54 protein-coding genes (2 of these 54 cut by a window edge) are annotated in these 55246 nt (G+C 65.9%); 24 read left to right on the top strand and 30 right to left on the bottom strand.

Going from position 1 to position 55246, the window contains the following annotated elements; genetic code table 11:
• On the top strand, window positions 1-292 hold the end of the coding sequence (gene polA, locus ACZ46Y_RS12195) for a DNA polymerase I (RefSeq protein WP_311952449.1). Its footprint begins 2495 nt before the window's first position; only the last 292 of its 2787 coding nucleotides appear in the window; the start codon falls outside the window, past its left edge; the stop codon is at window positions 290-292.
• A 99-nt stretch (window positions 293-391) separates the two neighbouring features.
• Here polA and ACZ46Y_RS12190 read toward each other — a convergent pair whose 3' ends face one another.
• Window positions 392-889 (bottom strand): TspO/MBR family protein, encoded by a 498-nt coding sequence (locus tag ACZ46Y_RS12190; RefSeq protein ID WP_464380041.1) that lies wholly within the window; start codon window positions 887-889, stop codon window positions 392-394.
• Between the two features lie 93 nt (window positions 890-982).
• A complete protein-coding gene (locus ACZ46Y_RS12185) occupies window positions 983-1774 on the bottom strand; it encodes a DUF2235 domain-containing protein (RefSeq protein WP_311952442.1) in 792 nt (263 codons plus the stop codon).
• A 304-nt stretch (window positions 1775-2078) separates the two neighbouring features.
• On the opposite strand from ACZ46Y_RS12185, the gene ggt reads away from it, so the two are divergent.
• The 3 genes from ggt (at window position 2079) to ACZ46Y_RS12170 (ending at window position 7032) form a co-directional block, all read left to right on the top strand.
• Window positions 2079-3770, top strand: coding sequence for a gamma-glutamyltransferase (gene ggt / locus ACZ46Y_RS12180; protein WP_311952560.1), 1692 nt, complete (start codon window positions 2079-2081; stop codon window positions 3768-3770).
• Window positions 3771-4005: 235 nt separating this feature from the next.
• Window positions 4006-6219, top strand: a complete 2214-nt coding sequence (locus tag ACZ46Y_RS12175) for a TonB-dependent receptor (RefSeq protein WP_311952440.1) — start codon at window positions 4006-4008, stop codon at window positions 6217-6219.
• 132 nt (window positions 6220-6351) lie between these two features.
• Entirely contained in the window at window positions 6352-7032 is a 681-nt protein-coding gene (locus ACZ46Y_RS12170) for a Fe2+-dependent dioxygenase (RefSeq protein WP_311952438.1), read from the top strand.
• Between the two features lie 15 nt (window positions 7033-7047).
• Here ACZ46Y_RS12170 and tenA read toward each other — a convergent pair whose 3' ends face one another.
• The 3 genes from tenA to ACZ46Y_RS12155 all read right to left on the bottom strand — a co-directional run bounded on the left by tenA (window position 7048) and on the right by ACZ46Y_RS12155 (window position 9963).
• The gene (gene tenA / locus ACZ46Y_RS12165) at window positions 7048-7716 is read right to left on the bottom strand and encodes a thiaminase II (RefSeq protein ID WP_311952436.1); all 669 of its coding nucleotides are present in this window, start codon (window positions 7714-7716) and stop codon (window positions 7048-7050) included.
• Between the two features lie 91 nt (window positions 7717-7807).
• A complete protein-coding gene (locus tag ACZ46Y_RS12160) occupies window positions 7808-8800 on the bottom strand; it encodes a glycine betaine ABC transporter substrate-binding protein (RefSeq protein WP_311952433.1) in 993 nt (330 codons plus the stop codon).
• 137 nt (window positions 8801-8937) lie between these two features.
• Window positions 8938-9963 carry a Fe(3+) ABC transporter substrate-binding protein gene (locus tag ACZ46Y_RS12155; RefSeq protein WP_311952430.1) on the bottom strand — a complete coding sequence of 342 codons (1026 nt, stop codon included), beginning with the start codon at window positions 9961-9963 and terminating at the stop codon, window positions 8938-8940.
• Window positions 9964-10217: 254 nt separating this feature from the next.
• Here ACZ46Y_RS12155 and ACZ46Y_RS12150 point away from each other — a divergent pair, with 254 nt between their 5' ends.
• Window positions 10218-11333, top strand: coding sequence for an ABC transporter ATP-binding protein (locus tag ACZ46Y_RS12150; RefSeq protein ID WP_311952557.1), 1116 nt, complete (start codon window positions 10218-10220; stop codon window positions 11331-11333).
• On the opposite strand, the gene ACZ46Y_RS12145 is transcribed toward ACZ46Y_RS12150, so the two are convergent.
• Window positions 11295-13007 carry an ABC transporter permease gene (locus tag ACZ46Y_RS12145; RefSeq protein WP_376717564.1) on the bottom strand — a complete coding sequence of 571 codons (1713 nt, stop codon included), beginning with the start codon at window positions 13005-13007 and terminating at the stop codon, window positions 11295-11297. The genes ACZ46Y_RS12150 and ACZ46Y_RS12145 overlap by 39 nt on opposite strands.
• 147 nt (window positions 13008-13154) lie before the next feature.
• On the opposite strand from ACZ46Y_RS12145, the gene ACZ46Y_RS12140 reads away from it, so the two are divergent.
• Window positions 13155-15317 (top strand): GNAT family N-acetyltransferase, encoded by a 2163-nt coding sequence (locus tag ACZ46Y_RS12140; protein WP_311952427.1) that lies wholly within the window; start codon window positions 13155-13157, stop codon window positions 15315-15317.
• 132 nt (window positions 15318-15449) lie between these two features.
• Window positions 15450-16925, top strand: coding sequence for a beta-Ala-His dipeptidase (gene pepD / locus ACZ46Y_RS12135; RefSeq protein ID WP_311952423.1), 1476 nt, complete (start codon window positions 15450-15452; stop codon window positions 16923-16925).
• A 48-nt stretch (window positions 16926-16973) separates the two neighbouring features.
• Here the strand turns inward: pepD and ACZ46Y_RS12130 are convergent, their stop codons facing one another.
• Together ACZ46Y_RS12130 and ACZ46Y_RS12125 are read right to left on the bottom strand one after the other, a co-directional pair.
• Complete coding sequence (locus tag ACZ46Y_RS12130; protein WP_311952420.1) at window positions 16974-17450, bottom strand: Dps family protein; 477 nt, start codon at window positions 17448-17450, stop codon at window positions 16974-16976.
• A gap of 161 nt (window positions 17451-17611) precedes the next feature.
• Entirely contained in the window at window positions 17612-18745 is a 1134-nt protein-coding gene (locus ACZ46Y_RS12125; protein WP_311952417.1) for a glycerate kinase, read from the bottom strand.
• 292 nt (window positions 18746-19037) lie between these two features.
• Here ACZ46Y_RS12125 and ACZ46Y_RS12120 point away from each other — a divergent pair, with 292 nt between their 5' ends.
• Complete coding sequence (locus ACZ46Y_RS12120; protein WP_311952414.1) at window positions 19038-19199, top strand: entericidin A/B family lipoprotein; 162 nt, start codon at window positions 19038-19040, stop codon at window positions 19197-19199.
• Window positions 19200-19237: 38 nt separating this feature from the next.
• Here ACZ46Y_RS12120 and purU read toward each other — a convergent pair whose 3' ends face one another.
• The 5 genes from purU to ACZ46Y_RS12095 all read right to left on the bottom strand — a co-directional run bounded on the left by purU (window position 19238) and on the right by ACZ46Y_RS12095 (window position 24088).
• On the bottom strand, window positions 19238-20092 hold the full coding sequence (purU, locus tag ACZ46Y_RS12115) for a formyltetrahydrofolate deformylase (RefSeq protein WP_311952411.1): 855 nt from the start codon (window positions 20090-20092) through the stop codon (window positions 19238-19240).
• Window positions 20093-20393: 301 nt separating this feature from the next.
• Window positions 20394-21407, bottom strand: coding sequence for an ion transporter (locus ACZ46Y_RS12110; protein WP_311952408.1), 1014 nt, complete (start codon window positions 21405-21407; stop codon window positions 20394-20396).
• 20 nt (window positions 21408-21427) lie between these two features.
• Window positions 21428-21952, bottom strand: coding sequence for an acyl-CoA thioesterase (locus tag ACZ46Y_RS12105; RefSeq protein ID WP_311952405.1), 525 nt, complete (start codon window positions 21950-21952; stop codon window positions 21428-21430).
• Between the two features lie 80 nt (window positions 21953-22032).
• The gene (locus ACZ46Y_RS12100; RefSeq protein WP_311952403.1) at window positions 22033-23370 is read right to left on the bottom strand and encodes an MATE family efflux transporter; all 1338 of its coding nucleotides are present in this window, start codon (window positions 23368-23370) and stop codon (window positions 22033-22035) included.
• Between the two features lie 109 nt (window positions 23371-23479).
• Window positions 23480-24088 (bottom strand): porin family protein, encoded by a 609-nt coding sequence (locus ACZ46Y_RS12095; RefSeq protein ID WP_311952400.1) that lies wholly within the window; start codon window positions 24086-24088, stop codon window positions 23480-23482.
• A 246-nt stretch (window positions 24089-24334) separates the two neighbouring features.
• Here ACZ46Y_RS12095 and ACZ46Y_RS12090 point away from each other — a divergent pair, with 246 nt between their 5' ends.
• Window positions 24335-24670 carry a hypothetical protein gene (locus ACZ46Y_RS12090; RefSeq protein WP_311952397.1) on the top strand — a complete coding sequence of 112 codons (336 nt, stop codon included), beginning with the start codon at window positions 24335-24337 and terminating at the stop codon, window positions 24668-24670.
• 7 nt (window positions 24671-24677) lie between these two features.
• Here the strand turns inward: ACZ46Y_RS12090 and coaD are convergent, their stop codons facing one another.
• Window positions 24678-25157, bottom strand: coding sequence for a pantetheine-phosphate adenylyltransferase (gene coaD, locus ACZ46Y_RS12085; protein ID WP_311952393.1), 480 nt, complete (start codon window positions 25155-25157; stop codon window positions 24678-24680).
• Window positions 25157-27013 (bottom strand): beta-ketoacyl synthase, encoded by a 1857-nt coding sequence (locus tag ACZ46Y_RS12080; RefSeq protein ID WP_311952551.1) that lies wholly within the window; start codon window positions 27011-27013, stop codon window positions 25157-25159. Before ACZ46Y_RS12080 ends, coaD begins: the two co-directional genes overlap by 1 nt.
• A 244-nt stretch (window positions 27014-27257) precedes the next feature.
• Between ACZ46Y_RS12080 and trmB the strand changes: the two genes are divergently transcribed.
• The 6 genes from trmB to ACZ46Y_RS12050 are packed head-to-tail and all read left to right on the top strand — an operon-like array spanning window position 27258 to window position 34099.
• Window positions 27258-27983, top strand: a complete 726-nt coding sequence (gene trmB / locus ACZ46Y_RS12075; protein ID WP_311952547.1) for a tRNA (guanine(46)-N(7))-methyltransferase TrmB — start codon at window positions 27258-27260, stop codon at window positions 27981-27983.
• Complete coding sequence (locus ACZ46Y_RS12070) at window positions 27965-28294, top strand: DMT family transporter (protein ID WP_311952389.1); 330 nt, start codon at window positions 27965-27967, stop codon at window positions 28292-28294. The genes trmB and ACZ46Y_RS12070 overlap by 19 nt, the downstream gene beginning before the upstream one ends.
• A 10-nt stretch (window positions 28295-28304) precedes the next feature.
• Window positions 28305-29783 (top strand): D-alanyl-D-alanine carboxypeptidase/D-alanyl-D-alanine endopeptidase, encoded by a 1479-nt coding sequence (dacB, locus tag ACZ46Y_RS12065; RefSeq protein ID WP_376717563.1) that lies wholly within the window; start codon window positions 28305-28307, stop codon window positions 29781-29783.
• A 47-nt stretch (window positions 29784-29830) separates the two neighbouring features.
• A complete protein-coding gene (locus ACZ46Y_RS12060; protein WP_311952385.1) occupies window positions 29831-30202 on the top strand; it encodes a diacylglycerol kinase in 372 nt (123 codons plus the stop codon).
• A 43-nt stretch (window positions 30203-30245) separates the two neighbouring features.
• Window positions 30246-33203, top strand: a complete 2958-nt coding sequence (glnE, locus tag ACZ46Y_RS12055; protein ID WP_311952381.1) for a bifunctional [glutamate--ammonia ligase]-adenylyl-L-tyrosine phosphorylase/[glutamate--ammonia-ligase] adenylyltransferase — start codon at window positions 30246-30248, stop codon at window positions 33201-33203.
• Window positions 33200-34099: an AEC family transporter gene (locus tag ACZ46Y_RS12050; protein WP_311952378.1), complete on the top strand. Its 900-nt coding sequence runs from the start codon at window positions 33200-33202 to the stop codon at window positions 34097-34099. The genes glnE and ACZ46Y_RS12050 overlap by 4 nt, the downstream gene beginning before the upstream one ends.
• A 5-nt stretch (window positions 34100-34104) precedes the next feature.
• Here the strand turns inward: ACZ46Y_RS12050 and ACZ46Y_RS12045 are convergent, their stop codons facing one another.
• A complete protein-coding gene (locus ACZ46Y_RS12045; RefSeq protein ID WP_311952374.1) occupies window positions 34105-34470 on the bottom strand; it encodes a hypothetical protein in 366 nt (121 codons plus the stop codon).
• A 269-nt stretch (window positions 34471-34739) separates the two neighbouring features.
• Here ACZ46Y_RS12045 and ACZ46Y_RS12040 point away from each other — a divergent pair, with 269 nt between their 5' ends.
• The 5 genes from ACZ46Y_RS12040 to ACZ46Y_RS12020 all read left to right on the top strand — a co-directional run bounded on the left by ACZ46Y_RS12040 (window position 34740) and on the right by ACZ46Y_RS12020 (window position 38912).
• Window positions 34740-36365 carry a BCCT family transporter gene (locus ACZ46Y_RS12040; RefSeq protein ID WP_311952362.1) on the top strand — a complete coding sequence of 542 codons (1626 nt, stop codon included), beginning with the start codon at window positions 34740-34742 and terminating at the stop codon, window positions 36363-36365.
• A 71-nt stretch (window positions 36366-36436) separates the two neighbouring features.
• Complete coding sequence (locus ACZ46Y_RS12035) at window positions 36437-36613, top strand: hypothetical protein (protein WP_311952360.1); 177 nt, start codon at window positions 36437-36439, stop codon at window positions 36611-36613.
• A gap of 55 nt (window positions 36614-36668) precedes the next feature.
• On the top strand, window positions 36669-38045 hold the full coding sequence (locus ACZ46Y_RS12030; RefSeq protein ID WP_311952357.1) for an MFS transporter: 1377 nt from the start codon (window positions 36669-36671) through the stop codon (window positions 38043-38045).
• Between the two features lie 8 nt (window positions 38046-38053).
• Window positions 38054-38584: a retropepsin-like aspartic protease family protein gene (locus ACZ46Y_RS12025; RefSeq protein ID WP_311952350.1), complete on the top strand. Its 531-nt coding sequence runs from the start codon at window positions 38054-38056 to the stop codon at window positions 38582-38584.
• 148 nt (window positions 38585-38732) lie between these two features.
• Window positions 38733-38912, top strand: coding sequence for a PLDc N-terminal domain-containing protein (locus ACZ46Y_RS12020; RefSeq protein ID WP_138181704.1), 180 nt, complete (start codon window positions 38733-38735; stop codon window positions 38910-38912).
• 133 nt (window positions 38913-39045) lie between these two features.
• On the opposite strand, the gene ACZ46Y_RS12015 is transcribed toward ACZ46Y_RS12020, so the two are convergent.
• Complete coding sequence (locus ACZ46Y_RS12015) at window positions 39046-39201, bottom strand: hypothetical protein (protein WP_311952344.1); 156 nt, start codon at window positions 39199-39201, stop codon at window positions 39046-39048.
• Between the two features lie 187 nt (window positions 39202-39388).
• Here ACZ46Y_RS12015 and ACZ46Y_RS12010 point away from each other — a divergent pair, with 187 nt between their 5' ends.
• Window positions 39389-40150, top strand: a complete 762-nt coding sequence (locus ACZ46Y_RS12010; protein WP_311952342.1) for a winged helix-turn-helix domain-containing protein — start codon at window positions 39389-39391, stop codon at window positions 40148-40150.
• Between the two features lie 72 nt (window positions 40151-40222).
• A complete protein-coding gene (locus ACZ46Y_RS12005) occupies window positions 40223-41815 on the top strand; it encodes an ATP-binding protein (RefSeq protein WP_311952340.1) in 1593 nt (530 codons plus the stop codon).
• Here the strand turns inward: ACZ46Y_RS12005 and ACZ46Y_RS12000 are convergent.
• Window positions 41778-42716 (bottom strand): LysR family transcriptional regulator, encoded by a 939-nt coding sequence (locus ACZ46Y_RS12000; RefSeq protein WP_311952337.1) that lies wholly within the window; start codon window positions 42714-42716, stop codon window positions 41778-41780. The two genes, ACZ46Y_RS12005 and ACZ46Y_RS12000, sit on opposite strands and share 38 nt — an antisense overlap.
• Before the next feature lie 129 nt (window positions 42717-42845).
• Between ACZ46Y_RS12000 and metE the strand changes: the two genes are divergently transcribed.
• Window positions 42846-45173, top strand: a complete 2328-nt coding sequence (gene metE, locus ACZ46Y_RS11995; protein WP_311952336.1) for a 5-methyltetrahydropteroyltriglutamate--homocysteine S-methyltransferase — start codon at window positions 42846-42848, stop codon at window positions 45171-45173.
• Between the two features lie 350 nt (window positions 45174-45523).
• On the opposite strand, the gene hemB is transcribed toward metE, so the two are convergent.
• Window positions 45524-46531 carry a porphobilinogen synthase gene (gene hemB / locus ACZ46Y_RS11990; protein ID WP_311952333.1) on the bottom strand — a complete coding sequence of 336 codons (1008 nt, stop codon included), beginning with the start codon at window positions 46529-46531 and terminating at the stop codon, window positions 45524-45526.
• Between the two features lie 209 nt (window positions 46532-46740).
• On the opposite strand from hemB, the gene elbB reads away from it, so the two are divergent.
• Window positions 46741-47418, top strand: a complete 678-nt coding sequence (gene elbB / locus ACZ46Y_RS11985) for an isoprenoid biosynthesis glyoxalase ElbB (protein WP_311952331.1) — start codon at window positions 46741-46743, stop codon at window positions 47416-47418.
• A gap of 22 nt (window positions 47419-47440) precedes the next feature.
• Here elbB and tatC read toward each other — a convergent pair whose 3' ends face one another.
• The 11 genes from tatC to ACZ46Y_RS11930 all read right to left on the bottom strand — a co-directional run.
• A complete protein-coding gene (gene tatC, locus ACZ46Y_RS11980; RefSeq protein WP_311952329.1) occupies window positions 47441-48232 on the bottom strand; it encodes a twin-arginine translocase subunit TatC in 792 nt (263 codons plus the stop codon).
• Window positions 48222-48623: a Sec-independent protein translocase protein TatB gene (tatB, locus tag ACZ46Y_RS11975; protein WP_311952327.1), complete on the bottom strand. Its 402-nt coding sequence runs from the start codon at window positions 48621-48623 to the stop codon at window positions 48222-48224. Before tatB ends, tatC begins: the two co-directional genes overlap by 11 nt.
• A gap of 3 nt (window positions 48624-48626) precedes the next feature.
• Window positions 48627-48896, bottom strand: a complete 270-nt coding sequence (gene tatA, locus ACZ46Y_RS11970; RefSeq protein WP_311952324.1) for a Sec-independent protein translocase subunit TatA — start codon at window positions 48894-48896, stop codon at window positions 48627-48629.
• Window positions 48897-48955: 59 nt separating this feature from the next.
• Window positions 48956-49330, bottom strand: a complete 375-nt coding sequence (locus ACZ46Y_RS11965) for a phosphoribosyl-ATP diphosphatase (protein ID WP_311952322.1) — start codon at window positions 49328-49330, stop codon at window positions 48956-48958.
• A 76-nt stretch (window positions 49331-49406) separates the two neighbouring features.
• Window positions 49407-51026 carry a ubiquinone biosynthesis regulatory protein kinase UbiB gene (ubiB, locus tag ACZ46Y_RS11960; protein WP_311952320.1) on the bottom strand — a complete coding sequence of 540 codons (1620 nt, stop codon included), beginning with the start codon at window positions 51024-51026 and terminating at the stop codon, window positions 49407-49409.
• Entirely contained in the window at window positions 51023-51694 is a 672-nt protein-coding gene (locus ACZ46Y_RS11955; RefSeq protein ID WP_311952316.1) for a ubiquinone biosynthesis accessory factor UbiJ, read from the bottom strand. The genes ubiB and ACZ46Y_RS11955 overlap by 4 nt, the downstream gene beginning before the upstream one ends.
• Window positions 51691-52491, bottom strand: coding sequence for a bifunctional demethylmenaquinone methyltransferase/2-methoxy-6-polyprenyl-1,4-benzoquinol methylase UbiE (gene ubiE, locus ACZ46Y_RS11950; RefSeq protein WP_311952314.1), 801 nt, complete (start codon window positions 52489-52491; stop codon window positions 51691-51693). The genes ACZ46Y_RS11955 and ubiE overlap by 4 nt, the downstream gene beginning before the upstream one ends.
• A 150-nt stretch (window positions 52492-52641) precedes the next feature.
• On the bottom strand, window positions 52642-53025 hold the full coding sequence (locus ACZ46Y_RS11945) for a gamma-butyrobetaine hydroxylase family protein (RefSeq protein ID WP_311952312.1): 384 nt from the start codon (window positions 53023-53025) through the stop codon (window positions 52642-52644).
• A 96-nt stretch (window positions 53026-53121) separates the two neighbouring features.
• Entirely contained in the window at window positions 53122-54444 is a 1323-nt protein-coding gene (hslU, locus tag ACZ46Y_RS11940; protein WP_311952310.1) for an ATP-dependent protease ATPase subunit HslU, read from the bottom strand.
• 3 nt (window positions 54445-54447) lie between these two features.
• On the bottom strand, window positions 54448-54966 hold the full coding sequence (gene hslV / locus ACZ46Y_RS11935) for an ATP-dependent protease subunit HslV (RefSeq protein WP_311883098.1): 519 nt from the start codon (window positions 54964-54966) through the stop codon (window positions 54448-54450).
• 140 nt (window positions 54967-55106) lie between these two features.
• On the bottom strand, window positions 55107-55246 hold the final stretch of the coding sequence (locus ACZ46Y_RS11930) for an SPOR domain-containing protein (RefSeq protein ID WP_311952308.1). The gene runs 547 nt beyond the window's last position; only the last 140 of its 687 coding nucleotides appear in the window; the start codon falls outside the window, past its right edge; its stop codon occupies window positions 55107-55109.

Here is a 55246-nt window from a genome sequence, read left to right as displayed (position 1 = left end):
CCGCAACCGCCGCCAGGCCGCCGAGCGCACCGCGATCAACGCGCCCATGCAGGGCACCGCCGCGGACATCATCAAGCGCGCCATGATCGACGTCGACGCCTGGCTGCAGGAGGGCAAATTTGACGCGCTGATGGTGATGCAGGTCCACGACGAGCTCGTCTTCGAAGTCGCCGAAGACCGCATCGACGCCTTCAAGCAGGAAGTCGCCAAACGCATGGAAAACGCCGCCAGCCTAAGCGTCGCGCTCACCGTCGAAGCCGAAAGCGGCACCCACTGGGACGAAGCGCACTGATAGGGCAATAGAGCACCGGAAAATGGCGAATGGCAGCGCTGTGTTTTTGTAGGAGGCCGGCTGTGCCGGGCGAAGGCGCCGGAAGGCGCCTATGGCGTGTTATCCCAACACCTGCGGATTCAGCTGCCACACCGAATAGTTGAGCGCAGCGGCGAAGCTAATCCACAGCAGATAAGGCAAGAGAAGGGCACCGGCAAGCCGCTGCGCCCGCCAAAAAGCAACGATCGTCGCCGCGACCAGCACAATCAGCAGCAGGATATTGAAAACCCCAAGCGCGCCCTGGTGCCAGACGAAGAACACCCAGCTCCACAGCGCGTTTACCGCAAGCTGCACGAGAAACAGCGTCAGCGCCCACCGCTGGCGCTGAAATCCGCCCAGCCGCCAGACCAGCCAGGCGGCAATGCCCATCAGCGCGTAAAGCGTCGTCCACACCGGCCCAAAGATTGAGGCGGGCGGCGCCCAGTCAGGCTGCACAAGCTGACCGTAGAAGGCGCTGGCCTGTATCGAGGCAACAGCTCCTACGGCAGACGCCGCAAAGCTCACCGTCAGCCAGCCGAGTAGGCCAAGTGCTTGCTTCTTTTTCGAGAGTGGTGGCATAGGGAACTCCGGTTGTTCGTTAAATCCAAGGTTAAAGATTCTTTCACAGGGGGCGGTTGCCGATAAAACTTTGCTGACGCTAACCTCCCCCATCTACCCCGGCGGCTTCAGGCCGGCATCGCTTGCCTTTTCGCTCATCCACTGGAGGGGAATATCGGCCAGCGGGTCGTCGCCGTAGCCGCCGCCGACGTTGGCGTGGGCGCCGATGAACCAGCGCTGTTCGACCTCTCGGTTTCCCGGCTTTTTCCGCCCGTCCCGGCTGACCCACAGGGGCACTTCGTAGGCGGCGCGGTGTTCGTCAAGCGCTACCGCGTGGTAGGCGTAATCCACGATGCTGGAAAGTTCGGTATCGTGCCACGAATACTTGCGCTGCTCGGTAAACCGCGTCCCCGGCACGCCCAGCGCGCCGACGGTATCCCATACGCCGATGAAGTGAATCCGCGGCGTGCGGCCGTAGTGGCGTTTGAATATGTCGCACGGCTCGTCGTCGGGTTTTAGCTTTTTATCCCGGTAGATTTCCTCGGCCCTGTCCAGCAGGCCGGGCGTAACAATGCGCAACAGCCCGCACTTGCGGATCAGCCCGGCCAGGCTTCTGGCCGTATAGGCTCCGCGGCTGAAGCCGAATATCCAGATGTCGTCGCCTTCGGCATAGCGCCTGGCAAGCCAGTCGTAGCCTTGCCGTAAATTCTTGCTCAGACCATAGCCAAACGCCCCGCCGGCAAGGCGCACGAACTTTCCATTGCCTACGCCCGGGTCGTAGAAAAACCGCTGCCGGATATCGCCGTCGTACTCATGGATATGCTGGGCCAGGCGAAAGACGTTGGTGCGGTCTTGGGGGTCGTTCCAGGTGCCGTCGAAAAAGAGGATCAGCCTTTGTTTTGTCATGGTGGCTCCTGCTTTGAAAGATACGGCGTCATCGCTTGGCCGCTTTTGTGCGGGCGATGTACCGGTTACCTTCAGCGTAGGCAGGGCGGGGCGTTTAGTCAGTGAGGGCAAGCAAGGGTTTGGTGAAGATTCGAGCGGGGCTTGAGCACCGCTGAGTTGGCGCACAATGGCGACAAGCGCCGCTGTCCTCTACCATCAACAGCTCATTCAATATAATAAGGATAGGCTTGTGGATCGATATCATTCTACGGCCCGCGCCGTGGCGCCGGGCCGCGCGTTTCCGCTCAAGGGACTGGCCGCCGGCGTGCTGGCGGGTACGCTGCTGCTGTCGCCGTTTGCCATGGCCCAGGAGGCCATTCTCGAAGGCGAGCGCTTTCATCCCCAGGAGAGCTCTCAGGGCATGGTGGCCACCAGCCATACGCTGGCGTCCGAAGTGTCGCGCGACGTGCTGGCGAACGGCGGTAATGCCGTTGACGCCGCCGTGACCGCGGGCTTCGCGCTGGCCGTGACCCAGCCGCGCTCGGGTAACATCGGCGGCGGCGGCTTCATGCTGATTTCCGACGAGGACAGCGGCGAGGTTATCGCCATCGACTATCGCGAGACCGCACCCAGCGGCGCTACCGAGACCATGTTCCAGGACGAGGAGGGCGACGCCGTCACCGACCGCTCGCGCTACACCCACCTGGCCTCCGGCGTGCCGGGCACCGTTGCCGGTCTGGCGCTGGCGCTGGAAGAGTACGGCACCCTGAGCCTTGCCGAAGCGCTGGCGCCGGCCATTCGCCTGGCCGAGGACGGCTTTGCCGTGCCGCCGCGCTTCGTCAAGGGCCTGGAAGACACCCGTGAGCGCTTTGAGCCTTGGGACTCCAGCATGGCGAAATTCTTCAAGGAGGACGGCTCTTCCTACCAGGCCGGCGAGATATTTCGCCAGCCGGAGCTCGCCGCCACGCTCAAGCGCATCGCCGAGGAGGGCGCCAGCGAGTTCTACGAAGGGGAAACGGCCCGCCTGCTGGTCGACGAAATGGACAAGCACGGCGGCCTGATGACCATGGACGACCTGGCCGGCTACGAGCCGGTGATTCGCGAGCCCAGCCACGGCACCTACCGCGAGCACGACATCTACGCCATGAGCCCGCCCTCGTCCGGCGGTGCCCATATCGTGCAGATGCTCAACGTGCTGGAGGACTTCCCCATCGGTGAGATGGGCTTTGGCGCCGCCGACACCATGCACGTCATGGCCGAGGCGATGAAGCGCGCCTACGCCGACCGCGCCGAGTACCTGGGCGATACCGATTTCGTCGATGTGCCGCTCGGCGGCATCACCTCCACCGACTATGCCGACGAGCTGCGCGAGCAGATCGACATGGACCGGGCCACGCCCAGCGACGAGATTAGCGCAGGCGAGCCCACCGCCTACGAGTCCAGCGAAACCACGCACTTTTCGGTGGTCGACGACAGCGGCCTGGCGGTCTCCAACACCTACACCATCAACTTCAGCTACGGCTCGGGCATCGTGGTGGATGGCGCGGGCTTTCTGCTCAACAACGAGATGGACGACTTCTCGGCCAAGCCCGGCGTGCCCAACGCTTACGGGCTGATCGGCGGCGAGGCCAACAAGGTCGAGCCCGGCAAGCGCATGCTGTCGTCGATGACCCCGACCATCGTCAAGAAGGACGGCAAGAACTTCCTGATCACCGGCAGCCCCGGCGGCTCGCGCATCATCACCACCACGCTGCAGGTGCTGATGAACGTCATCGACCACGACATGAACGTTCAGTCGGCGGTCAGCGCGCCGCGCATGCACCACCAGTGGCTGCCCGATGAAATCCGTGTGGAAGCCGGCTTCAGCCCGGATACCCTGGAGCTGCTGGAGCAGCGCGGCCACACCATCAGCCATCAATCCGCCATGGGCGCCGCCCAGTCCATCGTCATTGAGGACGGTGTCTTCTACGGCGGCGCCGATCCGCGGCGCTCTACGTCCTCGGCGATCGGCCTCTAAAGCAGCCGTTACGCCATAGTCGACCAGCCGGTCGCGCCTGGTTCCTGATTCCCGGTGGGTTATCTTCCCGGGCCAGAGCCGGGCGCGGCCGGTTTTTGTGCGCGACCGAACACACAACAGTCGGGAACGATTCACATTCATCTTGACTAGAAACAGGATGCACTTGAGAATGAGTCGCTTTCATAAGCCATCCCCCTGACTTATTTTACAAAAAGCACTCATAAGGATCTGACAAGTGAATTCTGGTATTACCGCGACCCGCCGTTCGCCCTACCGCGCCTTTGCCACCGCCGCGAGCTTCGCTGTGGCCTCCACCAGCCTGCCGGCCATGGCGCAGTCTACCGAAACCACCGAGCTTGATGCCGTCACCGTGGTCGGCGAGAAGAATACCGGCAACAAGGTTGAATATTCCGCCTCGGACAAGTTCGTCAAGCCGCTGCTGGATACCCCGCAAACCGTGACCGCGGTGCCGGAAAAGGTCATCGAGGAGCAGCAGGCGCTGAGCCTGCGCCGGGTGCTGTCCAACGTCTCGGGCATTACCTTTGACGCCGGCGAGGGCGGCGGCGGCTCCGGCGACAAAATCAACATCCGCGGCTTCAGCGCCAACGCCAACATGAAGGTGGACGGCCTGCGCGACAGCAGCCAGAACAACCGCACCGACATGTTCAACGTCGAGCGGGTCGAAGTGATCAAGGGCCCAAGCTCGGTCTTCGGCGGCGCGGGAACCAGCGGCGGAGTGGTCAACATGATCAGCAAGACCCCGCAGCAGCGCGACTTCGTCGACGCAAGCGTGGGGATCGGCACCGACAGCTATCACCGCACCACGCTCGACGCCAACCAGACCCTTGAAGGGCTGGGCACCGACAGCGCCTTCCGCCTGAACCTGATGGCTCACGAAAACGACAAGCCGGGACGCGACGACATCGAGGAGGAGCGCTTCGGCATCGCACCGTCGCTGACCGTGGGGCTGAACGACACCACCCGCGCGACGTTTTCCTACGTCCACCAGGAAGACGACAACCTGCTGGACTATGGGCTGCCCGCCAAAGACGGTGAGGTGCTGCCGGGGATCGACCACGAGGCCTACTACGGCTGGCGCAACCTCGACGGCGAAGACATCACAAGCGACAGCGCTACCCTTCAGGTCGAGCACGATTTCACCGCCGCAACCCGGCTGGAAAACAAGACCCGCTATACGCACCTCGACCGCGATACCACCATCTCCGCGCCGCATACGGACATGGAAGGGCTTGCGCCCGGGCGCTACAAGCCCGCCGGCCCCCAGGCCTACCGCCGCGACGTGACCACCGAGATGTGGATCAACCAGACCCAGCTGAGCACGAGCTTCGACACCGGCTCGCTCAAGCACGAGCTGCTGGTGGGCGCCGAATTCTCCCGGGAAACCTACGACCGCACCGCTTCCAACCTGGGGTTGGGGTCGGACGCCCACCCGTACCCTGACGGCGGCTACGACATCGGCAACCCGCCCGGGCGCTGGGACGGCGGCACCACCTACACGCCCCGCGGCGCTAACGAAGCGACGCTGAACAACCAGGCGATCTACGCCTTCGACACCGTGAGCTTCAACCCCCAGTGGGACCTGACCCTGGGCCTGCGCCACGACTGGATCGACGGCGAAGCCGTGGACAAGGACGACAACCAGCGCACCCGCACCAGCGACAAGGAGCTGAGCGGCCGCGCCGGCGTGGTCTACAAGCCGGCCGATAACGGCCGGGTGTACCTGGCCTACGGCACCTCGTTCAGCCCCTCGGCGGAAAACCTCGCCACCTCCGGCGGCCTGCCCCGGGGCGACGGCGGGGAAAGCCTCTCCCCGGAGAAGAGCAAGACCTGGGAGCTGGGCGCCAAGTGGGAGCTGATGAACGGCCGGCTGGGGCTAACCGGCGCGCTGTTCCGTGTGGACAAGGACGACGTGCGCGAGCGCGACGCCAACGGCGACCTTTATCTGGCCGGCGAGCAGCGCGTGCAGGGCGTGGAGCTGGGCATGACCGGCGAGCTGACCGATGCCTGGGACGTTTACGCCAACTACACCTACCTGGACAGCGAAACCCGCGAGTCCATCGCCGGCGCCCAGACCAACGGCCGCGACCCCGAAGGGCACTCCCTGGGCAACACCCCGGAGCACAGCCTGAGCCTGTGGTCGACCTACGACATCACTAACGCCGTGCAGGTAGGCTACGGCGCCCAGTACGTGGACGAGCGCCACGTGGCCTCGGACGTGGCCGCCAAGGTGGACGACTACTGGCTGCACAACGCCATGGTGGCCTACCGCTTCAACGACCAGCTGAGCGCTCAGCTCAACGTCAACAACCTCTTTGACGAGGAATACGTTGACGGCGTGCGCGGCCGTCCGGGTACCGATTCCCGGGGCTCCGCGGTGGAGATCGGCGACGGCCGTTCGGGGGTGCTGACGCTGGACTATCGTTTTTAAAAATCGGTTTGAAAGGCCGCTGTTAAGGGCGATTGCCAGACGCCGACATTCGATTGATGCCAACCAACCCCGGCCCGGCGGCCTTTCAAGGCGCCGGGTCGGGGCTTATCCGCTTATCAAGGAGATACCGCCATGATGCTTCACGTCCCCGAGGTGTTCGACAAGGCCCAGGTGGCCGAATGCCGCGAGCTGTTGCTCCAGGCGCAGTGGCAGGACGGCAAGGCCACCGCCGGCTTTCAGTCGGCCATGGCCAAGGACAACCTGCAGCTGCCCGAAGACTCCGACGTGGCCCGCCACCTGAGCCAGGTCGTCAGCCAGGCGGTGCAGCGCCACCCGCTGTTTATCGCCGGGGCCTTGCCCGAGCGAATTTTTCCGCCGCTGTTCAACTGCTACCAGGGCGGGCAGTCCTTTGGCCTGCACGTGGACAACGCCATGCGCCTGGACCAGAGCCGGGGCGAGTACCTGCGCACGGACCTTTCGGCGACGCTGTTTTTCAGCGAGCCGGATACCTACGAAGGCGGCGAGCTGATCGTCGAGGACACCTACGGCGCCCACAGCGTCAAGCTGCCAGCGGGGGATCTGATCCTCTACCCGGCCTCGAGCCTTCACCGGGTCACGCCGGTGACCCAGGGCGCGCGCCTCGGGGCGTTTTTCTGGATCCAGAGCATGGTGCGCGACGAAGGCCAGCGCAGCCTGCTGTTCGACCTGGACACCTCCATCCAGCAGGTCCATCAGGAACTGGGTGCCGACAGCGCGGCAAGCGTCCAGCTCACCGGCGTCTACCATAACCTGCTGCGCCGCTGGGGGATGTGAGGCGCGACGCATTGATCAGTCGGCGCGGTCGAGCCCCATCTGCCAAAAGTCGATTTCCAGCCGCGTGGCGTCGCGGAAGGTCGTGGTCAGCTGGGCGAAACGCTCGGGCGTCACGTCGGCCAGGCGGGTATCGAGCCAGGCGATTTCGTCGCGCATTGCCCCCTGGAAGGCGTCGCTTTCGTACATCTGCAGCCACTTTTCATAGGGGTTGGCGTCGCCGCGTACGGTGAAGGGCTGCCGGGCCTGCCACTGGGAAATCTCGCCGTAGCCCACCAGGCAAGGAGCGAGGGCCACGTGCATGTCGAGCAGGTCGCCGCGGTTGCCGGTGTCCAGCACGTAGCGGGTGTAGGCCATGGTGGCGCGAGCTTCGGGCAGTGTGGCCAGGTCAGATTCCGGGATACCCCATTCGCGGCAATAGTCGATATGCAGCGCAAGCTCGACGTCGATGATGGTTTTGAGGCCTTCCAGGCTGTGGCGCAGCTCGGCCATGTCGCGGCTCTTGTAGACGGCCAGCGCATAGGCGCGCCCGAAGTGCATCAGAAACAGATAGTCCTGCTTGAGGTAGTGGCGAAACGCCTCGTCTTCCAGGGTGCCGGCGGCCAGCTGGCGCACGAAGTCGTGCTCGATATAGGCGCGCCACTCGTCAGCGCAGGCTGCGGTTAGATCGGTAAAGCGATAGCTCATGATATCTCCGGTCGTTGGGCAAGCTAGCCGCTTCAGCCGCCCTTGGGCGGCCGTTTCATGACGGATTTTTGCTTGCGGTACTCGCCGTGCCTCAGGCGTCGGGGAGGTCGAGTTTATCCTTGACTACGGGCCAGGCGGGTTCGCCGCTGCGGGTGGAGACGCCGTCGAGAAACTCTTTCACCTTGGCCGGGTGGTCTTTCAGCCAGCTCATGGCGACGTCGTCAACGGGGCGGTCTTCAAAGCTCAGCCCGCTGATCATTTCACTCTGCTCGTCGGCGGTGAAGACGATTTGTTCCAGCAGCCGCGTGGCGTTGGGGTTGCTGTCGGCGAATTGCTGGGTCGTCAGGGTGCGCACGTCGCTGCGGCCGCCGTCCGGGCCCCAGGCGTCTTCCGGGTCGTCGAGAAACTCAATGTCGTATTCGATGGTGGCCCAGTGCGGCGTCCAGGCGTAGAAGACGATCCACTCGTTGCGATCCATGGTCGACTTGGCCTGGCTGAACATGCCCGAGGCCGAGGTTTCCGAAAGCTCCCATTCGTCCAGGCAATAGGTGCCGTTTTCCTGCATGTCGGAGAGCAGGTCGCTGGTGCCGGAGCCGACTTCAATGGAATAGATCGTGCCGCCGGCCTTTTCCTGCAGCTCCTTGCTGCACAGATCTTCGCCCGAGGTATAGCCTTCTGCGTGGATGTAGTCGGGCACGACAAAGCCAAGCCGTGCGCCGTCCACGTTGGTGCCCAGGTCGACCAGCGCGTTCTTGCCGCTGGTGGCGGTGTCGTACATGCCCTGCTGGGCGGGCAGCCAGGAGGCCAGGTAGGCATCGAGCTCGTTTTCGCCCAGCGCCTGATAGGCGATGGTGGCGCCCAGCTCTTTTTGCCGTGGCTTATAGCCCAGGGCATCAAACAGCGTGGCGGCAAGTTCGGACTTGACGGTAACGCCGGGCCAGGGAGGTACGGCAAAACGCACGGCGGCGGGTTCTTCGGCGGCGTTGGCGACAAGCGGTGTGGCAAGCAGGGCGGTGCCGAGGGCGCCGGCGGCCAGGCTGGCGTGGAGGGTAAAGCGGCGAGACAAGCGTAAGCGCGATTTCATCCGGGCTCCTTATAGTTGCTGCGACAGGACCGACTCTAGTCCTGCCGGTTGGGAACTGCAACGTAAAGCGGCCCGCCGAGGCGGGCCGCTTCGGGGAGCGCGGCGCTTTTATGCCCTGTGCGGGCTAGCGCGCGGGCTTAGCGCCAGCCGACGCGGTCAAAGATGCGTACGGCTTCGGGGTTGTTTTCCCCCAGGACGCTGACGTTAACATCGTCTTTCTTGAAGTCGCCCCAGGATTCCAGCACCGGATCCTTGTGGATGCTGTCAACCACCGGGAACTCGTTGTTGCCGGAGGCGAAGATTTCCTGGGCGGTGTCGGAGGCGAGGAATTCGAGGAAGCGCACGGCGTTGTCGCGGTTCGGCGAGTTCTCGACGACGCCGGCGCCGCCGACGTTAACGTGGGTGCCGCGGCCGTCCTGGTTGGGGAAGATGATGCCAACCTTGCGCGCTGCTTTGCGCTCGGCGTCGTCGTCCGACTTGAGCAGGCGCACGTAGTAGTAGTGGTTGGCCACGGCCAGGTCGCATTCGCCGCTGGCGACGCCGAGGATCTGGTCGGTGTCACCGCCTTCCGGGTCGCGCGCCATGTTGTCGACGATGCCCTGGGCCCACTCTTCGGCTTCTTCTTCGCCGTGTTCGGCGATCATTGAGGCAAGCAGGGACTGGTTATAGATGTTATTCGACGAGCGGATGCAGATGTCGCCCTCGAAGCGGTCGTCGGCCAGGTCTTCGTAACTTGTGATGTCGCTTGGGTCGACGGCGTCGCGATTGTAGAGGATCGCCCGGGCGCGCTGGCTAAAGCCGAACCACAGGCCGTCCGGGTGGCTCATGGACTCCGGGACGCGCTCGTCGAGCACGTCGGATTCGACGCTCTGGAAGATGCCTTCGTCCTCGGCGCGCCACAGGCGGCCGGCGTCAACGGTGATCATGACGTCGGCGGGGCTTGCCACCCCTTCGCGCTGGATGCGCTCGATGAGCTGGTCGGAATCGCCTTCCAGCACGTTGACGTCAATGCCGGTTTCGTCGGTGAACGCTTCGTAGAGCGTGTCGTCGGAGTCGTAGTGGCGAGCCGAGTAGACGTTGATTTCGTCAGCCAGCGCCGAGGTCGCGAAGGCGCTGCCCGCGACAACGGCAGCCATGGAAGCGGCGAGGCGCGTTGGTTTCATCGTCGAACATCCTTTTAGGTTGAATGATAATAAATTGCATTATAGTTCGCGGCCATTTAACCGGTTTGAAAAGTTGACGTCAAGCGCCTGCGGCCCCGCGCCGTTACCGGTGCGGCAAATCGCATCACGCGCTCGGCCGCACAATGGATGCATTGCGCGGCAGGACAAAATAGAATGCGAATAGCTTTCAGTTATTTTAGCAGCGGTACTGGCACCCGCTGCTCCAACAACGGCGGGATACGATAATGGCAACCATGACGACGCCGACGGCACCCCGGCAAACCACAGAGACCGCCGCGCCGGTCGCGGCGCTTTCGCTCAGCGACGTGCACCACCGCTTTGACCGCCACCCGGTGGTCAAGGGCGTGGAGCTTACCGTGGAGCCCGGCGAGGTGGTTTGCCTGCTGGGGCCTTCGGGCTGCGGCAAGACCACGCTTTTGCGCATTGCCGCAGGCCTTGAGGTGCTGCAGGAAGGGCGCGTGGGCCTGGAAGGCGAGACCGTGGCGGCACCTGGCCGGCGCCACGTGCCGCCGGAAAAGCGCAGCGTCGGCCTGGCGTTTCAGGATTCGGCGCTGTTTCCGCACCTGTCGGTGCTGGAAAACGTCAAGTTCGGCCTCAAGTCGCTGCCTTCGGGCAAGCGCCGGGAGCGGGCCCTGGCGCGTCTGGAGCAGCTGGGCATGGCGGAGTACGCCGACACCTACCCGCACATGCTCTCAGGCGGCCAGCAGCAGCGCGTAGCGCTGGCCCGGGCGCTGGCGCCGGAGCCCCGGCTGATGCTGCTCGACGAGCCGTTTTCCAGCCTGGACGCGCGCCTTCGCGACCAGATCCGCGACGATACCCTGCACGTGCTGAAAAACGTCGGCGCGGCCACGCTGCTGGTCACCCACGACCCCGAAGAAGCCATGTTCATGGCCGACCGCATTGCGCTGATGCGCGACGGTACGATCGTCCAGACCGGCACCCCGCGCGAGCTTTACTGCGCGCCCTGCGATCCGTTCGTGGTGACGTTTTTCGGCGAGGTCAACGAGCTTTACGGCGTGGTGGAAAACGGCGAGGTAAGAACGCCGGTGGGCACCGTGGAAGCGGGCTGGCTGCCCGAAGGCAGCGACGCGATCGTGATGGTGCGCCCGGAGGCGCTGCGCGTAAGCGAAAGCGACGAGTGTGGTAAGGCCCACGCCCATAGCCACGTGGTCATGGCCAAGCTGCTGGGGCGCTCGAGTTTGCTCCACCTTTGCGCCCACGGCCCGGGCGATGAAGAAGCCCACCTCCACGCCCGGGTGCCCGGGGTGTTTCTGCCCGCGGAAGGCCAGCCGGTGGACATTCACCTGGACCTATCCCAGGTCTTCGTCTTTGCCGCTCCCGGGGCGTGAGCGGCGCATCGCCAGGCTCAGGAAAATCACCGGAATAATCCCCACCACGACAATCGCAAGCGAGGCCGTCGAGGCCTCGGCCAGGCGCTCGTCCGAGGCCAGGCTGTGGGCCCGCACGGCTAGGGTATCGAAGTTGAACGGGCGCAGGATGATGGTCGCGGGCAGCTCCTTCATGGCGTCGACGAACACTAGAATGCCCGCGGCCAGCAGGCTCGAGCGCATCATCGGCGTGTGAATGCGCCGCAGAGTGCCGCCGGCAGTTTGCCCCAGGGTGCGCGCGGCGGCGTCCATGCTCGGCGTGACCTTGCCCAGGCTTGCTTCGATGGCGTTGAACGACACGGCGAGAAAGCGCGCCACGTAGGCGTAGATGAGGATAAACGCCGAGCCGCTGAAGATCAGCCCGACGACCGTGCCGTACTGGTCGAGGGTCCAGACGTTGACGGCGTTATCCAGCCAGGCGAACGGAATCAGAATGCCCACCGCGACCACCGAGCCGGGAATCGCGTAGCCCATGGCCGCCACCCGGGAGCTGACCCGGGCAAAGGTCGTGTTGTGGATGCGCACCCCGTAGCTGAGCAGCAGCGCCATGCCCACGGCGAGAATGGCCGCGCCCACGGAAAGCCCCAGGCTGTTGGCGGCAAAGCCGATGAAGCGCGCACCGAACAGCGAATCCCCCTGTTCGATCGCCAGGTTGAGCAGAATGCCGCCGGGCAGCACAAAGCCCACCAGCACCGGCAGGAGGCAGGCCAGTAGGGCGGTGCCGGCGCGCCAGCCGCTCAGGCGGTATTCGGGCAGCTGCTGGTAGCGATTGGTGGTCTGAAAGTAGCGCCGCTTGCCCCGGGACCAGCGCTCAAGCAGCACCAGCATAATCACAAACGCCAGCAGGCAGGCCGCCAGCTGTGCTGCCGCCACCGGCTCGCCGAGGCCGAACCAGGTGCGGTAGATGCCGGTGGTGAAGGTATCCACGCCGAAAAACTGCACCGCGCCAAACTCGTTCAGCGTCTCCATCAGCACCAGCGACACGCCACCCACCAGCGCCGGGCGGGAAAGCGGCACGGCCACGCTCATGAACATGTGCCAGGGGCCGCGCCCCAGAGTGCGGCCGACGTCCAGCACGCACACCGACTGCTCAAGAAACGACGCCCGGGCGAGCAGATAAACGTAGGGGTAGAGCACCAGGGTGATCAGCGTGGCCGCGCCGCCCAGCGAGCGCACGTTGGGGAAATAGTAGTCGCCGTATTCCCAGCCGGTGAGCTCGCGCAGCAGGCTTTGCAGCGGCCCCGCCACCTGGAGAAAATCGGTATAGGCGTAGGCGATGACGTAGGTGGGCACCGCCAGCGGCAGCAGCAGCGCCCACTCGAAAATCCGCTTGCCGGGAAAGCGACACATCACCACCAGCCAGGCGGTGCCGGTGCCGATCACCAGGGTGCCCACGCCCACAAACAGCACCATCCAGAAGGTGTTGGTCAGGTAGCGCGGAAGCACCGTGGACGCCAGGTGCTGCCAGACGTCGCCGGAGGGGAAAAACACGTGGCTGAACACCACGATCACCGGCAGGGCCACCACCAGCGCAATGGCAAAGAGGATAGCTGCCCAGGGGCTGAACCGCGGTTTGACGCCGGCACGCAGCCGGTGAGCGAGGGCGGGCAGCCCGCGACTGGCGGAATGAGACAAGACAAACCCTCCTTTGCGCCTGAGTAAGAGCCGTTGGCAGGCGACAATGCGACAAAATCTCGGTGGCAAATAGTATCATTCGCAGGTAGCCGGCTGCAGCACTGTCAAACAAGACGCGGCGCAGAAGACGCCGCGATAGGAGACGTCATGAGTGATCCCAAGCCGTCGGCCGACGATCGTCGCGGGCTGGCGGCCGTACTGGCCCACGCCGTCCGGCTTAAGCGCCGCCGTGCCCGCCGGCTGGTGTGGCTCGGCGGCGATGCGGCGATCGGCCGCCGCCGGGCGCGTGCCGTTTGGCAGGCGCGCGACTGGCGCGCGCCGCTGTGGGTGGGCGAGCCGGCCTTGGATGACGCCAAGGCGCCCCCGGCGCTTCCGGCGAACAAGGCCCGCACCCGGCTGGGCCAGGAGCACGGGCTGATCGTGGTGGACACCGCCGCGGGCCTGGATCCGGACGCCCTGGGGGCGCTTGGCGGCACGCTCACCGCCGGCGGGCTTTTGCTGCTGATTACCCCGGAAGAGTGGGGCCAATGGCCCGACGCCGACTACCGCCGCATCGCCGACCACCCCCACGCCTGGCAGGCCCTGAGCGCGCACTATCTGGCAAGGCTTGCGCGCCTGTTGGCGCACGACGCCGGCGCGGTTTGCTGGCCGGCGGAGGCCCCCGCGGCCCGGCTGCCCCGGATTTCTGCCGCGGCGGAAACCGTCCCCGCGGCGGACGATTCGGCGTGCCGGACCGCCGACCAGGCCCGGGCGGTGGCCAAACTCACGCGGCTGAAGCGCCGCCGGCCGCTGGTGATCACCGCCGACCGCGGCCGGGGCAAGAGCGCCGCGCTGGGCATCGCCTGCGCCCGACTGCTGGCTCGGGGTGTCGCGCACATCGCCGTCACCGCCCCGCGCCCGGACGCCGCGGCGGCGCTCTTTGCCCACGCCGCCGTTGAGGCGGGCGTTCGCGGCGAGGCGTCCCGGCGGCTGGTCGTGGAAGGCGGCGGCGTGCTCGAATTCATTGCCCCGGACGCCCTGAGCGCGGCGGTGGAGGCGGGCACTCTGGGCGGCGACGGCAGCTACCTGATGGTGGACGAGGCCGCGGCGATTCCTCCGGCCCTGCTGGGCAAATGGCTGGCCGCCTTTCCGCGGCTGGCTTTTGCCACCACCGTGCACGGCTACGAAGGCTCCGGGCGCGGCTTCGCCCTGCGCTTTCGCGCCCGGCTGGATGAGCAAACGCCGGGCTGGCAGGGGCTAACGCTGGAGACCCCGGTGCGCTTTGCCGCCGATGACCCCCTGGAAGCGACCCTCAATCGCCTGCTGCTGTTGAAAGCCGCGCCGCCGGCACCGGAAGACCGCGACGGCGGCGCTGTACGCTGGCTTGAGCGCAGGGCGCTAGCCCGGGACGAGCCGGCGCTGGAGGCGCTTTTTGGCCTGCTAGTGCAGTCCCACTACCGCACCACGCCGGACGACGTGCGCCAGCTCCTCGACGGCCCGGCCACCCGCATCGGCGTGCTGGGCGCGGCGCGCGCCCCCGAGGGCGTGGCGGTGATGCGCGCCGAGGGCGGCTTTGAGACAGCGCTTGCCGAGCAGGTGGCCCGGGGCGAGCGCCGCCCCCAGGGGCATCTGCTCGCCCAGTCGCTCGCCGCTCACGGCGGCAGCCGGGAAGCGCTTACCGCGCGCTGGCAGCGGGTCACGCGCATAGCTGTGCACCCTGACCTCCGCCGCCGGGGCGCGGGGCGCCGGCTGCTGGCCGCGGCGGAGCAGGCGGCCCGGGAAGACGGGGCGGACCTGCTGGGCGCGACCTTTGGCGCCGAGGCCGGCCTGCTGGCGTTTTGGCTCGCCGCCGGGTTTGTCCCGGTGCGCGTGGGCATTTCCCGAGACACCGCCACCGGCGAGTATGCACTGATGATGGCACGCAAGCTGACCCCGCGCGGCGAGGCGGTGCAGGGCGCGCTTAGCCGGCGCTTTGCCCGGGAGCTGCCGGCGCTGCTGGCCTTCGAGCTCGACGGCTTTCCGCCTCAGGCGCTGGCGGCGCTGCTGGCTACGCTGCCGCCGTCGGCGCTGGATGACGAGCAGGAGCAGGCAATTGAAGACGTGGCCGACGCCCGCCGCGACCCGCGCCTGGCGCGCCCGGCGCTGCAGGCGCTGGCCCGGGCCGCTGCCCGCCGGCCGCTGGATGAGGCAGCTCAGGGCGCCTGCGCTGAGCTTGCCGGCTGGGCGTATCAGAACCGGCCCCTGGCCGGCAGCCGCCGGCAGCACACCGAGGCGCTGCGCCGCGCGGCGGCGGTGCTGTGGGAAGCGCTGAAGGCCGACCGGGCAGGATAAACCGGGCGGGCCAGAGCTATTGCAGTTGGCTACCTCCGAGGAGCCGGGGACAGGCCGAAGAGGGGGTATGCCATCTTTCGCCGGCTGGCCCAGGGGAGTAAGGTGTCAGCATCAACGACGAGACGAGCTCCCATGAACGAACATCTTGATGCGCTGGCCCCCACGGCGGTCTGGCGCCACTTTCGCACCCTGTGCAACACGCCCCGGCCCTCCGGCCACGAGGCGGCGCTGGTGGCCAAGCTGGAAGCCTGGGCCGACGATCTGGGCCTCGCCCACGACCGCGACGCCTTCGGCAACCTGCGGATTCAAAAGCCCGCCACTAAAGGGTGCGAAGACGCTCCGGGCGTGATTGTGCAGGGCCACCTGGACATGGTCGCCCAGGCCAACGCCGATCACCCCCACGACTTCACCCGGGACCCCATCAGCACCTACGCGAAAGACGGCTGGCTTCACGCTGACGGCACCACCCTGGGCGCGGACAACGGCCTGGGCGTGGCCGCGGCGCTGGCGCTGCTGGAAAGCGCTGACGTGGCCCACGGGCCGCTGGAGGCGCTGTTCACCCTGGAGGAAGAAACCTCCATGGGCGGGGCGCTCAACCTCGACGAGGGCTGGCTTGAGGGCAGCCTGCTGCTGAACCTGGACAGCGAAGCCCGGGGCGAGGCCTACATCGGCTGCGCCGGCGGCAGCGACGCGGTGGTCGATGCGCGGCTGCCGCAAACGGCGATCGAGCCCCACGAGCGCTGCCTGGATATCGCCCTGACCGGCCTGGCGGGCGGCCACTCGGGGATGGATATTCACCGGCCGCTGGGCAACGCCAACCGCCTGCTGGTGCGGGTGCTGCGCCTGCTGGAGTTTGCCGACGCGCGGCTGGTGAGCTATCAGGGCGGCACCCTGCGCAACGCCATCCCCCGGGAGGCGTTTGCGCGGGTGGCGCTGCCGGCAGACGAAATCGACGCGGTGACGGCCAAGGTGCAAACCCTCGAGGCGACGCTGCGCGGCGAGCTTGGCCGGGCAGACAGCAGCTTCGCCCTGGGCGTCAGGCCCACTGCCACCGCCGACGTGCCCGGCGAGGCGCTCAACCTGGACGCCAGCGCCATGCTGGTGGCGGCGCTCCATGCCGCGCCCTGCGGCGTGGAGCGCATGAGCGCTGAGGTGGAAGGCGTGGTGGAAACCTCCAATAACCTTGGCGTGGTGCAGCTGGAAGGCGGCCGCATTCACCTCTGCGCGCTGGTGCGTTCGCTCCACGACAGCGCCGTCACCGCGATGGTTGACCGCTTTCGCGCGCTGTTCGGGCTGATCGGCGCCCGGGTCAAGGCCGCGCACGGCTATCCGGGCTGGGTGCCCAACGCCAAAAGCCCGCTGCTGGCGACGTTCATCGACTGCCATCAGGAGAGCCTGGGCCGCGAGCCGGCGGTGAAGGTCATCCACGCCGGGCTCGAGTGCGGTATTCTGGGCAGCAAGTACCCGCACCTGGACATGATCTCCTTTGGCCCCACGATTCGCGGCGCCCACTCGCCCGACGAGCGGGTGGATATCGCCTCCGTCGAGGAGTTCTGGACGCTGCTCCAGGCGCTGGTTGAAGCGCTGGGGCAACAGCAGGGCGAGTGACCCCGGCAGGCAAAAAAACGGCACCCCGCGGGGTGCCGTTCGAGGTGCTTAGCGGCCCAGGTAGGCGTTGAGCATCCAGATGGTTTTTTCCTGCTCGCGGATGTACTGGCCGGCCTGGTCGGCGGTGCCTTCGTCGCCCGCGTCTTCGGTTAGCTTGAGCATTTCGCGCTGCAGCTCGATGAGGGTCTGAAAGCCCTGGACGATGCCTTTTACGCAGGCGGGGCCGTCGCTTACGTTCTTGTCTTCGCTGATGCGCGAGAGCTTGATGTAGTCGCTGTAGGCGTGCACCGGCGTGTAGCCAAGCGTCAGAATGCGCTCGGCCACTTCATCGACCTTGGTCAGCAGGTCGTCGTAGAACTCCTCAAACTTCTCGTGCAGCTGGAAGAAATCCTGGCCCTTCACGTTCCAGTGATAGCCGCGCACGTTCATGTAGAAGACCTGGTAGTTGGCGAGCAGCTGGTTGAGTTTTTCGGCCAGCTGTTCGGCGCTGCTCTGCTGCAGACCAATGCTGTTAACGGTACTCATATTGCCTCCTCAAATAATCTGTATGGCCGATAAGCTTTGTATGACATTTGTAAAATATGATGCCCGCCATGACAAGCTATGGCGGGCATCCATACAGACTATTGGTCGCGCAGACCGGTCACCAGGGACCCGCTACAAAGAACCTTCATAAGGGCCGGGCCTTACAGGCGACTGCCCCACAGGCGGGCAACGCTGTCGCAGCGGTCGGTCAGCAGCTCCGCGGTGCGGGCCATGGCGCCTTCCAGAGTGATGGGGCCGTCGGCCAGGGCAAAGGCGGCGGTAACGCCTTCGCTGTGGCAGGCCTGCCAGCCTTCGCCCAGCGCGCCGGCGAGCACGACGACCGGCTTGCCGGCGGCCTTGCCCGCCCGGGAGACGCCGATGGGCGTCTTGCCCGAGAGGCTTTGGCCGTCGAGCTTGCCTTCGCCGGTGATGACCAGGTCGGCCTTTGTAAGCCGCTCGGCCATGCCCGCCTGCTCCATGATCATGTCGATACCGGGCTTGAGCGTCGCGCCCATGAAGGCCCGGGCGGCAAAGCCCATGCCGCCGGCCGCGCCCGCGCCGGCCATGTCGCGGTCGTCCTGGCCAAGCGCTTCGGCGCTTATGTCGGCAAAGTGGCCAAGCGCGGCGTCGAGCGCCTTGACGTCCTCGGGGGAGGCGCCCTTCTGGGGGCCAAACACGGCGCTGGCGCCGTGGCTGCCGAGCAGCGGGTTATCCACGTCCACCGCGGCTTCTACTTGCAGCTGTTTCAGGCGCGGGTCGAGGCCGGAAATATCCAGGGTATCGAGCTTGGCAAGGGCTGCCCCGCCCGGGGCTAGCGCCTTGCCGTCGGCGTCGAGCAGGCGCGCGCCGAGGGCCGCCAGCATGCCGGCGCCGGCGTCGTTGGTGGCGCTGCCACCGAGCAGCAGCAGGGCTTTTTCCGCGCCGGCGTCCAGGGCGGCGCTAAACAGCTCGCCCACGCCGTAGGTGGTGGTGGTGCGGGCGTCGCGCTCGGCCGGGGTGAGCGCCTGCAGGCCGCTGGCCTCGGCAAGCTCAATAAAGGCCGTGCGCTCGTTGGCAAGCCAGCCCCAGGTCGCGGTAGCCGGGCGGCCCAGCGCGTCCTGCACGCTGGCTTCGCGGCGCTCGGCGCCGGTGGCCATGATCAGCGCTTCCAGGCTGCCTTCCCCGCCGTCGGCCAGGGGGCAGGTGTGCGTGTGCGCTTCGGGCAGCGCGCGCTGTATGCCGCGGGCCATGGCATCGGCGGCGTCCTGGGCGCTCAGGGCATCCTTGAAACTGTCGGGGCAGAGCAAAACGTGCATCGTGCCAACTCCTTAGGGGTCATCGGTGGTGGTTGTTATACGAAAGGCCAAGTCGAGTGACAGCGCCGCAGCATAGCAGGCAAGCGCGGCAAGAGAACCCTTTTGCGCCGGTGGCCGCGCCGTTAAAGAGGCAGCGCGGCCCTTTTGGCGCCTTGACGCCGATTATTTTGTCCATCGAGGCGGCAAACGCTGTTAGGCTGACTATACGCCAAGGCGTCTGCCTTGTGCGTTGACAGAATCGGTACCCGAAGTGCCATGAAAAGGCCCCGAACGGTTGAACAAGGAGATAACGATGAAAGCGATAACAACGCGTAACACCGTAATCAAGGCGCTTGCCGCAAGCTTTGCTGCGCTGCTGATGGCCGGCATGCTCAGCGGCTGCAACACCATGGCCGGCATGGGGCAGGACGTGGAAGAGGGCGGCGAAGCCGTGCAGGACGCCGCCCACAGCTAAGCGCGCCGGGCCTGCGGTGGCAGGGGGTCGGGCAGGTGCTAGGCAAAAACGACGGTTTTATTGTCGTGCACGATGACCCGGTCTTCCAGGTGCCAGCGCAGGCCTCTGGCCAGCACGTTCTTTTCCACGTCGCGGCCAAAGCGCACCAGATCCCTGGGCGTGTGGCAGTGGCTGACGCGGTGCACGCCCTGTTCGATGATCGGGCCGGCATCAAGGTCCTGGGTTACGTAGTGGCAGGTCGCGCCGATCAGCTTCACCCCGCGCTCGTAGGCCTGATGATACGGCTTGGCGCCGGCAAAGGACGGCAAAAAGCTGTGGTGGATGTTGATCACGCGTCCGGCATAGCGGGCGCACAGGTCCGGCGGCAGAATCTGCATGTAGCGGGCCAGTACGATGCAGTCGGCGCGCATGTCGTCGATCAGACGCTCGACCTCGGCGAAAGCCGGGGCCTTGTTGTGCGCCTCGACCGGGACGTGATGGAAGGGGATGCCGTGCCATTCGGCGAGCGGGCGCATGTTGGTGTGGTTGGACACCACGCCGACGATCTCGCAGTCCAGCTCGTCATTACTCCAGCGATGCAGCAGATCCGTGAGGCAGTGGTCCTCCTTGCTGACCAGAATCACGACGCGCGGTTTGTTTTGCGAGTCGGTCATGGCCCAGTCCATGTCAAAGGCGTCGGCGATGGGGGCAAAGGCCGCGCTGAACTCGCGATAGGGAACGCCGACGGTGTCGGCGCGCACCTCATAGCGCATGAAGAACTGGCCGGTTTCGAGGTCAGAGTGCTGGCTGGCTTCGGTGATGGAGCCGCCCTGGGCGGCAATAAAGCTGGAGACCCGGGAAACGATGCCGACCCGGTCGGGACAGGAGACGATCAAGCGATAAAAGTGGGACATGAAAGGCCGTTGTAGCGGAATAGCGAGTAAAAAGCGCCGGTCAAGGTCGCGTAACCCAAACCGGCATTGTAGCGAAACGCACCGCGTTGGGCACGGCCCGGATTATCGCAGCAGGATATGTCCGAGGTGCCGGGGACAGGTCGCAGAGGGGTTCTACGCCATGGATGGCGTAGGGTAGCGTCCAGGGACGGATTAATAGCGCCCCTCGCAGACCTGTTGCCGGCTCACCCCGAACGATGGAAGCTACTAACTGCAGTAGCTCTGTCAGCGCGGCAAGTTTGGTAGACGCAGCGGCCGAGCGCTATTGGTAACGGTCTTTCCATGCCTGGCGGCTGATCTGATCCTTGAGCATTTCCAGCGCGTCCACCAGCACCGCTTCGGTGACCTCGGCGCTGCCTTCGTCGACTTTCAGCCAGGCGTCAAAGCCGCTTTCGGCGGTGTCGCTGACCAGCGTGCGGAAGCGGGGGGTGTGAATGCCTCGGGCCAGCTCGTCCACCAGCCGGTGCGCCACGCCGGCAAGCGAGGCCTCAAGGCTCCCGGAGACCGCGCTGCCCATGGGCAGGCGTTCCAGCCGGCGGATTTCCGGGCTTTCCCGCAGGGTGTGGTTGACCATTTCGCTGATATAGCGCCTCACCTCTTCGCGGTTGCCGTCGTAGGCGCGGCCGGCGCTGGCTTCGATGCGCTGGGTGATCTCGCGGATGAGCTGCTCTTTGCGCGGGGCAACCACGCGGTTGATAAGCCCGTCGGCCAGGGTGCTGTCGGCCTTGACCTGCTCCTGGACGTTGCTCAGCAGGCGCACGGCAATGCGGTCGGAGAGCTCCTCGAGCAGGATGTCGTAATACTTGGCGACGAAGCGGTAGGCCTGCCAGCGTTCGATGTGAACCAGCCCCAGGCGGTTCAGGCGGTGTACCAGCGAGATGACGCGCAGCGCCCGCAGCAGGCGAAAGCCGCTGAGCGGAATGCAGCCGAGCACGTCGTACCAGCGCACAAAAGGATAAAAGAACCAGCGATGGTAGCGCCGCTCGGTAATGGCCACTGCCCAGCCGAGCAGCACGTCAACCACAAACAGCGTGACAAAGGCCAGGTCGATCTGGAAAAAGCGCTGGTGAATAACGCGATCATACCAGGCGTGGGCGCCGGGGGCGGCGGCTTCGAGCCCCTCGCTTAGCGGCTCGATCAGATAAAGCGAATCCACCAGCAGCAGCGTCAGGTTGGCGACCACGGCGATGATGATCAGCACGTCCCAGCCCAGGTGGGCAAGCTCAGCGGTGCGCGAGCGCGAATCGCTTCGGGAAAACGGCGGTGTAGCAAACATGGGGGCTCCTCCGGGTGGCATCAGCTGTCCGCCTGATGCTCCTGCTGGGCGCGTCGTTCGGCCTGCTCGGCTTCCTTGCGCAGCTTTTTACGCAGGGCGGCCTTCTCGAAGCGCAGGCGCTGCAGCGGCGTTTCCAGCTCAAGCGGCGGCACCCTGGCCGGTTTGCCGTCGTCGTCCACGGCCACCATGGAAAGATAGCAGCTGTTGGTGTGGCGGATGACCTGTTGGCGGATGTCCTCGGCGACCACCTTGATGCCCACCTCCATGGACGAGCGGCCAACGTGGTTGACGCAGGCCAGAAAGGTGACCAGTTCGCCGACGTGAATGGGCTGCTTGAACAGCACCTGGTCCACGGAGAGCGTGACCACGTAGTGCCCGGAATAGCGGCTGGCGCAGGCGTAGGCGACCTCGTCGAGACGCTTGAGAATGGCGCCGCCGTGGACCTTGCCGCTGAAGTTGGCCATGTCCGGCGTCATCAGCACGGTCATGGAAAGCTCGTGCTGGCCGCTCAGCATCGCTTGGTAGGAGTCCGCATTCTCGGTCATGGCGTGCCTTTATTGGAGGTTGGATAAGTCAAGTGGTTGTACCATAGGGTAATGCTGCCCCGGCGTATAGCGCCGCACCCTTAGCGACGCGTGCGCCAGCGGTTTTGCCGATAGCGCTGATAGTAGACGATCAGGGTGACCGAGCGCACCAGGGTAAATGCCATAAACGCAAGCCATAGCCCGTGGTTGCCCAGCGGCCGGGCCAGCCACCATACCGGCAGGTAGACCGCCAGGCCGATAAAGATGCTGTTGCGCATTTCCTTAACCGCGGTGGTGCCGATGAACACGCCGTCGAGCAGGTAGCTCCACACCGCGATCAGCGGCATGGCCACCATCCACGGCAGGTAGCCGGCGGCGGTAGAGCGCACTTCGGGCAGGCCGGTGAGCAGCGCGATCAGGGCGTTGCCACCCAGCGCAAAGCACAGCGCCGCGGCAAGGGCGGTATACAGCGAGAGGCGCGCGGTGGCGCCCACGGTGGCGGCGAACTCCGACCAGTCCCCGCGGCCGAAGGCGCGCCCGACCAGCGACTCCGCGGCGTGGGCGAAGCCGTCCAGGGCGTAGCTTGTCAGCATGATGAACTGCAGCAGCACGGCGTTGGCGGCGAGCACCGTGTCGCCCTGGCGAGCGCCCTGGGCGGTAAAGAACGCCATGGCGAACAGCAGCCCCAGGGTGCGCACAAAGAGATTGGCGTTGACGCTGAACAGCGCCCGGTAGGCGCCGAGGGCGAGCAGCCGCCGGCGCAAAAACTGCCCCGGCAGATGGCCCAGCTGGCGCAGCACCAGATAGCCGCCAAAGGCGAAGGCCGAGTAGTCGGCGAGCACGCTGGCCCAGGCCACGCCGTTGCTGCTCATGCCCAGCCCCACCACGAACCAGAGGTCGAAGACGATGTTGACCACGTTGGTCAACAGCAGAATCCACAGCGTCACCCGGGCGTTCTGCTGGCCCAGAAACCAGCCCAGAATGGCGTAGTTGGCGAGCACCGCCGGCGCCGACAGCAGGCGAATGTCGGCGTAGGCCTGCGCCAGCGGCGTGGCGCTGGGGCTAGCGTCCAGCAGCCAGAGGCCGAAGCTGACCAGCGGCGAGCCCAGCAGCACCAAAAGCCCGCCGATCGCCGCCGCCATGATCAGCGCCTGGCCCAGCAGGTTTTTGACCGTCTGGCCGTCGTCGCGGCCCACGGCCTGGGCGGTCAGCCCGGTGGTGCCCATGCGCAGAAAGCCAAAGCCCCAGTACAAAAAGCTGAACAGCGTCGCCCCCAAGGTGACCGCCGCCAGGTAGCGCGAGTCCGGCAGATGGCCGACCACGGCGGTATCCACCAGCCCCAGAAGCGGGACGGTGACGTTGGAGAGGATAATCGGCCACGCCAGCGCCCAGATGCGCCGGCGGGCGGGAGCGGAATGCGGGGCAGAGGTGGCAGTCACGATGGCTCCGTCCATGAACAGGGCCGGTAGCATGAGGACGGCCGCGGACAAATGCAACGGCCCCGCCAAAGCGGGGCCGGAACGGCGCGCGGTGCGGCCAGGCTGGCGCTTAGAAGCGGTAGCCGAGGCTTGCCGAGATCAGATCGGTCTCGAAGTCTTCGCCGCCCTCGCTGATGTCGTAGCGCTCGAATTCCGCGCGCATGATGATCCGGTCGACGACGTACTCAACGCCCGCGCCGTAGAAGGGATCATTGCCGTCTTCACTGCCGGATTCGCGTATAGCGTTACCGTAGATATTACCCTGTCCTTTTACGTCACCATCCCAGGCGATCATGCCCAGCTTGCCATAAACGCCAAAGCCGCCTTCGATGGGCAGCTTGCCCACCAGCGCGGCGGTAAAGCCGTCAATCTCCAGCGATGCGTCAGCAAAACCTACGCGGTTACTGGCGCTGGCGGTAAATTCGCCAAAATCCACGTAGCTAGCCTCGACGGCAAAGTAGGGGTTGAACTGGTAGCCGGCAAACAGCTTGTAGGCGGTGTCGCTATCGTCAGTGCTGGCGCCGAGGCGATCAAGGTCATTGAGGGTATCGTTGTCGACCTTGGCGTGGCCGATGCCGGCGCCCAGGTAGGGGCCTTCGTCGGCGCTGTAAACGTGGCTCTGGGCCATGGCGGTGGTGGCCATCAGGGCGGTAACGGCGGTAGCGAGCAGACGCTTCATGAAGGGGCTCCTTGGCACGGTGGAATATCTTCGGGTGTAGTGGGTATGACAGGCACGCACCGGTAGCGGCGCGGCAAGCGCTGCGGAGTATATATTGTATCTAAAAGAATGAAAACGTGAATAAAAGAAACTAAAGGTTACGCTATATTCGCAGGGCGGCAGGCTAAATCCTCGTGCCGGCCTTTCAGGCTGTGCGCAACTCGGTATCATTGTGCCGAGAATCACGACAGCCGGAGGGCAAGGGAGATGAAAACAAGCTATAGGCGTATTCTGCAGAGCCTGGGGCTCGCGCTGATCGTGGCGCTTGCCGCGGGCCAGCCCGCCGTGGCGTTCGACGAGCGCCAGCACGAGGCGCGTTCCAGCCCCAGCGGCGCGGCGATGACGCTTGACGCGCTGGTGGCGCGCCCGCTATTGGCCGTGGCGACGGTGGGCGGTACGGCGGTGTTTCTGGTGTCGCTGCCGTTTACTGCGCTCGGCGGCGGCGTGGACGAAGCCGCCGAGACGCTGGTCAAGACGCCCGCCGAGGCCACTTTCCGCCGCTGTCTGGGGTGCAAAACCAGCCGCCGGGCGAACGAGCGCTAGGGCGCCGTCAGCCGTGGTAGCGCTTTTTTAGCGCTTGGGTCACCCGGGGGTGGACCAGCGGCGAGACGTCGCCGCCGAGCCGGGCGATTTCGCGCACGATGGTCGAGGAAATGTAGGAGTTCTCCACCGCCGGGGTGAGAAACACGCTTTCGAGATCGGGGTTCTGGGCGCGATTCATGTTGGCCAGCTGAAGCTCGTACTCGAAGTCCGAGACGGCGCGCAGCCCGCGCAGGATCACCGTAGCGTTCTGTTCGCGCATCATCTGCGTGAGCAGGCCGGAAAAGCCGATCACCGAGACGTTGGCAAGCGACGCGCAGGCCTCCCGCACCAGGGCGATGCGGGCGTCGAGGCCGAACGCCGGGTCCTTGCCGGAGCTGGCGGCCACGGCGACCACGACGCGATCAAAAAGCCGCGCGCCGCGCTCGATGATGTCAAAGTGGCCGTGGGTGATCGGGTCGAACGTGCCGGGGTATACCGCGGTGGTCATCAGGACTCCTCGCTGTCTTCCTCGTCGAGCCGGCCGAAGGGGTTGTGAGCCTGCAGCGACACCGGCCGGGCGTAGCCCGGGATCTCGATGCGGTCGGCGTGGATGGCAAGCTCCGGGCCTTCGAGCACCGCCTCGCCAAACTGGTAGCGCGGCTGGTAATGGCCCAGGTCGGCCTGGCGCAGGTAGGCGCAAGAGGCTTCGCGCACACTTTCCCGGCGCGCTTTCCAGGCGCTGAGGGCGTCGGCGCCGTGGCGCTTTTCCAGCAGCTTTTCGGTCACCCGAGGGGAGAGCACCACGCCGGTGGCGTTGTTGCCGCCAAAGCCCTTGGCGTTGAGAAAGCTGGCGTCGGCGTCAAGCGCCAGGGGTTCCCGGGAGAAGCGCAGCCGCTCGGCGTAGACGTCGTCGGCTACGGCGTCCAGAGTGGGGATGCCGGGCATCATGCCGTAGGCAAAGCTGCCCAGCGCGCTTACCAGCTGGTCACCGGCGGCAGAGCCCTGGGAGTGGCCGACAAACGCCTTGATCGCGGTGACCGGCCAGTGGGTAATGCCGTGGGCCCGGGCGATTTCGTCGAACACGTGGGACTCGGTGGTGCGGTTTTTCGGCGTGCCGGTGCCGTGGGCGTGGATGAAGCTGCGCTCCCTGAGCGCCGTCTCGCCGAGCATGTCGCGCACCAGCGCGGCCGCCTTGCCCAGGGTGATGTAGTTGCCGATGCCCGGGGCGGAGATCGAGCGCTTGAACCCGTCGGCGTTGACGAACACCTCGGGCACCGAGCCGAGAATCTCGGCGCCTTCTTCCAGCGCCAGGGTGTCGTCCATGAGCATGACGAACTGGCTGGCCTCGGCCATGGTGAAGCCGCAGTTGCGGGCAAAGGGCCGGCAGGCGCGCTGGTAGTCGGCGTCGGTGAGCAGCTCGAGCGCGTCCAGCGCCTTGAGCCCGGCGTCGTCGGCAAGCGCCCCCATGGTGCGAAAGCCCTCGATGACCTCGGGCGTAATGGGGGCGTCGGCGGTGCCCACCATGACCACCCGCCGGCGGCCGGCGCGGATGTCGTCGATCCCCAGGCGCAGGTTGTACAAAAAGCTGGCGCAGGCGCCCAGCGCCGCGCCGGTGCCGCCGACGCTGCCGAGCACGTAGGCGTTGAGAAAGTCGGCGGGCATCTGGCCGTAGCCCAGCGGCATCTGCTTGGAGGTGGCGCGCTGGCCGGTGACCAGGCTTTTTAAAAGCCCGCCCCAGCCTTCGTCGTCCAGCTGGCCGATGGAGTTGCCGGCGTAGACGGCGACCTGGTCGGGGTCGAGCCGGTCGCGCAGGTGCTCCCACTCAAGGCCGCTTGCCTTCAGGCAGTCGCTGGCGCCAAAAATCGCCATGGACAGCCCGCGGGGGTGGTGTACGCTGCGGTAAAGCGCCGCCGGGTCAAAGCCCCTTGGCAGCTGGGCGGCGGCTTTTACCTTGGGCCTGTGGGCATCGGGCAGCAGGGCGTTGAAGTCGCCCTGGGGGACGCTCACCGACACCGTGCGCTGGTCCACTTCGCGCACTTCCCAGTGGGGCGGCAGGTGTTCGGGGAGCTGGCGGCGGCGCAGGGTGAACTCGAGCGGGGCATCAAGGGCCATGTTGGCCAGGCGGTTGGCCGGCAGGCCCGGGGCGCTGAAGGCCGGGTCTTCGTTGCGGCGCACCAGAGTGTGCTCAAGCACCGCCGCGCGCAGCGACTCGGCGTCGGCCGTGCTGCCGGGCTCGACAAGACGCATCAGGGCGGCCAGACCCTGAACGGTTTGGCGTTGCTGGTCGGCGGGCAGCGCATCAAGCACGGTACGGCGGAAGGCCTGATGGCCTGACGTCCTGCCGGCGGGGTTGATGCCGCCCATACCGACGATCACCGGTAAATGTGACAAGCCGGGTTCCTCGTGGTGCGGTAATGAAAAAACGGGTGGCGTGCCCCGCTGTGCGGGTGCCTGAATGATAACAACGTAAGTCTAATAACAACGTAAGTCTAATAACAACGTAAGTCTAAAAGGCTGCTGGGCGTGATCATAGCACCGGCCATGCAACGGCGTCATGCCGCAAGCGGCCAAGGCTGATAGAATCACGCTTTTGCGCCCGGAATACGCCATGCAGCCGCCGTCGTCACTGCCGCCTTTAACGCCGCACTCGTCCCGCCGGATGGTGGTATCCGGTCAGCCCGGCCCCCACCCTGATCTCGCACGCCGGGTGGCGCGGGCGCTGGCAAGCCCGCTGCAAAAGCCCGTGGCCGAGCACACTCGAGCCGCTTTTGCCCGGGCCGAGGCCTGGCGCGAAGCGCAGGGAAGGTCGCTGATCCTGGACGCCGGCTGCGGCGTGGGGCTTTCGACCCGGCGGCTGGCGGCGGCGTTTCCCGATCACGCGGTGATCGGCGTGGACCGCAGCGCCGACCGCCTGAGCCGGGATCACGGCCCGGTGCCGGCGAACGCGCTGCTGGTGCGGGCGGATCTGGTAGATTTCTGGCGGCTCGCCTGGCAGGCCGGCTGGGCCCCGGCGCGGCACTATCTGCTGTACCCCAATCCGTACCCCAAGGCCTCCCAGCTGAAAATGCGCTGGCACGGCCACCCGGTTCTGCCGTGGATCCTGGGGCTGGGCGGGCGTCTTGAGCTTCGCACCAACTGGCGCCTTTACGCCGAGGAGTTCGCCCTGGCGGTGGCGCAGGCCGCCGGTTGCGAGGCGGCGGTAGCGCGCTATGCGCCGGGCGGGGATTCGGGAGTTGCGTATCTGACGCCGTTTGAGGCCAAGTACGCCGAGGGCGGACAGCCCCTTTGGCAACTAACGATCGATCTGGAGCGACAATGGCATTTATTTACCTGATTCTGGCGATCGTGGCCGAAGTCGTCGCCACCAGCGCGCTTAAGTCTTCCGCCGGCTTTACCCGGCTGGGCCCCAGCGTCGTGGTCGTGTTCGGCTACGGGCTGGCGTTTTATCTGCTGAGCCTGGTGCTGCGGACGCTGCCGGTAGGGGTGGCCTACGCCATCTGGGCGGGGCTCGGGATTGTGCTGGTGACCCTGGTGGGCATGATCGCGTTCGGCGAACAGCCGGATGCGCCCGCGATCGCGGGGATTTCGCTGATTGTGGCCGGCGTAGTGGTGCTGCAGGTGTTTTCGACAATGAACGTGCATTAAGGACGAGGTCATGATCCATCGTAGATTGCCGCACGCCGCTTGGGGTCAGCGGCTGGTTATGTTCGCCGCGGCGGTGGCCCTGGCGCTTTACAGCGGCACGGCGGCCCGGGCGAACTTTTCCCGGCTGGGCAAGCTTGCCGACGACGGCTTTGCTATCAGCGCCGAGGCCCGGCTGCTGGACGGCTCCCGGGAAACCCTGGGCAGCCTTAGCCCCCGGCAGGCGCTGTCGCCGGCCTCGGTGACCAAGACCTATACGGCGGCGGCCACGCTTGAGCGCTTCGGCCCCCAGCACCGCTTTACCACGCGGCTGAAAAGCATCGCCGAGGCGGCCCCGGCCGACGGCGTGCTGAACGGCGACCTGTGGTTTGAAGGCGGCGGCGACCCCGGGCTCACCAGCGAGAACCTCTGGCGGCTGGTTCAGCGCCTGCACCAGGCCGGAGTGCGCCAGATCAACGGCGACGTGGTGGTCAGCCAGTGGCGCTTTGGCCCGGTCGAATGCGCAACCACCGACCGCTGCGAGGCGCGCACCCGGGTGGATAACGCCTACAGCGCGCCGCTGTCGTCCGCCGGGGTCAACTTCGGCAGCTGGTGCGTCAACGTGGCCCCGGGAATCGCCCCGGGCGAGCCGGCCCGGGTAACCCACTGCGACGGACCGTCTTCGCTGGTATCGGTGGATAACCAGGTGGTTACCCGGCCCGACGACAGCGGCACCCAGATCAGCGCCGAGCGCGTGACTACCGAGCACGGCGACGTGGTGCACGTCGACGGGCAGATTTCCACCAACGCCTGGCCCCGGGACGAGTACCGCGGCGCCAGCGACGGCGCCGAGCAAACGGCGGATACTCTGGCGGCGATGCTCGAGCGCTTCGGCATCGGCTTTTCCGGCGCGCCCCGGATAACCACGGCCAAACCGCCCGACGCCGCCCAGACCCTCGCCGCGGTGGAGGGCAAGCCGCTGCAGGAGCTGGTGCTGCGCACGCTGAACTATTCCAACAACTACATGGCCGACGTGCTGGCGCTGAACCTGGTTGAAACGCCCGGCGCCGAGCTTGCCGATGCCGGCCGGGCGCTGGAAAGCTACGTCGCGGGGCTTTCCGGCCACGGCGAGGTGACGCTGGAAAGCGGCAGCGGTCTGACCACCGACAACCGCACCACGGCCCACGGCGTCAACGTGATGCTCGAGTCGATGTATCACCAGAGCTCGCTGTTTCCGAGCTTTGTGGCGGCGCTGCAGTCGCCGGAGAACGGCGTGATGCGCTTTATCCGCCGGGGGCCGGAAAGCTTCCAGCACAACGTCATGCTCAAGACCGGTACGCTCAACGAGCCGTACGCGGTGCGCGCCATGGCGGGGTACTTCCGTACCGCCGGCGGGCGCTGGGGCGTGTTCAGCGTGCTGGTCAACGGCAATCGCTCCACGCCCTACCTGAACTGGACCAAGGTGCTGGAGCCTCTCTCGGCGGATCTGGCCGGCATGATCGATACTCACTAGGCGGGTCGTTAACCAATGCATAAGGAACCAGGGCATGAGGAACCAGGATGAAGCCTGAGCGTACGGGTCTCACCCATTTGCTGCATTCCACGCGCTACTCGTTCAACGGGCTGATCGCGGCGTTTCGTCACGAAACGGCGTTTCGCCAGGAAGTGGCCCTGAGCGTGGTGCTCGTGCCCCTGGCGGTGTGGCTGGGGCAGAGCGTGACCCAGGTGCTCCTGCTGATCGGCAGCTGCGTGCTGGTGATGATCGCCGAGCTTCTGAACAGCGCGGTGGAGAACGTAGTGGACCGCATCGGCACCGAGCATCACGAGCTTTCCGGCCGCGCCAAGGACATCGGCTCGGCGGCGGTGATGCTGGCGCTGGCCTACGCCGCGCTGACCTGGGGGCTTATGCTCTGGCTGCGCTTCTGGGGTTGATCAATCCCGCGACGGAGCCAGTACGAGACGGAGAGGGCGCGACATGGCGCTGGACAACGATTTTCTGCCGCTAAACGGCCTGCCGGCGGCGCTCCGAGAAACCGCAGAGCAGGCTCAGCTGCGCCTGGCCGAGGCGCTGGGGCCAGCCGGCCCCGACGATGAAACGGCGGCTGTCTGGCAGGCGCTGCCCGCGTCGCGGCGAGCGGCGCTTGTGCGCACGGTGGCGATCTCGAGCTTTGCCCTGGACGTGCTGGTGCGCACCCCGGCGCTGCTGGGCGAGCTTATTGACGCCGGCGAGCTGGACGCCGCGCCGGCCGGCGCCGTGCTTGAGCGCCGGCTGGGCGAAACGCTGGCCGCGGCCGAGGACGAGGCGGCGCTGTACCGGGCGGTGCGGCGCTTTCGTCAGGCGCGGATGCTGGGCATCATCTGGCGCGACCTGAACCGCCCCGACGGCTACGACGTTTGGGACACCACCGCGGCGGTGACGGCGCTGGCCGAGGTCACCCTTGAAGCTACCCTTGGCTGGCTGGAGGCGTTTTATGCGCCGCGCTGGGGGCGACCGGCGCCCTGCGAAGACGGCTCCGCCCAGCGGATGGTGGTGCTGGGCATGGGCAAGCTGGGCGCCGGCGAGCTCAACCTGTCGTCGGACATCGACCTGATTTTTGCCTACGCCGAAGACGGCGAGACCCGGGGCGGGCGCAAAACGCTTGCCCACCAGGAGTACTTCACCAAGCTGGGGCAAAAGCTGATCGCCGCGCTTGACCACGTCACCGCCGACGGCTTTGCTTTTCGCGTGGACATGCGCCTGCGCCCGCTGGGCGACGGCGGCCCGCTGGTGGGCAGCTTTGCCGCGCTTTTGGCCTACTACCAGGACCAGGGCCGGGAGTGGGAGCGCTACGCCATGCTCAAGGCGCGCCCGGTGGCCGGCGACGTTGCCGGCGGCGCTACGCTGCTGCGCGGACTGCGCCCCTTTGTCTACCGCAAGTATCTGGACTTTGGCGCCATCGAGTCCCTGCGCGGGCTGAAGACCATGATTCACCGCGAGGTCAAGCGGCGCAGCATGGAAAACAACGTCAAGCTCGGCCCCGGCGGCATCCGCGAGGTGGAGTTCGTGGTGCAGGCGTTTCAGCTGATCCGCGGCGGTCGCGACACCGAGCTACAGCAGACTTCCCTTCGCGCCGCGCTCTCTCGGCTGCCGGCGCTTGGCCTGCTGCCCCAGGAGGCGGTTGACGAGCTGCTGCCGGACTATGCCTTTCTGCGCGACCTGGAGCACGCGCTGCAGGCGCTGGACGACCGCCAGACCCAGCGGCTGCCCGACGACCCCGTGGCCCGGGAGCAGGTCGCGCTGGCGCTGGGGTTTGACGGCTGGGACGGCGTAATGACGCGGATGGGCGAAGGCCGCGAGCGCATCCAGCGCTATTTCGACGACGTCATCGCCGAGCCCGAAGAAGAAGTGGAAGACGACAGCGAAACCCCGGCGCTTGAGCAGTGGCGGCGGCTGTGGCGCGGCGAGCTGAGCGCCGAAGACGCCGAGCGGCGCCTCGACGAAGCCGGATTTGACGACCCCGCAGAGGCGCGCAAACGCCTTGAGCGGCTCTACCATTCCCGGGCGGTGCAGGGCATGCAGCGCATCGGCTTTGAGCGGCTCGACGCGCTGATGCCGCTTTTGCTCGACGCCCTGGCGCAAAACCCCACGCCGGACGCCGCGCTGCCCCGGGTGCAGCCGCTGATCGAGGCAGTGCTGCGGCGCACGGCCTATCTTGCCCTGCTGCGGGAAAACCCCCACGCGCTTGAGCACCTGATGCGCCTGTGCGCGGCAAGCCCCTGGATTGCCGACCAGCTGGCGCGCTACCCGATCCTGCTCGACGAACTTTTGACCCCGGAGTCGCTGTATACCCCGGCGAGCAAGGCGCGGCTCGCCGACGAGCTGCGCCAGACCCTGAACCGCCTGCCCGAAGACGACGAGGAAGCCCAGCTGGAGGCGCTGCGCGTGTTCAAGCACGCCCAGACGCTGCACGTGGCCGCCTCGGACATCGCCGGCACTCGCCATCTGATGAAGGTCAGCGACTACCTGACCTACATCGCCGAGGTGATTCTCGACGCGGTGCTTGTCATGGCGTGGAAGCACATGGTTCGCAAGCACGGCGTGCCGCCGGGCATCGGCCGCGACGCGCCGGACTTCCTCATCGTCGGCTACGGCAAGCTGGGCGGCATTGAGCTCGGCTACGGCTCGGACCTGGACCTGGTGTTTTTGCACCGCAGTACCCGGGGCGCCACCGACGGCCGCCGCCAGGTGGACGCGTCGGTGTTCTTCACCCGCCTGGGCCAGCGGATGATCCACCTGCTCACCGCGGTGACCCCGGCGGGCAGCCTTTACGAGGTGGACATGCGCCTGCGGCCGTCGGGCAACGCCGGGCTGCTGGTGACGTCGCTCGACGCCTTCGCCGACTATCAGCGGCAGAACGCCTGGACCTGGGAGCATCAGGCGCTGGTACGCGCCCGGGTGGTAGCCGGCGATGCCACCCTCGCCGACGGCTTCAACGCCGTGCGCAAGGAGGTGCTGGGCCGGCCCCGGGATCGCCAGGCGCTGAGCGACGAGGTGGTGCGCATGCGCCACCGAATGCGCGCCCACCTGGGCAGCCGCACCCGAGAGACGTTTGACGTCAAGCAGGACGCCGGCGGCATGGTGGATATCGAGTTTCTCTGCCAGTACGCGGTGCTGGCGCTGGGCGTCGAGGCGCCGGCGCTGCTGGCCTACAGCGACAGCGTGCGCATTCTCGATTCCCTGGCCGCGAGCGGCCACCTGCCCGACGACGAGGCCAGGGACCTGCGCGAGGCCTATCTGGCCTATCGCAGCACCACCCACCGCGCCGCGCTGACCGGCGAGCGGGCGCGCATGGACGCGGGGGCGTTCGATGGCCACCGCCGCGCTGTCCAGGCGCTGTGGGAGCGCTTTCTCGAGCCGCCGGACCAGGCCCCCGGGGAGGGGAAGGCCCCATGATCGGGCAGATATTTACCACTTTGGTGCCGGTATTTTTGATCGCCGGCGCCGGCGCCGGCACGGCATACGGCTACTTTCGCAAGCCGGATATTGGCAGCCTCAACGTTTTGAACATGGAGCTGTTCGTCCCGCTTCTGGTGTTTGCGGTACTCGCCGAGCGCAGCGCGCCCCTTGCCGACTATGTCTGGCTGGCGCTGGGGGTGGTCGCGGTAGTGCTGGGGTCGGGGCTATTGCTGTGGCCGGTGGCGCGCTGGCTGGGCATTGCGCCCAAGGTGTTTCTGCCTCCGATGATGTTTAATAACACCGGCAACATGGGCCTGCCGCTGATCGTGCTGGCGTTTGGCGAGCAGGCGCTGCCCGCGGCGGTGGTGGTGTTCATCGTCGAAATGGTGCTGCACTTCTCGGTGGGGCTTTATCTGGTCGACCCCGGTCGCTCGCCGTGGCGGATGCTGCGCCTGCCCATCGTGCTGGCAAGCCTTGCCGGGCTGGCGGTGAACCTGGCGGGCGTGGCGCTGCCCGAGTGGCTGACCTCGCCCATGCACACCCTCGGTGAGGTGAGCATACCGCTGATGCTGTTTGCGCTCGGCGTGCGGCTTTTGGACGTGGACTTCGGCGACTGGCGTACCGGCTTGGCCGGTGCGCTTTTGTGCCCGCTTTCCGGGCTGGTCATTGCGCTGCCGCTGGCCTGGCTGTTGCCGCTGGACATGCTGGCCACCGCGGTGCTGCTGGTATTCGCCGCGCTGCCGCCGGCGGTGCTCAACTATCTGATCGCCGAGCAGTACAGGCTTTCGCCGCACCGCGTCGCCTCCCTGGTGCTGATCGGCAACCTGGGTAGCCTGGTGGTCATGCCGCTGACCCTTGCCGTGGTCTTTGCCTGGGTGTATCCGCCGGCCTGAGCGGGCTAGCGCGAGGCCGGGTCCCGGTCGGTCTTTTCCTTTTCTTCCTTGACGTCAAAGCTGCCTTCCAGGGCGTCGTGGGGGCGCCGGGGCTCGCGGTAGGCACCGCCGCCGATGTCGGTAGCCTGCTCGGCGCGCATGGCGTCCATGCGCTTTTTCATCTTGTGGCGCATGAAGGGCATCATCGCCCAGCCGATCAGCAGCAGGAAAAAGCCCAGCACCAGCGCCACGATCATCATGGCGCCGAACAAAAGCCAGGTGAAAAACAGTCGGATGCTGCCGCCAAGGCCCACCGGGCGCGACTCGGCGGCTTTGGCGCGCCACTGCTGGGCGGCCTGCCAGGCGGCGTTGCGGGTATTACGCTGTGTCATGGAGCTCTCCTGAATACGTGGGCCTGAAGACGTTGGCCTGAAGACGCGGGGTGTAGCGCGTTCCTGTCTGCCCAGTAGAACACTGTACGGCGCTTGAGTTCACCCGGCGCGCCGTTTTGTGTGTCGCCTCTGCAAGACGCGACGGCCGTGTTGCATCAAGGCTGGCTTATGCACCATTCGTGCTGAGCTGATAGAGTCTGCACGGTGCCGACAAGGGGTCGGCAGCAAAGCTTTCGATAACGAACGACCGGCAAGAGCAAGGGGACGAGATGGCGGATCACGGCGGCAGGACAGTATTTATCGCCTCGACGATAATTATCCTGGGGCTGGTGCTGGTCGGGGCGGCGTTTCCCGAAGGCTTCGGCAACGCCGCCCAGGCAGCGCTGAATACCATTACCCGGCTGTTTGGCTGGTTTTACCTGTTTTCGATATTTGGGTTTGTGGTGTTCCTGCTGGGGCTAGCGTTCTCCAAGTACGGCAAGGTACGGCTGGGGCCCCAGGACAGCACGCCCAACTACAGCTTCTTTTCCTGGGTGAGCATGCTGCTCGCCGCGGGGTTCGGCGTGGGGCTGGTGTTTTACGGCATGGCCGAGCCCATGTCGCACTATATTGATCCGCCCTACGGCGACGAATCGCCGGAAAGCGTGGCCGCGGCGCGCTATGCCATTCAGTACACCTACTTCAACTGGGGGATTCACCAGTGGGCGGCGTTTTCCGTGGTGGGGCTGATCATCGCCTATTTCCAGTTCCGCAAGGGGCAGGCGGGGCTGGTGTCGTCGGTGCTCTCGTCGGTCACCGCGAAGTACCCGCGGGTGCGCCCCTACGCCTCCTGGCTCGACGTCTTTGCCGTGGTGGCAACGGTGATGGGCGTGGCCACATCGCTGGGGCTTGGCGTCTTGCAGATGAACGGCGGGCTCAACGCGGTGTTCGGCCTGCCGGAAAACGGCTGGTGGCAGTTCATTATTCTGCTGGTGATGTTCTGCGCCTATATGGCCTCGACCTGGTCCGGGCTGGATAAAGGCATCAAGCGCCTTTCCAACCTCAACATGGCGCTGTGCATCGGGCTGATGCTTTACGTGCTGATCACCGGGCCTACGGTTGCGATTCTCGAAACGATCACCCTGGGCATCGGCGATTACCTGCAGAACTTCATCGGCATGAGCCTGCGCATTGCGCCCTACGACGAGGCCAACTGGGGCAACGACTGGACGATTTTCTACTGGGCCTGGGTGATTGCCTGGTCGCCGTTTGTGGGAACCTTCGTGGCCCGGGTGTCGCGGGGGCGTACCATCAAGGAATACGTCTTTGGCGTGCTGCTGGTGCCGCCGCTGCTGGCCTGTACCTGGATCGGCGTATTCGGCGGCGCGGCGCTGCACATGGAGCTTGGCGGCAGCGATATCGGCCTTGCCCAGGCGACCCAGGACAATATCACCGTGGCGCTGTTTGCGATGTTTGACCTGATGCCGTTTTCCGGCGTGCTGTCGATCATGGCGATGATACTAATCTTTGTATTCCTGGTGACGTCGGCAGACTCGGCGTCCTATATCGTGGCCCAGATGACCGACAACGGCTCGATCAACCCGCCGCTTTACAAGCGCGTGCTGTGGGGGGTGCTGATCGCCGCTATCTGCCTGACGCTGATCGTGGCCGGCGGCCTCAGCGGGCTGCAGTCGGCCTCGGTGCTGTCGGCGCTGCCGTTTACGTTTATTCTCTACATGATGGTGGTGGTGCTGCTTCGCGAGCTGCGCGCCGACCGCAAGGCCATGCTGACCCAGCTGTATCGTCGCCACGGCGATACGCCGGTGGGGGCGGACGCCTTCGAGGCCGACCAGCTCGGCGAAGACGAGCGGCTGCGGCGAGCGCCGAACGTGGTCAACCGGCGCATCAACCGCTAAGCACAGAACTGATAAGTGTAGACGCGGCCGGGCGAGTAGGGGGCTCTGGGCCCAGGGAGGAAAGCGGCGTAATGGCAAAAGACTCGCGACCCGGCCCCGCTCGGCGCGGCGCTACCCGGCGCAAGGTCGAGCGCCCCGCGCCCGCCGTCCGCCGGCTCGACCGCTGGCTGAACGTGGCGGTGACGATTGCCGTCGTGACGGCGCTGATTGTGGGCACGGCGGCGGTGCTCGTGCACTGGCTGCTGTAGCCGGCGGCCCCGCCCTTCGCCTTCGTGACCATTGTTGACACCACCGGGAGCCGCCATGCCGTCTGCCTCTGATACCTGCCCCTCCGGCTCTGACGCGGGCCAGCGCTACGCCTCGCGCCGGGAGATTATCGGCTGGGCGATGTTCGATTTCGCCAATCAGGCCTACACGCTTTTGATCATCACCGTGGTCTTCGGCGAGCTGTTTACCACGGTGATTGTCGGCGAGCATGACGGCAGCTACCGGCTGGCCAACTTTCTCTGGAGCCTGGCGCTGGCGGTAAGCTATCTGCTGGTGCTGCTGACAGCCCCCCTGTGCGGCGCGGTCATGGACTGCCGCGCGGAAAAAAAGCGCTTTCTGTGGTGGAGCTATGTGGCCACCGTGGTCTCGACCGCGCTTTTGTACTTTGTCGGGCCGGGCTACGTGGTGCCCGGGCTTTTGCTGATCGTTGTCTCCAACTATGCCTACTCGATGGGCGAGTCGTTCATTGCCGCATTTTTGCCCGGGTTGGGGCCGCCGGCGGCGCTGGGTAAAATCTCCGGCTTCGGCTGGGCGCTGGGCTACCTGGGCGGGCTCTTCGCCGCCGGCTTTACCCTGCTGGTGCTGGGCGAGGCCACCGCTGAAAACTTCGAGCGCATCCGCTTTGTGGGGCCCTTTGCCGCGGGGTTTTTCCTCGTGGCCGCCATTCCTACCTTTGCCTGGCTGAAAGAGCGCGCCCCGCCGCAGCCGGTGAGCGCCTCCTACGTGCGTATTGCCCGCCAGCGCGTACTGGCAACCTGGAAGGATTTACGCCATTTTAAAGACCTGAGCCTGTTTCTGGTCTCGCTTTTGTTTTCCATGGCCGGGGTCTACATCATCATTGCCTTTGCCTTTATCTACGGCGGGCAGGTGATCGGCTGGGACGCCGGGGTGCGCAATATCATGTTCATCATCGTGCAGATCACCGCCGCCGGCGGCGCCCTGGGCTTTGGCGCTCTGCAGGACAGGTTCGGCGGCAAGCGCACCTATCAGCTGACGCTCGCCCTCTGGGTGGCGGCGATCATTGCCATCTGGGCGACGCCGGCGCTGACCGAATGGGTCAATGGCCGCTTTGGCCAAGCGTGGCAGGCGCAGCACGTGTTTCTGGTGGTGGGGTGTTTGGCCGGGGCCAGCCTGGGCTCCAGCCAGTCGGCCAGCCGCACGCTGGTGGGGCTTTTTTCCCCCGGGGAAAAGGCCGCCGAGTTTTTTGGCTTCTGGGGGCTGGCCAACAAGCTTGCCGGGGTGTTGGGCATCGTGCTGCTGGGCACGCTTCAGGTGCTGGTGGGGCTGGCAGGCTCGATTCTGCTTTGCGCGGTGCTGTTTATCGTTGCCATGCTGATCTGCACCCGGGTTAACGAGGCGCGGGGCCGCGCGGCCGCCGGGCAGTGGCGGCCGGCCGGGGAGGCCGATTATTAGGAGGGCGTATGGCAGCAAAAGCGCAGGGGCAGCGCGGCGGTCTGGTCATGATGCTGCTGTTCTGGGTGCTGCTGATCGTGGGCGGCACCTGGTGGCTGCAGGGCGGTCTTGAGTCGCTGCAAAACCCCAATGCCCGAGTCGTCGCCTCGGCCGAGCCGGGCACGCCGCTCACGCTTGAGCGCGATCGCGCCGGGCACTTCAAGGCGCCGGGAGAGATCAACGGCGTGCCGGTAACGTTTTTGCTCGATACCGGCGCGACCTACGTGGCGCTGTCCGGCGGGCTTGCCGACAGGCTTGAGCTGGAGCGCGGCCGGCACGTCTGGTTCAATACGGCCAACGGCCGGGTGCAGGGCTCGCTGGTGGACCTGGACTCGGTGAGTCTCGGCGGCATCCGTCTGGGTAACGTCCAGGGCTCGGTCAGCCCCAACATGGAGGACGACACGGTGCTGCTGGGCATGAGCTTTTTGAGCCATCTGGCCATCGAGATCCGCGGAGGCGAGATGGTGCTGACGCTGCCCGAGACGCGCGGCGAGGGCTAGCGCAGAAAAAGCAGAGTTTGTGCACGACTTGTACACGGGCAAAGGCTATGCTTAGCTTGACAAGGCACCAGTGCCGACCGCTAAACGCCCCTGCTTGCGGGATAATATTGTTAACAGGATGACAACGCTAACCAGCTAAGGAGCTGCCATGGGCATTGAAGTAGGTGGACTGTTAGGCCTAATCTGGCTGATTATCGTCATCTGGGCCATCGTCAAGGTGGCGAAGAGCTCGGCAGGTGGTTTGGCCAAGCTGCTGTGGATTCTGGTACTGCTGTTTTTCCCGCTAATCGGCCTGATTGTTTGGCTGTTGCTGGGTCCCAAGGGGTAGCGCCAAGCACCGTCGACGAAAAGGCAGGCCTGAGAGCCTGCCTTTTTTGCATTGAGGCTTGGTCAGTCAAGCCGGTAGCGCTTGGGTGACAGAGCGCCGGATGGGGGTAAAATGGGCGGCTGGTGACGCCCGATCAGGTATCGTTGTCGGTATTGCCGGTGTCTGACAGCCGGGGGTGGTCGGGCACGTAGTGCCCCGGCACTTTGCGCCGCTCGCCGTTGGGCAGGTCGTGCACCTGGGTGGGCACGTAGACGCGTTTGATGACGCTTTTGGGTTTGCGCTGGGTCATGCGGTTTTCCTTATCTGTCAGCGGTTCGACAGTGAGCGCCCTGGCCATTCAGTACGGTACCCAGGCGCCTGTGGTATTTTGCGCCATGGCGCAAGCGATGTCATCCCGCGGCGGCAAGGTGGCGTTTGTTATACATATTGTCGGGTAACAGTGAAGGGGTTTTACCCGAGCGGAGTCAAGAGTACACATGGTCGATCATCTGGAAGAACAGTTTCAAACGCTTGGGAGCCAGGAGTACGGCGGCGTGGACGACGCCGAGCGGGAGCACGTGCTGATCATCGAAGACGATCAGCGGCTGGCCGACCTGACCCGGGATTACCTGGAAGCCAACGGCTTTAGGGTAACGCTCGAGGCCGACGGCGCCAACGGCGTCGAGCGCATTACCGGCCTGCAGCCGGATTTGGTGATTCTCGACCTGATGCTGCCCGGCGAAGACGGGCTTTCCATCTGCCGCCGGGCGCGGCCCCACTACGCCGGCCCGATCATGATGCTGACCGCGCGCACCGACGACCTGGACCAGGTGCTGGGCCTGGAGATGGGCGCCGACGACTACGTGCCCAAGCCGGTGCAGCCCCGGGTGCTGCTGGCGCGGATGCGAGCTCTGCTGCGCCGCGCCGAAGGCGGTCTGCCGGCCGGGGGCGAAGAGCGCCTGCGCTTCGAAAATCTAGAAATCGACCACGCCACCCGGGAGGCCTGGCTCTCCGGCGAGCGCATCGACCTGACCAGCGCCGAATTTGACCTGCTGTGGCTTCTGGCCAGCAACGCCGGGCGGGTGCTGACCCGGGAAGAAATCTTCGACGACCTGCGCGGCATCAAGTACGACGGCCAGGACCGCTCCATCGACGTGCGCGTGTCGCGTATCCGGCCAAAGATCGGCGACGATACCCACCACCCGCACCGGATCAAGACCGTGCGCAGCAAAGGCTACCTGTTCGTCAAGGACGGCTAACATCGCCGTCATGGACTATTCACCACGCGCCGGCGCCGCTTTCCGGGCCGGCGCGAGCGCGAGAGAGGAACGATGCGCTGGAGGATCCGTCGTGGCTCGTTTACCCGCTTTTACCTGCTGCTGATCACTACCCTGCTGGCGGTCTTCCTGATTGCGCTGGGGGGCCGCGCGCTGATTGATCAGGTTCGCCGCGAAGACTATCGCGAGCAGATGGCAGCGCTGCCCGTGTCGCTGGCGATTGCTCAGCTGTCCGCGCTTGATCCCGACCAGCGCGAGCGGCGCCTGGCGGCGCTGGGCGAGCGGCTGGGCATGATGCTCGAGCTTGAGCGCCTGGACGCCGCTGACCTTGGCTATTTTGACCGGGCCAGGCTGGAGCAGGGCAAGGTGCGGGTGAGCGCCTCGCCCTGGGAGCTGCGCAAGCGCCTGCCGGAGTCGCCCTGGCTGCTGACGGCCTGGCTTGACGACGACTGGAGCGAGCACCACTGGCAGGCCGTCGCGCAGCTCTTGAGCGAATGGCTGGCCGGGCTGCCGGCCGGCGAGCGCCGCGAACGCCTGGCCGAGCTGGCGTCGGGAAGCTGGCCGGTGTCGCTGCATGAGCGCCTGCCCGAGTCGCTTTCCGCCGGGCAGCGCGCCGCGCTCGATCAAGGGCGCGTGGTGACTCGGCTCGAGCACGAGCAGCTGGCGGTTACCTTCTGGGCGCGGCTGCCCGGCGAGGCGCGCTGGGTCAAAATGGGCCCCATGAACCGCGGCGGCTCGCTGGCGCTCAACCTCAACCTGCCGCTGATCATGGGGCTTTTACTGGCGTTTTCGCTGAGCATCTACCTGGTAATGCGCAGTATCGAGTCGCGCCTGGGGCGTCTTGAGCTTGCCGCCGGGCGGATTGCCAACGGGCGACTGGAAACCCGGGTCAAAGTGGAAGGCAGCGACTTTTTGGGCCGCCTGGGCATGGCCTTCAACGGCATGGCCGGCCAGGTGCAGGCGCTGCTGCGCGGCCAGCAGGAGATGATCCGCGCCGTGTCCCACGAGCTGCGTACTCCGGTGGCGCGGATCCGCTTCGCCGCGCAAATGGTCGAAGACATGACCGACGACCCCGTTATCCACCGCCAGCTCCAGGGCATCGACGCCGACATCGGTGAGCTCGACGAGTTGATCGATGAAATCCTCACCTTTGCTCGGCTCGGCGGGCCCGCCACGGGCGAAATGGAGATGTCTCAGGTCGAGTGCCGGGCGCTTGCCACCCGGGTGATCGACACGCTCTCGCCGCTGCATGAAGACCTGACGCTGCGGCTGGCGGAGGGCCCTGAGGTAGTACTTCAGGCCGAGCCGCGCTACCTGCAGCGGGCGCTGCAGAACCTGGTGAGCAACGCCTGCCGCCACGGCCATTCCCGGGTGACGGTGACGATTACCGGCGAGCCGGAGCTGGTGCGCATCGACGTGGAAGACGACGGCCCAGGCGTGCCCGTTGATGCCCGGGAGGACGTGTTCCAGCCCTTTTCCCGGCTGGATACCAGCCGTAACCGCAGCTCCGGCGGCTACGGGCTGGGGCTTTCCATCGTGCAGAAGATCATGGCCGGTCACGGCGGCAGCGCAAGCGTCGATGAAAGCGAGACGCTGGGCGGCGCCCGCTTTACCCTGGTGCTTCCGCGTCGCGACCCGCCGGCCTGATGCCCGAGAGCACCGCAAACGAGGTTTCCCGGGCGGTGCGCAGAAAGTCCTGCATCCACGGCGCTTCCCGGGTGTCCTCGCGAAGCGCCGCGTACAGCGTGCTCCAGACCCCGCTTTCCCCCAGCGGTACGGCGCTGACGTAGTCGCGTTCCAGATACTCGGTGAGCGCCCAGCTCGGCAGCGCACAGACCCCGCGCCCGCTCGCCACCAGCTGCATCATCATGATGGTCAGCTCCGCGGTGCGGACTTCCTCCGGCTTGACCCCCGCGGGGTCGAGAAACTGGGTGAAGACGTCAAGCCTGGACTGCTCCACCGGGTAGGTGATCAGCGTCTGATCGACCAGCATGTCGGGCACTACAAAGTCCTGCCGGGCCAGGGCGTGCTGGCGCGCCACTGCCAGAAGCCCCTCGTAGCGGAACAGCGGCGCGTAGTGAATACCGTCGATGGGCTGGGGGTCGGCGGTAATGACCAGGTCGAGCTGCTCCCGGGCCAGCGCCGGCAGCGGTTCAAAGTGGTGGCCGGTGGGGATGTCGATTTCAATTTCCGGCCAGTGGTCGCGAAAGTGGTCCACCGTTGGCATCAGCCACTGAAAGCAGCTGTGGCACTCGATGGCCATGTGTAGCCGGCCCTGCTCGGTGCCCGCAAGCCTTGCCACGTCGCGCTCGGCCTCGCGCACCCGGGGCAGCACCTGCTCGGCCAGGGCCAGAAGCCGCTCGCCGGCGCGGGTGAACTCGACCGGCCGGGACTTGCGCACAAAGAGCGCGCTGTCCAGGCGGCTTTCCAGATCCTTGAGCTGGTGCGACAGTGCCGACTGGGTGAGGTGGACGCGCTCGGCCGCTTCCACCAGCGAGCCGGTTTCGCGCAGGGCAAGCAAAGTACGGAGATGGCGTAGCTCGATCATGGTGAGTAGTATTCACTTTGAGTATTAAAAAGATTAGTTTGATTCAGTTTTATGCCGTACGCAAACTGTCAGCACGTTTCCTGAGCCGGATGGCGCCATCCGTCCGCTTCGTTTGAAAGGATCTATTGCATGACAGTTTCTCATATTCTGGGCTACCCGCGTATCGGCGCCCGGCGTGAGCTGAAAACGGCCACCGAAGCCTACTGGAAGGGCGAGATTGACCTCGCGGCGCTGGAGCAAACCGCCCAAACCCTGCGCACCGAGCACTGGCAGGCCCAGCACGATGCCGGTCTGGACCTGGTCAGCGTGGGCGACTTCGCCTTTTACGACCAGGTACTCAACGTCTCTGTCCTGCTAGGCGCGGTGCCCGAGCGCTTCAACGCCGCCGCCGAAGTCGAGCAGGGCGGCGTCACCCTGGACACCGCCTTTCGCATGGCCCGGGGCCGGGCGCCCAGCGGCGAGCCCGCCGCCGCCTGCGAGATGACCAAGTACTTCGATACCAACTACCACTATCTCGTCCCCGAGCTGCACGCTGACCAGTCCTTCAACCTCGCCTGCACGCGGCTGTTCGACGAAGTCGCCGAGGCGCAGGCCGCAGGCTTTACGCCCAAGGTGGCGCTCACCGGGCCAGTGACCTGGCTGTGGCTGGGCAAGGTAAAGGGCGCCGAGTTCGATCGTCTGGAGCTGCTCGACGACGTGCTGGACGTCTATGCGCAAATCCTCACCCGGCTTGCCGACCAGGGCGTGGCGTGGGTGCAGCTCAACGAGCCGGCGCTGGTGCAGGACCTGCCCGCCGAATGGCAGCAGGCCTATGAGCGCGCCTACAACCGCCTGCAGTCCAGCGCGGTGAAGATTCTGCTGGCGACCTACTTTGGCGGCCTGGGCGACAACCTCGCGGTGGCGGCGCGCCTGCCGGTGGCCGGCCTCCACGTGGACGCCGTGTGCGCGCCGGATGAGCTTGACCACGTGGTCGATCGCATCGGCCCGCACCAGGTACTCTCCGTCGGCGCGATCGACGGACGCAACGTCTGGCGGGCCGACCTGGCCGCCCTGCGCGAGCGCCTGCAGGCGCTGAAAGTGCGCCTGGGCGATCGCCTCTGGCTCGCGCCCAGCAGCTCGCTTTTGCACGTGCCGGTGGACGTTAACGCCGAAACCGATCTCGACGCCGAGCTCAAGAGCTGGCTGGCTTTTGCCCGCCAGAAGCTCGACGAGACGGTAACGCTTGCCCGGCTGCTCGACCAGCGCGCCACCGCCGACGACGAGCAGCGCCTGGCCGACGCCACCCGCGCGCTGGACGCCCGGCGCGAATCCGCGCGGATTCACCAGCCCGCCGTCGCCACACGGCTTGGCGCGGTCACGCCCGAGGACAGCCGGCGCGGCGAGCCTTACGCCACGCGTGCCAAGGCCCAGCGCGAGGCGCTTTCGCTGCCGCTGTACCCGACCACTACCATTGGCTCCTTCCCCCAGACCGGAGGTATCCGCGCCGACCGCCGGGCGCACAAGAGCGGCGAGCTCGGCACCGAGGAGTACGAAGCGCGGATGCGCGCCGAGATCGCCTACGCCGTGGAGCGCCAGGAGGCGCTGGGTATCGACGTGCTGGTGCACGGCGAAGCCGAGCGCAACGACATGGTGGAATACTTCGGCGAGCAGCTCGACGGCTTTGCCTTCACCCGCTTTGGCTGGGTGCAAAGCTACGGCTCGCGCTGCGTGAAGCCGCCGGTGATCTTTGGCGACGTCACCCGCCCCGCCCCCATGACCGTGCGCTGGAGCGAGTACGCCCAGTCGCTCACGGACAGGCCGATGAAGGGCATGCTCACAGGCCCGGTGACGATTCTGCAGTGGTCGTTCGTGCGCGACGACCAGCCCCGGGAAACCACCTGCCGCCAGATTGCCCTGGCGCTGCGCGACGAAGTCGTGGATCTGGAGCGCGCCGGCATCAAGGCGATCCAGATCGACGAGCCGGCCCTGCGCGAAGGGTTGCCGCTGCGCCGGGCCGAATGGCAGGCGTACCTCAACTGGGCGGTAGAGAGCTTCCGCCTGAGCTCGTCGGGGGTTGCCGACGCCATCCAGATCCACACCCACATGTGCTACTCGGAGTTCAACGACATCATCGGCTCAATTGCCGCGCTGGATGCCGACGTGATCACCATCGAAACCTCGCGTTCGGACATGGAGCTGCTCGACGCCTTCCAGGACTTCGACTATCCCAACGAGATCGGCCCCGGGGTTTACGATATCCACAGCCCCAACCTGCCCGATATTGACTGGATGGTGACGCTGATGGAGAAAGCCGCCGAGCGGATTCCCGCCGAGCGCCTCTGGGTCAACCCGGACTGCGGGCTGAAAACCCGGCGATGGGAAGAGGTCGAGCCGGCCCTTGCCAACATGGTCAAGGCCGCCAGGACCCTGCGCCAGCGCGCGGAGGCGAGCCGCAGAGAGGGCTCCGCCACGGTGTAGGAAGTATTCGCAATGACGCAGGGGAGAGCGCTCGCCACGACGTTCTTGGGTCACCGCGAGGAGCGCAGCACCCAGAAAGCGGGTGTAAACGACGTGGCGATCTCCTTACGGCGCCGATAGCAGGAACACCCCGAGATAGCCACGCTGCGCTCGCTATGACGTGGAGGGTGTGGTGCTCGCCATGACGCGGAGGTGTGGTGCACGCTTTCTGCTACTTGTCATCGCGAGGAGCCGTAGGCGACGTGGCGATCTCCTTACGGCGCCGATGGCAGGAATACCCCGAGATAGCCACGCTGCGCTCGCATAGAGGAAGTGCTATATCCGTGACGCTGCGCTGACGCAGTGATGCGTTATTTAGTCAAAAGCCGTGCGGCGTCCAGCGCAAAGTAGGTGAGAATGCCGTCGGCGCCGGCGCGCTTGAAGCACAAAAGCGACTCGAGGATCACCTTGTCGGCGTCGAGCCAGCCGTTGTCGAAGGCGGCGCGGTGCATGGCGTACTCGCCGCTGACCTGGTAGGCGAACGTCGGCACGGCGAGCTCGTCCTTCACCCGGCGGACTACGTCGAGGTACGGCATGCCCGGCTTGACCATGACCATATCGGCGCCCTCGGCGATGTCCATGGCGACTTCGTGCAGCGCTTCGTTATCGTTGCCCGGATCCATCTGGTAGGTGCGCTTGTCGGCCTGGCCGAGGTTGCCCGCCGAGCCGATGGCGTCGCGGAAGGGGCCGTAGTAGCTCGAGGCGTACTTGGCGCTGTAGGCCATGATGCGGGTGTTGACCAGGCCGTTGTCCTCGAGCACATCGCGCACCGCGCCGATGCGCCCGTCCATCATGTCAGAGGGGGCCACGACGTCGGCGCCGGCTTCGGCGTGAGACAGCGCCTGCTTGATCAGCGTCTCCACGGTGGGCTCGTTCTGCACGTAGCCGGTGTCGTCGAGGATGCCGTCCTGGCCGTGGCTGGTGTAGGGGTCGAGCGCTACGTCGGTGATGATGCCGAGTTCCGGCAGGGCGTCTTTCAGCCCGCGCACGCTGCGCTGGATCAGGCCGTCGGGATTGTAGGCCTCTTCGGCGTGCTCGGTCTTGCCGTCGGCCTCGATCACCGGAAACAGCGCCAGCGCGGGGATGCCCAGCGCCTGAGCCTCCCGGGCCTGCTCGATCAGCAGATCCAGCGTCAGGCGCTCAACGCCGGGCATGGAGGGCACGGCTTCGCGCCGGTTGTCGCCCTCCATGACAAACACCGGCAGAATAAGGTCGGCCGGGGTGAGCACGTTTTCGCGCATCAGCCGGCGGGAAAAGTCGTCCCGGCGCATACGGCGCATGCGGGTGGCGGGGAAGGGGCGCGGGGTAAACGTAGTCAAGGCAGTCTCCAGCGGTAAGGCGAATGAATCTTTCCGACGGTATTATATCAGCCGGAAACGCGGGCTAAAGCCGCCCGGGGCGGCGGCAAGGCGTTGTGGCAGCAGGGCGGGCTGGCTAGAGTGGTCATCAGGGCCTGAACACAAGGCCGTGCTATTCGCCTCCTCCTTGGCGTGCCACAATGAAGCGGTGCAACCAAAGGAACAATAACGTGAACAAACAGATAGCGATCATTCTGACCGGCTGCGGTGCCCTTGACGGCGCCGACCCCCACGAAACCACGCTGCTGCTGATGCGCCTGGACCAGCAGGGTATCGGCTACCGTTTTTTCGCCCCGGATATCGACCAGCATGAGGTGGTCAACCACCGCACCGGCGACGTGGACGAAGGCGCTACGCGCCGGGTGCTCGACGAGGCCGCCCGCCTTGCCCGGGGCGGCATTCAGCCGCTGGAGGCGCTCGACGACGGCGAATTCGACGCGGTGATTCTGCCCGGCGGCGACGGCGTGGTGAAGAACATTTCCGACTTCCGCCGGGAAGGCGCCGGCATGCGGGTGATTGAAGCGCTGGGCGAGACGCTGGCCGGGTTTTACGCGACGGGCAAGCCCGTTGGCCTCACCGGCATCGCCCCGGCGCTGGCGCCGCGCCTGCTGGGCGACGGCATTTCGGTAACGGTGGGGCGCAATCCAGGCGTAGCCGGCGCCATCAGCTCCATGGGCGGGCTGCACCGCTCAAGCGAAGCCGACGATATTGTCGTGGACTTCGAGCATCAGGTGGTGACTACGCCGGCGCTGATGCAGACTGACAGCCTGAGCGTTGCCGCCGAGGGGCTATTCAAGCTGGTGGACCGCATGAGCGAGATGATCGACGCGCGCACGCCGGCGTCCTGACGCCGGCACGACGGCCGGCGCTTTAGCCGGCCGAGGAATCGTCGGCCCGCTCCCGGGCCCGGCGATTGCCCACCAGGCGGCCAAACAGCAGGCCGATTTCATACAGCAGGTACATGGGCACGGCCAGCAGGCTCTGGGAGACCACGTCCGGCGGGGTGAGCACCATGCCCACCACGAAGCAGCCGAGCAGAATGTAGGGGCGCTTGCTGCCAAGGCTTGCCACCGTAGTGGCGCCCGAAAGTATCAGCAAAAAGGTGGCGATGGGGATCTCGAAGGCCACGCCGAAGGCAAAAAACAGCTTCAGCACGAAGTTGAGGTACTGATTGATGTCGGTCATCACCGTGATGTTATCTGGCCCGGTCTGGGTAAAGAACGAGAACAGCAGCGGGAAGACCACGTAGTAGGCAAAGGCCGCCCCAGCATAAAACAGCCCGACGCTCGACACCAGCAGCGGAATGGCGAGCGTCTTTTCGTTGTCGTAAAGGCCGGGGGCGACAAAGGCCCAGGCCTGGTGCAGCACCACGGGGACGGCAATGAAGACCGCCACCACCAGGGTCAGCTTGAACGGCGCGAGAAACGGCGAGGCGACCTCGGTGGCGATCATCTGCGAGCCTTCGGGCAGCAGCGCCATCAGCGGCTCGGCGACAAAGCTGTAGATGCCGTTGGCAAACGGATACAGCGCGAGAAAAATCACCACGATGGCAATGACGGCCCGCATCAGCCGCGAGCGCAGCTCGATCAGGTGCTCAATCAGTGGCGCCTGGGCGCCTACCCCCTGGCGGCCTGTCTTTTGCTTGTCCGAACTACCGCTCATGTGATGTCTCGTCCTTTTTCCCGTCCTGCCCCGCTTCAGGCGGCGTTTCGCGCAGGGTATCCAGGGCGTCATCCAGCCGGGCCGAGGCGTCGCTGGCCTGGCGTTCTACCTGCCGGGCCTGTTTGCCGGGGGCATCGGCCAGGCTCTCCACGTCCTGCTTGGCCTTGTTCAGGCTGTCGTCGAGTTTTTTTTGCTGATCGTCAAGCTTCTGGCGCAGGTCTTCGGCCTCCAGCTGGGCGCTGACCTCGCGCTGCATGCCCGCGACCGTGCGCTTGATCTTGCCCACCCACATGCCCGTGGTGCGGGCCGCCCGAGGCAGCCGCTCGGGGCCGAGCACCAAAAGCCCGACCACGGCGATAATCAGGAGTTCGAGAAAGCCGATGTCCAGCATGGCTTATTTGCGCTCGTCGCTGTTTTCCGGGGTTTTTTCCCGGGCCTCGACGTCGTAGGTAGTGCCCGTTTCATCGGACTCGTGGCTCACCTTGCCCTGGGGCTTGTCGGCGTCGTCGTCGGATTTTTTCTCTTCCTCGTGCATGGCACTCTTGAAGCCCTTGACGGCGCCGCCGAGATCGGTGCCCACGTTACGCAGCTTCTTGGTGCCGAAAATCAGGATGATGATGCCCAGCACAATGAGCAGCTGCCAAATACTGATACCGCCTAGCATATGCGTGTCCTCGTTAACGAATGCCCCGGTTGCGTTGAGTAGGGCAAGATGTGGCGTGGCTATGCGCCCGTGCGGGCGGCTTTTTCCGCGTGCCCCGAGACGCCGAACCGGCGTGCCAGCTCGTCGAGTACCGGGCGATGATCGAGCCCTAGATGCGAGAGCATGACAAGGCTATGAAACCACAGATCGGCGGTTTCAGCGACAAGTGCCTGACGCTTTGCCGCATCATTTTCGTATCCCGCGTCCTTGGCCGCAAGCAGGGTCTCGGTGGCTTCTTCGCCGACCTTCTCGAGTATCTTGTTCAGCCCCTTGTGGTGTAAGGCGGCGACGTAGGAGTCGTCGGCGTCGGCGTGGCGGCGTGCTTTTAGCACCTCGGCCAGCGCGTCGAGCACGTCCCCGGCAGCAGGTTCGGCAGCAGTGGGTCGGGTGGTCATGGCGTCTTGTCCGTCGATAAGTGGCGTATGTGTTTGATCGGCAGGCACTTGCCGGCATCGCCTGGGCCGGTGCGAGCTACCACGCGAGCAGCAGAAGGCCGATGGCGCCGGCGACCAGTACCGGCCAGTCCTGCGTCGCGGCCCAGCCGGAAAGCGGCTGCCAGGCAAGCGCAATACCCAGAATAATAAGCCCCAGCCTGAGCCGGTGCTGGCGCTTGCCCTGATGGGACATCTGCCGGCGCATGTCGCTGACGGCGTCAATTTGTCGCTGCTGCTGACGGTCGCCGTGCTCCAGGCGGCTCAGCGCCTGATGCGCAAGTCCCGGCAGCTCCGGCAGCTGGGTAGAAAGGTCCGGCGCCTGGCGTTTGAGCGAGTCCCACAGGCCCCGGGCGCCGGCGCGCTCTTTCATCCAGCGCTCGAGGTAAGGCTTGGCCGTGCTCCAGAGGTCAAGATCGGGATAGAGCTGGCGGCCCAGCCCTTCGATATTGAGCAGGGTTTTCTGCAGCAGCACCAGCTGGGGCTGCACTTCCATGTTGAAGCGCCGGGCGGTCTGGAAAAGCCCCAGCAGCACCTGGCCGAAGGAGATGTCCTTGAGGGGCTTTTCCAGAATCGGCTCGCACACGGTGCGGATGGCGGCGGCAAACTCGTTGGCCCGGGTGCCTTCGCCCACCCAGCCGGACTCGATGTGCAGCGCAGCGACTTCGTAGTAGTCCTGGCGGAAAAACGCCAGCAGGTTGCGCGCCAGGTAGTCCTGGTCTTCCCGGGTGAGGCTGCCGACGATGCCGCAGTCGATGGCAATGTACTGGGGATTTTCGCCGTCGTCGCAGTTGACGAAGATGTTGCCCGGGTGCATGTCGGCGTGGAAGAAGTTGTCGCGAAACACCTGGGTAAAAAAGATCTCTACGCCGCGCTCGGCCAGCGTCTTGAGGTTGGTGCCCCGGGCCAGCAGGGTGTCGGTGTCGGCCACCGGCACGCCGCGGATGCGCTCCTGGACCATGACCTTGCGCCGGGTGAAGGCCCAGTAGATGGTGGGCACAAACATCAGCGGCGAGTCCTTGAAGTTGCGCTTGAGCTGGGAGGTGTTGGCGGCCTCCTTGTAGAGGTCGAGCTCGTCGAACAGCGTCGCCTCGTAGTCGCGGATGACCTCCACCGGGCGCAGCCGCCGGGCTTCGGGCACCAGCGCCAGCAGTTTGGCCACCTGATACATGAGCCCCATGTCCTGGCGCATCACGCGGTTGATCCCCGGGCGGATGATCTTGACCACCACGTCTTCACCGCTGTGCAGCCGGGCGGCGTGCACCTGGGCGATGGAGGCCGAGGCCAGCGGTTCGCGCTCGAAGTGGGCAAAGGCCTCGGCCAGGGTCATTTCCAGCTCGTTTTCCACCCGCGCGGCGGCGGCGTCGCCGGGAAACGACGGCACCTGATCCTGAAGGCGCTTGAGCTCGTCGGCGATGTCTTCGGGCAAGAGGTCGCGCCGGGTGGAGAGCATCTGGCCGAACTTGACAAAAATCGGCCCCAGCGCCTCCAGCGCCAGGCGCAGGCGCTCGCCGCGGCTGCGCGAGCCGACGGGCAGCAGCCGCAGCGGGGAGAACCACGTCATGACGCGGAACCACCAGGGCAGGCGCTCGAACGGCACTAGGGTGTCCAGCCGGTGGCGGGCAATGACCCAGCTGATGCGCACCAGCCTCAAACTCATGGCGACACCTCATGCTCCCGGGCCAGCAGCCGCCGGTGCAGTCGGGCCAGCCGTGCTTCCAGCCGGTCGGTGGCGACGTCGAGCTCGGTGAGGTGGTCGCGCAGCACGTCGCGCTGCTGGCGGCCGGGCAGCAGCCGGGCTTCTTCAAAGACGTATTCGGAGACGTCGGCGAGCAGCTCGTCCCGGGCGCGCAGGCCAAAGCGGGCGACCCGGCGAAGCCCCTCGGCCAGCGAGTGCGCGGGCATGTCGCCGAGCAGCCGGGCAAGCTCGCCTTCCCAGTCGATGTCGAGATCGGTGAACAGCTCCCGGGTGGCTTCCAGCAGGTGGGTGCGCCCGCGCAGGGAAAGCTGGCCGGAAAACATCAGCCGCTCGAGGCTTTCGCCGCCGGCCCACCGGGAGAGGGTTTCCGGCGTCAGCTCGACCACGGCGTCGGCCAAGGCTTCGCTGTCGGCGGCGTCGCCGGCATGCAGCAGGTCGATACCGGCGCGGTGGAAATGCAGCATCAGCGGCAGGTGTGGCTGCTCCAGGCGGACGAGCAGGCGGCTGCCGGCCAGCGCCTCGAGGCGCGAAGGCGTGGCCGGGTCCCGGGCCAGGAGGGCGTTGATGGCGCGCTCGAGGCCGGCGAGCATCAGCGTCGAGGTGGCCGTCGTGTTGGAGGGCTGCGTCATAGCTTGATTCCGCGGTGCAGGGCCACAATGCCGCCGGTGAGGTTGGTGTATTCCACCCGCTCAAGGCCCGCGGCTTCCATCATGCCCTTGAGCGTTTTCTGGTCCGGATGCATGCGAATGGACTCGGCGAGATAGCGGTAGCTGTCGGCGTCGCCGGCCACCAGCTGGCCCATTCGCGGCAGCACGCGGAAGGAGTATTCGTCGTAGGCTTTGGACAAAAGCTCGCTGCGGGGCTTGGAGAACTCGAGCACCAACAGGCGGCCGCCGGGCTTTAACACCCGCTGCATGGAGCGCAGGGCGGCGTCCTTGTCGGTGACGTTGCGCAGGCCAAAGGCGATGGTGATGCAGTCGAAGTGGTTGTCGGGAAACGGCAGGTTTTCGACGTTGGCCTGCACGTAGTCGACGTTGCCGCCGACGCCGCTGTCGATGAGCTTGTCGCGGCCGACGTTAAGCATCGAGGCGTTGATGTCGGCAAGCACCACCCGGCCCCGGGGGCCGACCATACGCGAGAACTTGAGCGTGAGATCCCCGGTGCCGCCGGCGATATCCAGCACCCGGTGGCCGGGGCGCACACCCGAGCGCTCGAGGGTCAGGCGTTTCCACAGGCGGTGAATGCCCATGGACATCAGGTCGTTCATGACGTCGTAGCGGTCGGCAACCGAGTGGAAGACGTCCGCGACTTTTGACGCTTTTTCATGGCGCGGGACGTCCTGGTAGCCAAAATCCGTGGTCTGGGCGGGGTCGCCCTGAGGATGCTCGGCGTCGGCGTCGGCGTTGCGCGTTTCCGTGGGGCTCATGAGGTGGCTCCGGAAGTCGAGACGGTAAGGCGGCCGGATTCCTGGAAAGGAGGCCGTCGCAGAAGAAGCTGGCGACATTGTAGCCTTGTCCGCCCCGGCTTGTCTGCGCCCCTCGGGCACCAGCCGGCGAGGCCCTGGCGCCAGGAGGCGCTATACCTGCTTGATTTCGATGCCCAGCGGCGTGCGCGACGCGCCGGCTTCGTGCATCCGGGTGAGGTAGTCTTCCCACCAGGCGTCCTGGCGGCTGGCCAGGTCGTAAAGGTATTCCCAGGTGTAAAGCCCGCTTTCGTGGCCGTCGTCGAAGTGCAGCTTGAGGGCGTAGTTGCCCACCGGGCTGATGTCCTGGAGGCCGACGTCTTTCTTGCCCACCTGCAACACGGCCTCTTCGTTGCTGTGGCCGCGCACCTCGGCGGACGGAGAGCAGACGCGCAGTAGCTCCACGGCCACGCGGTAGGTCTCGCCGCCGCGGTAGGCAAGCTCCAGCTGGCGGGCTTTCTTGTGGTAGTGAACGTTAACGGGAACGGGGGGGGTCATAAGCTTACCTCTTGCATGCAGTGGCCCGAAACATGATGCCCCGCGCTTGATGCGCGGGGCAAGGGAGGGGCGGGACGCGGGGAAGGGCAGGCGGCGCTAGAGAATGTACCGCGAGAGGTCTTCATCCACGGCAAGCTCGCCCAGCTGGGCGTTGACGTAGTCGGCGTCAATGGTCAGCGGGCCGTCCATGTCGCCGCCCTTGAACGAAGCCTCTTCGAGCAGGCGCTCCATCACCGTGTGCAGCCGGCGCGCGCCGATGTTCTCGGTGCCTTCGTTGACCTGCCAGGAAATCTGGGCGATGCGCTCGATACCGTCCTGGGTGAACTCCACGTCAAGGCCTTCGGTCGCCAGCAGCGCCTTGTACTGGGCGGTGAGCGAGGCCGAGGGCTCGGTGAGGATGCGCTTGAAGTCCTCGGGCGTGAGGGCGTCCAGCTCCACGCGGATGGGCAGGCGGCCCTGAAGCTCGGGGATCAAATCCGACGGGCGCGACAGGTGGAACGCCCCGGAGGCGATGAACAGGATGTGGTCGGTTCTGACCATGCCGTGCTTGGTGGACACCGTCGAACCTTCGATCAACGGCAGCAGGTCGCGCTGCACGCCTTCGCGTGAGACGTCGCCGCCGCTTGACTGGCCGCTGCCCTTGGCCACCTTGTCGATCTCGTCGAGAAACACGATGCCGTGCTCTTCGACGGCCTCGATGGCGCGGGTCTTGATGTCGTCTTCGTTGACCAGCTTGCCGGCTTCTTCATCGCGCAGCAGGCCGAAGGCGTCCTTGACCGTGACGCGGCGAGTTTCGCTTTTCTGCTGGCCCATGTTGGAAAACATGTTCTGCAGCTGGCTGGTCATTTCTTCCATGCCCGGCGGGGTCATGATGTCGACGTTCTGGCCCTGGGCGGAAAGCTCGATGTCGATTTCCTTGTCGTCGAGCTGGCCTTCGCGGAGCTTCTTGCGAAACGACTGGCGCGTGCCGCTGTCTTCCCGGGGCTTGTCTTCCTGCCCCCGGGGCGGCGGCAGCAGGGCGTCGAGGATGCGGTCTTCGGCGGCATCTTCGGCGCGGTTGCCGACCTCTTCCTTGGCCTGCTCGCGAACCATCTTGATGGAAGACTCCATCAGGTCGCGGATGATCGACTCCACGTCCCGGCCGACGTAGCCCACCTCGGTAAACTTGGTGGCTTCCACCTTGATGAACGGCGCCCGGGCGAGCTTGGCCAGACGCCGGGCGATCTCGGTCTTGCCCACGCCGGTGGGGCCGATCATGAGAATGTTCTTGGGCGTGACTTCCGGGCGCAGCTCGTCGTTGAGCTGCATGCGCCGCCAGCGGTTGCGCAGGGCAATGGCCACGGAGCGCTTGGCGTCTTTCTGGCCGATGATGAACTGGTCCAGCGCGTGGACGATCTCGCGGGGTGTCATCTGAGTCATGGCTTAAAGCTCTTCCATAGTGACGTGGTGGTTGGTGAACACGCAGATGTCACCGGCGATGGACAGGGACTTTTCGGTGATCTCGCGGGCGGAAAGGTCGGTGTTTTCCAACAGCGCCCGGGCGCTGGCCTCGGCAAAGTTGCCGCCGGAGCCCACGGCGATCACGCCGTGCTCGGGTTCGACCACGTCGCCGTTGCCGGTAATAACCAGCGAGGTGCTGTGATCGGCCACCACCAAAAGCGCTTCCAGCCGGCGCAGGGCGCGCTCGGTGCGCCAGTCCTTGGCCAGCTCCACGGCGGCCTTGGTCAAATGTCCCTGATATTTTTCCAGCTGGGCCTCGAAGCGCTCGAACAGCGTGAAGGCATCGGCGGTGCCGCCGGCAAAGCCGGCCAGCACCTTGCCGCGATAGAGGCGACGCACCTTGCTGGCGTTGCCTTTCATCACGGTGTTGCCAAGCGATACCTGGCCGTCGCCGGCCAGCGCGACCTGATCACCGCGACGCACGGATACGATAGTGGTCATGGAGAAAGCTCCTTGCGGGAGGAAAACTCCCGGTGACTGTCGATGCCGTCAAGCCGGCACCCGGAATGAAGCACGTCACCACAAAATGCGGGCGGGGGCGAAAAAATCAACCGTCGCCCGGAGAACCGGGCGGGGTCGGATCAGTCCTGCAGCTGGATCAGCAGGGGCTCGATGCCCTGGGTGCTCATCAGATCCCGGGCGCGGGTCAGCTCCCGGGTGTCTTCGTAGGGGCCGACCTGGACCCGGTGCCAGGTGACGCCGCTGGCCTTGACCTCGCTGA

It is taken from the genome of Halomonas garicola (genome assembly GCF_055382465.1).
This window is presented reverse-complemented; position numbering and strand designations above follow the sequence as displayed.

Excerpts from the sequence above, each read along its gene's own strand:
- ACZ46Y_RS12080 (WP_311952551.1), bottom strand. The coding sequence starts at position 27,013 with ATGGGCGGCATCAACCCCGCCGGCAGGACGTCAGGCCATCAGGCCTTC.
- ACZ46Y_RS12035 (WP_311952360.1), top strand. The coding sequence starts at position 36,437 with ATGGCAAAAGACTCGCGACCCGGCCCCGCTCGGCGCGGCGCTACCCGG.
- ACZ46Y_RS12155 (WP_311952430.1), bottom strand. The coding sequence starts at position 9,963 with ATGAAACCAACGCGCCTCGCCGCTTCCATGGCTGCCGTTGTCGCGGGC.
- ACZ46Y_RS11945 (WP_311952312.1), bottom strand. The coding sequence starts at position 53,025 with ATGACCCCCCCCGTTCCCGTTAACGTTCACTACCACAAGAAAGCCCGC.
- ACZ46Y_RS12130 (WP_311952420.1), bottom strand. The coding sequence starts at position 17,450 with ATGAGTACCGTTAACAGCATTGGTCTGCAGCAGAGCAGCGCCGAACAG.
- ACZ46Y_RS12015 (WP_311952344.1), bottom strand. The coding sequence starts at position 39,201 with ATGACCCAGCGCAAACCCAAAAGCGTCATCAAACGCGTCTACGTGCCC.
- dacB (WP_376717563.1), top strand. The coding sequence starts at position 28,305 with ATGATCCATCGTAGATTGCCGCACGCCGCTTGGGGTCAGCGGCTGGTT.
- ACZ46Y_RS12110 (WP_311952408.1), bottom strand. The coding sequence starts at position 21,407 with ATGTTTGCTACACCGCCGTTTTCCCGAAGCGATTCGCGCTCGCGCACC.
- ubiE (WP_311952314.1), bottom strand. The coding sequence starts at position 52,491 with ATGAGCCCCACGGAAACGCGCAACGCCGACGCCGACGCCGAGCATCCT.
- ACZ46Y_RS12120 (WP_311952414.1), top strand. The coding sequence starts at position 19,038 with ATGAAAGCGATAACAACGCGTAACACCGTAATCAAGGCGCTTGCCGCA.
- ACZ46Y_RS11955 (WP_311952316.1), bottom strand. The coding sequence starts at position 51,694 with ATGACGCAGCCCTCCAACACGACGGCCACCTCGACGCTGATGCTCGCC.
- ACZ46Y_RS12090 (WP_311952397.1), top strand. The coding sequence starts at position 24,335 with ATGAAAACAAGCTATAGGCGTATTCTGCAGAGCCTGGGGCTCGCGCTG.
- tatB (WP_311952327.1), bottom strand. The coding sequence starts at position 48,623 with ATGCTGGACATCGGCTTTCTCGAACTCCTGATTATCGCCGTGGTCGGG.
- coaD (WP_311952393.1), bottom strand. The coding sequence starts at position 25,157 with ATGACCACCGCGGTATACCCCGGCACGTTCGACCCGATCACCCACGGC.
- ACZ46Y_RS12070 (WP_311952389.1), top strand. The coding sequence starts at position 27,965 with ATGGCATTTATTTACCTGATTCTGGCGATCGTGGCCGAAGTCGTCGCC.
- ACZ46Y_RS12045 (WP_311952374.1), bottom strand. The coding sequence starts at position 34,470 with ATGACACAGCGTAATACCCGCAACGCCGCCTGGCAGGCCGCCCAGCAG.
- ACZ46Y_RS12160 (WP_311952433.1), bottom strand. The coding sequence starts at position 8,800 with ATGAAATCGCGCTTACGCTTGTCTCGCCGCTTTACCCTCCACGCCAGC.
- ACZ46Y_RS12190 (WP_464380041.1), bottom strand. The coding sequence starts at position 889 with ATGCCACCACTCTCGAAAAAGAAGCAAGCACTTGGCCTACTCGGCTGG.
- ACZ46Y_RS12020 (WP_138181704.1), top strand. The coding sequence starts at position 38,733 with ATGGGCATTGAAGTAGGTGGACTGTTAGGCCTAATCTGGCTGATTATC.
- ACZ46Y_RS12185 (WP_311952442.1), bottom strand. The coding sequence starts at position 1,774 with ATGACAAAACAAAGGCTGATCCTCTTTTTCGACGGCACCTGGAACGAC.
- ACZ46Y_RS12000 (WP_311952337.1), bottom strand. The coding sequence starts at position 42,716 with ATGATCGAGCTACGCCATCTCCGTACTTTGCTTGCCCTGCGCGAAACC.
- metE (WP_311952336.1), top strand. The coding sequence starts at position 42,846 with ATGACAGTTTCTCATATTCTGGGCTACCCGCGTATCGGCGCCCGGCGT.
- ACZ46Y_RS12060 (WP_311952385.1), top strand. The coding sequence starts at position 29,831 with ATGAAGCCTGAGCGTACGGGTCTCACCCATTTGCTGCATTCCACGCGC.
- ACZ46Y_RS12030 (WP_311952357.1), top strand. The coding sequence starts at position 36,669 with ATGCCGTCTGCCTCTGATACCTGCCCCTCCGGCTCTGACGCGGGCCAG.
- ACZ46Y_RS12095 (WP_311952400.1), bottom strand. The coding sequence starts at position 24,088 with ATGAAGCGTCTGCTCGCTACCGCCGTTACCGCCCTGATGGCCACCACC.
- ACZ46Y_RS12140 (WP_311952427.1), top strand. The coding sequence starts at position 13,155 with ATGAGTGATCCCAAGCCGTCGGCCGACGATCGTCGCGGGCTGGCGGCC.
- ACZ46Y_RS12170 (WP_311952438.1), top strand. The coding sequence starts at position 6,352 with ATGATGCTTCACGTCCCCGAGGTGTTCGACAAGGCCCAGGTGGCCGAA.
- ACZ46Y_RS12150 (WP_311952557.1), top strand. The coding sequence starts at position 10,218 with ATGACGACGCCGACGGCACCCCGGCAAACCACAGAGACCGCCGCGCCG.
- ACZ46Y_RS12010 (WP_311952342.1), top strand. The coding sequence starts at position 39,389 with ATGGTCGATCATCTGGAAGAACAGTTTCAAACGCTTGGGAGCCAGGAG.
- ACZ46Y_RS12050 (WP_311952378.1), top strand. The coding sequence starts at position 33,200 with ATGATCGGGCAGATATTTACCACTTTGGTGCCGGTATTTTTGATCGCC.
- purU (WP_311952411.1), bottom strand. The coding sequence starts at position 20,092 with ATGTCCCACTTTTATCGCTTGATCGTCTCCTGTCCCGACCGGGTCGGC.
- tenA (WP_311952436.1), bottom strand. The coding sequence starts at position 7,716 with ATGAGCTATCGCTTTACCGATCTAACCGCAGCCTGCGCTGACGAGTGG.
- ACZ46Y_RS12040 (WP_311952362.1), top strand. The coding sequence starts at position 34,740 with ATGGCGGATCACGGCGGCAGGACAGTATTTATCGCCTCGACGATAATT.
- ubiB (WP_311952320.1), bottom strand. The coding sequence starts at position 51,026 with ATGAGTTTGAGGCTGGTGCGCATCAGCTGGGTCATTGCCCGCCACCGG.
- tatC (WP_311952329.1), bottom strand. The coding sequence starts at position 48,232 with ATGAGCGGTAGTTCGGACAAGCAAAAGACAGGCCGCCAGGGGGTAGGC.
- ACZ46Y_RS11965 (WP_311952322.1), bottom strand. The coding sequence starts at position 49,330 with ATGACCACCCGACCCACTGCTGCCGAACCTGCTGCCGGGGACGTGCTC.
- tatA (WP_311952324.1), bottom strand. The coding sequence starts at position 48,896 with ATGCTAGGCGGTATCAGTATTTGGCAGCTGCTCATTGTGCTGGGCATC.
- hslV (WP_311883098.1), bottom strand. The coding sequence starts at position 54,966 with ATGACCACTATCGTATCCGTGCGTCGCGGTGATCAGGTCGCGCTGGCC.
- ACZ46Y_RS12005 (WP_311952340.1), top strand. The coding sequence starts at position 40,223 with ATGCGCTGGAGGATCCGTCGTGGCTCGTTTACCCGCTTTTACCTGCTG.
- hslU (WP_311952310.1), bottom strand. The coding sequence starts at position 54,444 with ATGACTCAGATGACACCCCGCGAGATCGTCCACGCGCTGGACCAGTTC.
- pepD (WP_311952423.1), top strand. The coding sequence starts at position 15,450 with ATGAACGAACATCTTGATGCGCTGGCCCCCACGGCGGTCTGGCGCCAC.
- ACZ46Y_RS12125 (WP_311952417.1), bottom strand. The coding sequence starts at position 18,745 with ATGCACGTTTTGCTCTGCCCCGACAGTTTCAAGGATGCCCTGAGCGCC.
- ACZ46Y_RS12025 (WP_311952350.1), top strand. The coding sequence starts at position 38,054 with ATGGCAGCAAAAGCGCAGGGGCAGCGCGGCGGTCTGGTCATGATGCTG.
- trmB (WP_311952547.1), top strand. The coding sequence starts at position 27,258 with ATGCAGCCGCCGTCGTCACTGCCGCCTTTAACGCCGCACTCGTCCCGC.
- glnE (WP_311952381.1), top strand. The coding sequence starts at position 30,246 with ATGGCGCTGGACAACGATTTTCTGCCGCTAAACGGCCTGCCGGCGGCG.
- ACZ46Y_RS12105 (WP_311952405.1), bottom strand. The coding sequence starts at position 21,952 with ATGACCGAGAATGCGGACTCCTACCAAGCGATGCTGAGCGGCCAGCAC.